This window comes from Prevotella sp. AM34-19LB (assembly GCF_003468525.1).
GTDB lineage: Bacteria > Bacteroidota > Bacteroidia > Bacteroidales > Bacteroidaceae > Prevotella.
Genome location: NZ_QSIG01000016.1, coordinates 1 through 57,671 on the forward strand (window position 1 = coordinate 1; position 57,671 = coordinate 57,671).

Genomic DNA, 57,671 nt, shown 5'->3' on the forward strand with positions numbered 1-57,671 from the left:
TGGGGGACCTTCCTCTCAGAACCCCTACTGATCGTCGCCTTGGTGGGCCGTTACCCCGCCAACAAGCTAATCAGACGCATCCCCATCCATCACCGATAAATCTTTAATCTCCTTCAGATGTCTTCTAGAGATATCATTGGGTATTAGTCTTACTTTCGCAAGGTTATCCCCAAGTGGTGGGCAGGTTGGATACGCGTTACTCACCCGTGCGCCGGTCGACGCCTAGAAAAAGCAAGCTTTCTCTATCGTTTCCCCTCGACTTGCATGTGTTAAGCCTGTAGCTAGCGTTCATCCTGAGCCAGGATCAAACTCTCCATTGTAAAATATCATTTTTACTTTGCTAAACCCGAAAGCATAGCGAAGTGTTTGTTGTCTGTACTTAGGACGAATATCCTTTTCGTTTATTGAAGCTTAGTAAACCTGACTTGTCAATTTCTTGACGGTTCGTTTCTTTTTACCCAGTCAACTTTCTTATTTCTAAGAAGTTAACCGCTTCTTGTACTACTTGTCTGTTTATGTAAAATCTTTCAAAGAACTCTTTCTTTTGTTGCTTAGAGTAATACTTGATTTCTCAAAAGCGAGTGCAAAAGTACTAACTATTTTCCATTCCACCAAATTTTCTGAGAAGAAAGTTGCATTTTTCCTTCAAATTTAACATTCATAGACACTTTTCGCGTTTCAAATCCATTTTTCTCCTAATTATATATATACGCGCGAAAGAACATTTGTATTCGAGCACACATAAAAGAAGATGCATTCTGGCCTTCTCTACCAAATGTATAGAGAACTACTTTCAAAAATACTCTTCACAAAACAGGCTGAAACCCCGATAAACACTGGGGTTGTGGGAGGTGAAGAGTGCACCGCCACTCTTCACCACTCTTCACCACTCTTCATCCAAACCATTTTAGAGAAAAAGAATGTCAGGTAGGCAAAGGTTCCGTCATCTATGATGACCAAGCCCTGGCATAAATGATGACCAAGTCTTAGCATAATTGATGACCAAGTCTTAGCATAATTGATGACCAGACCCTGACATAAATGATGACCAGACCTAGGAAGAAAAAATAGCGGAGCCTTACGATAAGTGAAGAGTGGTGAAGAGTGGCGGTGCACTCTTCACCTCCCACAACCCCAGTGTTTATCGGGGTTTCAGCCTGTTTTGTGAAGAGTGAAGAGTAAAAGCAAGAGTAGTATTTTTACGAGCAAATCGGCCCTGATTATAGATCGAGAGGGGTGGTCGAATAGAAGTGAAAGTCCTGAGGAATCCTTTCTCCCGACGTATCGTTTCTTGCCTGGCATTGGCACAAAGTTGCCCTGGCAAGGGGCAATATCTTGCCATAACCAGGCAATAAGAGGAATAAGGCTCCGTAAAATTACGGAATAAATGTTAATAATGAGCAGATATAATGGCAGATTCAAGAAATGGCATTATCTTTGCAACCGTTATATTGTGGCATAATCAGCTTTGCCATCAAGAAACAATAAAAAATCAACTAAATTAGAAATTAGAATTATGACAGAAAAAGAAATGTACAATCTGATAAATAGTCAGAACGGACAGTCAAGCAACGGCTTCGCTGTCAACGAGAAAGAGCGTGGATTAAGTGGTGTATTCTCCGCACTGATGCGCAAGGTTTATACTTGGATGACACTGGCACTCGTCATTACCGGTGTTACTGCTTACGGCGTTGCCAGCAGTCCTACCCTGTTGATGACTCTGATGACAAGCCGCGGTTTACTCTTCGGTCTCATCATTGCAGAACTCGCCTTGGTGTTCATCATCACCGGAGCCTTGAACCGTCTGTCGCTGAGTACAGCCACACTGCTCTTCATCATCTATTCGGTACTGAATGGAGCGATGCTATCTTCGGTATTTGCAGTATATACTATGACCAGCATTGCCAAGGTCTTCTTCATTACCGCCGGTACATTCGGAGCGATGGCTTTCTACGGATACACCACCAAGAAGGATCTCACCTCTCTCGGCAAGATTCTCTTTATGGCGCTGATTGGTCTGATTATTGCCACCGTAGTTAATATGTTCCTGAAGAGTTCAGGATTTGAATACATCTTGAGCTATGCGGGTGTAGCCATCTTCGTGGGTCTGACAGCCTGGGACAGCCAGAAGATCAAGATGATGCTCCAGACACAGTACGATATGAGCGAGGGTGCTCAGAAGCTGGCTCTCATCGGAGCCTTGACTTTGTATCTCGACTTCATCAACCTCTTCCTCTACCTGCTGCGCATCTTCGGAAGCAACAAGGAATAAGAGAACTATCACTTAAAACACAAAAAGCGAGTTTTAAGATCATCATAAACAAAAGAAAGGTTGGCTTGCCCTCTTCGGGTTAGCCAACCTTTTTTTAATTTGTGTCATCAAAAGCAAATGATAAGTAAACCTAATCTAGAAAATTCTGCTACAAAGATACAACTTTTCCCGAAATCTCGGGTATCATTGGGTAAAAACATAGGTCCAAAAGAACAAATTCTTCCCTCACACCCCGGCTCTTCAAAAAGTCTTTGCGTAAAATCCGGAGAGTTATAGCATCAATTCTCCTGATTAGCTGATACTTACATTTGCGCACGATATTCATTAGGCGAACATTCGTGTGCAGCGACAAAAGCCCTGCGAAAAGTAGAAACAGAATTGAATCCAGACTTCTCAGCCACTTCCAATACCGTATAGGAGGATGTGCGAAGCAGCTGGGTAGCATGCTCCACCCGATAATTATTCACGAAATCATAGAAAGTCTGCCCATTCTCTTCATTAAAGAAGCGGCTCAGATACGTACGATTCGTACCTACCATACGCGCCACATCCGACAGCTTGAGCTTAGGATTGAGATAGATCTTCTCCTCTTCGAAAAGCTGCCGTACTGTCGCCGCCAGTCCTTGCGCCACGCCTCCATCATCCAAGCCATCATCAATAGGTCCGGTATCAGAATCAGTCAATTCATCAATAACCGACTCATGCTTATAGACAAAATAGCATATAAACATCCATATAGTCAGAGACAGCACCATATAGAAATCATCAAAATCTACATTGATGACAAAGCAGCTCATCGTCCAGATAATCAATATCAGGAAGCAACTGCTCAGGATAGCCAGAAGCCATTTGAGATTGATGTTCTCCTGATAAGAAAACCGTTCCTTCAACTGGCGATGGTAGCGCCTGATGAGAAAGGACATCACGACGAAAGTGACAAGACCATAAACAGCTCCCCACACCGTAAGAATGTAGAAATAGATATTGTTGCCAGTTACACAATAAATGGCAGGAAGCACCACAAATGGCAATTCCAGCATCACCGCCTTACGCCAGGTAGTCCATCCCGGCTTCACCAATTCCATCAGCACAAAGCTATAGAATGGTATGATAAACATATCGGCAGCTGATATGAGGAACCAGTTTTCCTCGGTGTCGAAGCCGATGAAATAGAAGAATAGAATATCCTTCAGGCACTGTGCATCTACTATCAGCATCAAGATCATGATGAGGCGAAAGAGCCTGTCACTGCCCTTGCGCCAGAACATCCATGCCATCATGGAAAAAAACATCATGCTCATGCCATAAACGAATCCAGTTATTGCATCCATAAGTTACTTATCATTTATCATTTCAGTATAATAGGTCCGGCAGAATGGGTTATTTCATCTGGAAATGCAATTCTCCACCACTCAATATCTGCTGATGAGAGAGGCGATAATCACCCAAAGGCTTCCCATTGAGGGTTACCGACTGGATGAGATAATCATCCATGTGCTGGCGATCAGCAGAAAGAATGAACTTCCTGCCGTTTTCCAGATTCAGCGTAACCTTGTCAAAGCTTGGCGTACCTATATAATAATAAGGTGTACCCGGACATACAGGATAGAATCCGATAGACGAGAACACATACCACGCCGACATCTGTCCTGCATCATCATTTCCCGACAATCCGCCCGGGGTGTCATTATATTCAGTCTGGAGAATATGATGCACCCGCTCCTGCGTTTTTTCTGGAGCCCCGGCAGCGTCGTAAAGATAGGCTATCTGATGACAAGGCTCATTACCATGCCAGTACCATCCGTTATCAAACATCTTGTCCAGTCGGGCTATCACCTTCTCGTTGCGAACAGGAATCTCGCCCTTCTTCTCCATCTTTTTTTCCGCCTTTTCTATCTGTTTTTCCTGCTTATCCATCGGTTTGCTGTTTCTGATTACCTCGAACAGACCTTCCGGGTTCTGCGGAACATACCAGGTATAATGACAGGTAGCACCCTCGGTGATGTAACTCTTGCGATGCACCAGGTCTTCATTATTCTCCCACTTGCCATTCTCGTATCTGCCATCCGCCCATCCTGTAGCAGGATTGATGACATTGCGCCAGTTCTCGGAACGGCGCATCAGATCGTTGTAATCCTCCAGATACTTCTGGCGCAGAGCGGCATCCTGACAGGAATCATGCAGAGCCTTCGCCATCTGTGCCACGGCATAATCATCGTAGGCATATTCCAGGGTACGGGAAGTCTGCTCGTTGGTATGAAAGGCTTCCTCCACCATATCCTCCAACGGAATATAGCCATTATCCATATACGACCGGATGGCACGGCGGCCCTTTCCATCCCGATAATCCTTCGCCAGATAAGGAGTAGAGAAAGCGTTGAGACGCATTCCCTCGTAAGCCTTGGCTGCATCAAAATTGCGAATGCCCTTGACATACGCATCGGCAAGAGCCGCACCCGAATGATCGCCAATCATCGCTGCCGTATAACTGTTCCAGCATGGGAAGATAGGCATCCAGCCACCCTCCTTGTACATCTGAACCAGAGACTGCATCATCTCGCCCGACATCTTCGGAGTGATGAGACTATAGAGCGGCAACTCTGCACGATAGATGTCCCACATGGAGAAATCGCCATACTTGCGGAGATAAGAATAGGCAGGAACGGCATATCCCTTGGAACTCAGGGTAGCATTGCCCATCTTCACGGTACCTGTAGAAAACTCCGGATAATCGCCATTCACATCACTCATCTCATGAGGGAGGAAGGATGCACGGTAGAGAGCACCATAAAACTGGTTGACCTTGCCAGCATCCTTGCTTTCCACATCAATGGTATGAAGTCGGTCGCACCAGATTCCGGCAGCATACTCCATCATGCTGTTGAAATCCAATCCGCCATACATATAGTTTTCAGCATTGAGATTCTCCACCGCATTGTCGCGGGATGTAAAGGATGTACCCGACATCCACTCCATCGCCTTACCCGATCTGCCACGGAAGGTGAGCCAGGCGCCAATGCGAGGTTTGCCCTGCACCTTCAATCCCCTTACCATCTTCCTGTCGCCCTCGAAAACACCGTAATCCACCAGGTCCTTCTCATCGTAAGCCAAGACGAAATGTCCGGAGAAACCAGCCGGTTTTCCCCATCCCTGATAGATGCGATGCACCGGATTATAACCATAGACTATATGGTTGATGGTATCAATCTCGATGTATCCCTGTCCTTCATCGCTGTTCGGATTGATGACAAGATGAACCAGCTCATCCTGCTCCGGAGTAACACGGAGAAAGGAGGTATGACTCAAGGCTGTCATCTCTGCCTTCAGATGTTCATCCTTCAGGCGGACAGCATAGTAGTGAGGATGAGAGACTTCATCTTCATGACTGAATGCCGTAGCTCTCTGTTCTGGCTGAAGGCGGAGCTTTCCACCAAGCGCTGCCACCGTGAAAGAGCCATAATCCTGCGTACATCCGCCCACCAGCCAGTGGCTGCAGCGGAAGCCCTGCAGATGTGTATCCTTATAATAATAAGGTGCGATACATTTCTGTTCTGTATCCTGTGTCTGAGGAGTCCAGAAGTTCTGACCATTCGGAACGAGAACAGCAGGGATGGTCTGCCCATGTTCCTCACTCCCCTTTCCGAACATGCCGGCAGTCTGGGTATTTGCCTGTGCCGTACCCACCATCGTATTGATGGCATTGAGCTGGCGGATATGTTCCAACCGATGGATCCGCTCATGCATTTCCTGCTTCCAGGCATTCCAGGAATAGTAATGCGTACCATAGATCACCTGACCTACGGGAGAAAGCATAACATCCCGCTCATTGAGCATAAACTTCACCAGCACGCTATCCTTCGCATTCTTATAGAATATCATCTGGAGATTGGCAGCCATCGGAACCACACGATCCATCTTTTCCATTTCATCTCCCAAAACCACCAGACTTGCCTCTTCACGTGCTCCTGCCGGAGGAACATTTACATCGAAGAGAAGAGACAAGAGACGATAAAGGGCAGTATCATGACCAAAGCGAAGCGTAGCCGATGACTTGACAGAACGCAAAGCCCGATCTGCCTCCGCCTCGATATTCTGCCATAAGGAGATAGCACTACGGGCAGGAATATCCTCATTCGTCGCCACGGTACCATTGTTGATGGCCATGCGAAGATTATTGGCATCATAGATAGCACGGAACTCATCATCGGTGAAAAGTGCATTCAATCCATCTTCTATATCCTGCGGATAAGAAGAGAAATTCAAGCCTACATCCTGAATGGAAGAAGCCACCGTATGCATCTCGGTCATCAGCTTCAGGGGGTCATCCACCTTAGAGACATCCTTAAACAACTGAAGAAGGAAACGGCGAGGTGAAACCTGAGCCTGCACATGGGTACGATTCTCCAAAGCCTTCACTTCGGGAGAGACATACGCTATCCAAGCCATATCGGCAGAATCGGTCTTGACATCCAGATTCAAGCCTGGCTGAAGGGTATGCAATTCCGAAGTAAAAGCCTGCATACTCTTGGCGCATCGATCCACCACACTGGAACGAGCCTTTACCGCATTGCCCGCAGCAAAGATATGCGGATAACGCTCAAACATACGATGAGCGATGCCCTGATGCTGAAGAGCACCAAGCTTGCTCAGTTTTCCACCGTTACCTCTGGCATTTTCCCATACACGCAGCAACATTCCCTTCACCTGCAAACCCAGTGGAGTGAGATTACTCTCATCTTCAAAATGCTTGCAGATCCAGACATACCGGTCATCCTTCGGCATCCAACGGGAACCATGGCGACCGTAATGGCTGATATAAAAGGGTGCATATCCCTGAGGAACATTCAGAGAATCAGACATAACATAAGTAGCCGCACCAAAAGTTCCAGTCTTGGCAGAAGGACCTTCCGGATAAGCATAATAGACGCCACCCATCTGCTGGCGGGTCTGAGCTTGCATAGATAGCACGCAAGCCAAAGAGATATATAATAATGTTATCTTTCTGTTCATATAATAATGAAACGGAGAATACTCCAAATTATTGTTTTTCCAACCTCCAATCAATACCTAAAGGATTTCCATCCATACGCAGCACCCAAGGGAGACCGAGGTTCACTGCAATCTGCATCATAGTTCCATCCTGTTCAGCCTTGACGGTGATGCTCTTTTCATCTGCTGATATTTTCCGCCATAAAATCCCATTATAGACAAAGGATCCGTTTGCCTGAAGCTGATGCAGTGCCTTTCGGGAGATAAACAGGAAGGTACCGTCGCGCATACCCTTGTTGGAACTCATATCGCACACATAGAGATTCCTTCCTTTCTGCGGACTATCCCAACAGAAGCCATCAGCCTCATCCACCACCTTGCCAGGAATCAGATAGAGAGATTGATTACATTTCAGTATAAGCGTATCAGCCATACTCGTAGAATCTATTCCTACCTCCCAGTTACGGTACTGTCGGTTGAGAATGAAGCGAGCCACATACTGTGCAGGAATAGTTATCAAATACTTATCCACAGGCTGTGCAAAAACTGTGGATTTCTCTTTTCCTTTCATTATCAGCTGTTTCTGCGCTTTATCAACACCCTTTTCCTCAGTTTTAAAATCAGGAAGAACAAGTTTTCCACCATTTATCAACACATCATGAGTTATGAACATCTGCCTCCATTGCCCTCCTTCTCTCACCACCTTCAAGTCCTTACCATTGGATAGATGGATGGTGTATTCAGGAATCATCGGCGAACCTACGATATAGAGATTCTGACCGGCTACCGGATAGAATCCCAGCATATTGAAAACGAGCCAGGACGACATTGCGCCCCCATCATCATTACCCGGCAAACCGCCAGGAGAATCATCATAGTTATCGTTCACGATCTGCTGGATTCGCTGAATGCTCAAGTCCGGGCGTTCTACCCAATGATACAGGTAAGGAGTCATGAAGCTCGGTTCATTCGCCACATTGAAATGACCATTGGCGAAGAAGGTGTCCAACCGTCGGATGAAAGCATCCTTTCCTCCACAAACCTCAATCAGTCCCGGAACATCGTGCGGAATACTGAGACTATATTCTGCCGACAAAGCCTCATAGAAGAAGGTTGACCACCATGGAAGATACCAGGGTGCCACCTTGGTATCCGGATGATAAGGAATCACAGGATGATAGACCTTCGACTTGCCCCAAGGCACAGAATCGAGCCATCTGCCATCCGCATCTCTCGGCATGATAAATCCCTTCATCCCCTGCCATTCATAATCAGAACGCCAGAGGTTGCGCCAGTTATGCGAACGCTTCATATACTTATCGTAGAGTTCCGGAAAGCCCAGTCCTTTTGCCACCTGGGCAATACACCAGTCATCATAGCTATACTCCACGGTACGATTGCCGGCACGGTCTATTCCATACGGAATATAGCCCAGAGTATTATATTCCATCAATCCCCCTCTGCCATGCTTTTCCTCAGGCACACTGCCCACAAAGCCATCATCATCCGTTGGCGGCACTTCGGCATCCTTAATCATTGCTTTCAGCGCCAGTTCATAATCGATACCCTTCATTCCTTTGGCAAAGGCATCGGCTATGACTATATCCGCATTGCTGCCACCCTGCGTTCTGCCGTTCCAGTTGCCGCTTCTAGCATCAGGCATATAACCGTCATGCTTATAGATATTAAGCAGGGAATTGACCATATCACGCTGCTGGGGTTCCTCTATCAAGGTAAGCAAAGGCATGGAAGTACGGTAAGTATCCCAGATGGCATAGTAATCGTCATAATAAGGCGTAGCGGAGAAATGAGGATTTTCACCCGACTTATCCACAGGCATCAGCATCGTATGATAAATGGCAGTATAAAACATCCGCTTCTGCTTTTCGGTTCCTGCGATTTCTATCTTTCCCAACTTTCCGTTCCAGGTTTTCCTCACATTCTTCAACTGGGTATCAAAGCCACATGACGGAATATTCCGCCTGGCATGGGCGATACTGATATGCGAAATACCGACCTTCAGATTGACGGTACTTTTCGAGAAGGCAACAGCCAATCTTGTCTTTGATTCCTTCACCTTATTATATAGAGGCGCTTCGCCATTAGCTAAAGGGACATCGCTATTAGATAAAGGCGTATCGCAATTAGATAAAGACACATCACTCTGCAAATAGAAATATACGGTATAAGGGCCGCCATTGTTCCAGCCACCCCTTACAGTACTCCATCCTGAGACGGCATATTTTCCATCACAAGTAACATACGAATCCACATACTGCTGAGTTTCGCGCTTATCTGGAATCGTATCTATACCCAGAAAGGTAGCCACATCTATCAGGAGTTTTCCCTTCTGTTTCCTACCATAATCCAGGCGATAGAAGGCACAACGTTCCGAGGCGGTAATCTCCGTCCGGATTCCATTCTCAAAAGTACAGGCATAATATCCCAAGGCAATCTTCTCATCCACACGTTTCTGGATGATTTCCCCAGCATGCAGGAAAGGCTGAATCAGGATATTGCCATACTTCTGTCCACCCCCGGTTCCGCTGACATGCATCTGCGAGAATCCCTTGAGAGGTTCAGGCATCGGAGCCCATCCTGCATTCGGCATAGACACGGCATCCGGTCCAGGCTTCGCCATACCGTATGGCATACAAGGTCCGGGGAAAGTTCTACCCAATCCCTCACTTCCGATACGTGGATCTACGTATCGGGAAAAATCCTGCGCCATTGTCATCAAGAAGCCAATGGCAAAAATATAGCTAAGAATACGCTTCTCTTCATACGTTTTATTAATAAGCGCGCCAAAATCTTCAAATTTACCACATTTTGGCGCAGCTATAATGCCATTTGAATGCGATTCATCAAGACCTCCACATATCCATGACTCATCACCAATGCCTTGCTGGAAGTTTTCTTGGTTCCATCTTTCTTCGCAAAAGGGAAACAATCATTCAGCGACCATGTTTCGTTCACAGTATATGGGGGATGCTTGTCGAAATCCTCATCCAGCATGGCACTCCAAATACCATCATCAACTTTCGTCACCTCATAGTTTGGAACGACTATCGTCAGTTTGACCTGTTCATCTTTGATGTCGCAACGCACAAGAGGGCGAATATTGACACAATAAGAGGAATAACCACCCGAGTGATAAGCAATGCCAGGCAAATAACCCTTTGCCATGATAACCCCCAATTCCTTGTCTGCCATCTCTATCGATGAACTAGCATTGCTAAAGGTTTTCAGAAACCAATAATTCAAATCGACAAAGAGTTCATTTTTACTCTTGCCTCGCACCGAGATTGTTTTCTCAAACGTCAAAGCATTGTCCTTGTCCAACGTATCTTTTTCGCCAAGATAAAGCGCAATGTCTTTCCATCTTTTTCCATATTGATTAATCACGTAGGTCTCGACCTCTTTACGGCTCAATGTTTGAGCATCTACAGTTAGCAAGCCTGCCAACCACAGTAATAACAACAATAGATTTCTTCTCATAATCAAACAGTTTTATCAAAATGAAACAAACTTCATCTAACAATTAGAAAAAAGAGAGTGGCAGAACCCGCCACTCCCCATTTATCATCATTCAATCGATTAATATCCAGGATTCTGCTCCCAACCATTCAAATTGATTGTGTTTTGTGGCACTGGGAAGATGCGATGACGCTTGTCGAAGTTTGCATCTGGGAAGTCCTTATAATGAGGGAAGAACTCATCCTCATAATGACCGAAACGAATCATATCGTTACGACGCCAGTTCTCATCAAAGAATTCACGACCACGCTCATCATAGATTTCCTGCAAGGTAGGTTCGTTAGCTATCGTTGGAGCACCTGCATATGAACGAATCTGATTGAAGAGAGCTTTTGCACCACTACTACCCTGACGAGTAAGAGCCTCAGCCTTCATAAGAAGAATGTCGGCATAACGGAAGATTGGCAGGTCATTAGACTGGTTACGACCATTATTATAGTCAGCGGGAGTCGTAAACCACTTGATGGAGTGACAACCCTGCTGATAAGCATTAGCGTCATTGCCAACTTCGATGGTGTTATCTTTCTTAGCAAGAGTGATGTCTTCCGTAAAATGTACCTGGTTGCCTTTATACATAAAAGGTTCAGTTGTAGGACGTAAAGTCTTTGGGTCACGAACATAGACATCACCACGAAGAATGCAGAGATTACGAATATCCCCATCCAGAGAGAACAATTTGGCAAACTCAGGAGTGACTACCATGTTACCACCAAACGACTGAGTAAACTTATCTGTTGAACCATAGACATTTGGCAACAAATTTTTCATATCCTTGAATGTACGAGGACGAGCATACTGCATACCCTGACGGTTGATGGCATCATATGGTATTGCATATATGAAGTCTTCCACCTTCCAGCCATTGTCGTATGAGAACTTATGAAGATAGTCAACAGAACCCAAATTGAACTTACCACTATTGATAATATCATCGCAAGCAGCAATACAAGCATCCAACTTTGGATTTGCAGCAGTTGCTGCATCATATTGGTCAACCGACTCCGCCGTATAAACAGGCCAGTTGATATATAGCTTGGCAAGAAGAGCCTCTGCCATCCATTTAGTAGGCTTGCCGTATGAATTTTCAGTAACATCATCCGTCAATACAGGAATAATGTCATTAAGCTCACTCTCAATCCACTCCGCAACTTCCTTACGTGAAGAACGAGATACCACAGAACCTTCAGCCTGAACTTTATCCAAAATAGGCGTATCACCATAATTATCCATCAAAATCCAGGTATAATAAGCACGTATGGCACGAGCTGGCGCTTTCATCTGGGCAGAAGCTCCGCTACCCAATTCCTCCAAGATGGTATTCGCCTTTGTAATACCAGCCGTCACATCATCATACCAACCGATAGATGCATCATTAGGAGAACTACAATGAAGTGCTTGGTGAGCATAGGTACCACTGTCATAATAACCGCCAGCAAAAGCGAGTGAAGTAAACTCATCGGAAGCCAAGCATTGCGCCTCCATATAACGGCGACCCAATGTTCCTGCAAGATGGTAATATACATCCGCCATTTTTGCCTCCACAACAATCATCGGATCAACTCCTGAGTTTTGACTAGGATCCTCAGTATATTGCGAGTTTGGACTCATGTCCAAGTCCGTACAGCCGGTAAGTGCCATGGCAAACAATCCAGCTGAAATAAACAATCTATTTAGTTTCATATTCTGTAATCTGATTAAATGTTATTACTTTAGGTCGATATACTGTGGCGCAGCCTATTTCTTCTTGCTTCCACCGAAATTAATCTTCACACCTACCATGAAGGTACGTGTATGTGGATAACGGCTCCAACGGTAATCGATACCAGGATCAATGCCACCCATGTTTACCTCTGGGTCAAGTCCCTTGTAACTAGTAATCGTAAAGAGATTGTTGGCAGTTCCGTAAAGAGTCAAGTCCTGAATCCAGTCATTAAAGCAATTACGGAATGTGTAACTCAAAGAGAGCGTCTGAAGACGAACGTAAGATCCTTTCTCTATATAACGGTCCGAAGGAAGTGAGCTTGAAGCATCACCAACAGGATTAGAAAGGAATTCTTTCAATACGTTCTTACCATCTGAGAACATTTGAGCAGCCGTATAGTGAGCGCGAGGACTATTATAAACGTCATTACCGAACACACCTGTGATAAATGCGTTCAGACTCCAGTTCTTATAAGTAAGCGTATTGTTCCAACCTGCATTGAGCTTAGGTTGCGCACAACCAGTTATAGAACGGTCTTTCAAACTTGGATTGTTGGTGGTTTCGCCTGTACGATTACCATTTTCGTCAAGAACGTAGTACTCTGAGCGACCATTTACAGTTCCAGCATACTGATATGTATAGAATGTACCAATAGGTTCGCCCTCCATAATTCTCTGTGTCCAACCATCAGCAGAAACACCAGCTACCATTGGGTCACCTTGGGTGAGATTAGTAGTATGGAATGTCTCATTCTGCATCTTATCGACAGTATTCTTGTTATGAGAGAGATTAAGGGTAGTACTCCACATGAAATTCTTGGTACGAACAGGCACCGCATTCAATGTGAACTCAATACCCTTATTGGTCATCTCACCCACATTGGCATCCATCCAACCATATATGTACTGAGTCGTAGAAACAGGATAGCTCCAAATCAAGTCCTTGGTCTTCTTATGATAAACTTCTACAGTACCATTTAGACGTCCCTTCAAGAATGCGAAGTCGAGACCAATGTTCAACATACCTGTTGACTCCCACTTCAAATCAGGGTTTGCATTCTTGGTTGCACCGTATGTGCGATAAGTCTTACCATCATATACGAATGTACCAGAAGCACCATACGTATTATAAGAAGAATACACATCGAAGCCCATGGCATTACCAGAAATACCATAACCCGCACGAAGTTTCAAGTTATCGAAGATATGCTGGTTTTGCATAAATTTCTCCTCAGTGATATTCCAGGCAGCAGATACAGATGGGAAAGTTCCCCAACGATTGTTCTTGCCGAATACCGAAGAACCGTCACGACGAATGGTTGCCTGAAGCATATAACGACTGTCAAAAGAGTAGTTCACACGACCGTAGAAAGAGATGTTACGTACTTTCTCCAAATAGCCGCTCTGAACGGAGTTCTGAACACCCAAGATGGTTTGTGCGTATGACATATTATACCATCCAAGATCATCATTATAGTAACCTTCAACACTGAGACCGAATCCATCGTTATTCTTCTTTTCTTCCCAAGAATAACCAGCCATCAGGTCAACCTTGTTCTTACCGGCCTTAAAGTTGTAGTTCAGATAAGTCTCAAAAGTCTGTTCACGACCAAAATAGGTGTTACGGGTTGCCTGACCATTCTTGTTACCAATACCCTCTAACTGAGAGTTACGGGTATTATAGGCACTATAAGTACTTTGATAATTACTCCAAGAATAGTTGACATTCCAGACCAATCCTTTCCAGAGTTCAAGTGCTGTCTTTCCAACAAACTGGTTACGTTCCATACTGTCTCAGACTTATTTTCCTCCATCAATGCAAGAGGGTTATAGTTCTTGGAGCCAGAGCCTACAGTCCATGTTCCATCCGTATTCTTCACTGCATTAGTAGGAGAATAATAGTTCATGGCATCAAGCACAGATGCGCCCTCATTGCCAGATGGTACGCCAAAGTGTTTGCCATACATCATATTCGCACCTATAGAAATCGTAAGGTGGTCTTTCAATGTCTTGGTTGATACAAGAGAACGGACATTGAAACGGTCAAAGCCTGTCATCTTGATGACACCCTCACGCTTTCTGAGATCGCCACTTATCATATAACTAGTAGAACCATTGCCACCACTAATGTTTACATTATGATTATGACTGATACCAGTACGAAGCACCTCGTCTTGCCAATCCGTATTGGCACCACCATCCTTGAGAGTTATATTGTTGTCCTTTGCATACTGACGCAAGTCATCAGCTGTACACACATCATATTTCTTCAGTATATTGTCAATAGCTACATAGCCATTATAGGTTACATTGGTTCTTTCCTTAGAACCCTTCTTGGTGGTAATGATGATTACACCATTGGCAGCCTTAGAACCATAGATGGCTGTTGCCGTAGCATCACGAAGCACGTCAATAGACTCGATATCTTCTGGAGACACAATAGAAATATCAACTCCAGGGATTCCATCCACTACATAGTAAGGTGACATGGCACCCGTACGGAGAGTAGAAGCACCACGAAGGGTAATAGTAGGAGAACCGTTAGGATCGGCAGTAGAAGAAACCACCAAACCCGGAACCTTACCCTGAAGCATCTGACCAGGATCGGTGAACACGCCACGGTTCAAATCCTCAGCCTTTACGGTTGTGATGGAAGAAGTAACATCCTTACGGCGCATCGTACCATAACCTACAACTACGACCTCATTCAAGGCCGTATTATCTTCCTGCATAACAATCTGGCTGTTAGAGCCAGCCTTTACCGTCTGCGGTGTAAATCCTATGTAAGAGAGCTTCAGCTTCGCTCCCGGCTTCACATTCAAGGTATAGTTACCATTTATATCGGTAACCGCACCATTGTTAGTACCTACCTCCATGACGCTTACGCCTATAAGAGGTTCTCCATTGGCATCCTTCACGGTGCCGCTGACCTTACTTTGTGCAAATGTGAGTGTACTCACCAGCAGAAGGGCGGAAGAAAACAATACTCTTTTCATGCTTCTTCCATTTGTCTTTTGTACTATTTGCATAACTTATTAGATTTTGTTATAAATAATCGGATGCAAAGGTAGTACTACCTTATTACACCTGTTTAAGATTTTAGTTTCAATTTTATGAAAAGACTGTTTTCTTAGTCGTCTATTCCGAAAGTCTTTCCTCCATAATTTACTTTCGGTCCAACTTGTACTCTCAGATCATCAAACTCTACGTTCCTGGCATTTTCTACATAGACTCCATATACCTTATTATATATAAAGCCCTCGCCACGACATGGGCGCTTGTCATACATGCCGCCATCATAGCCTGTCAGTTTCTTCAAGTTGAGATGTACATTGTTGAAATAGATATTGTTTACTTTATCCCGGGTATCTCCGCCGATAAAGCATCCGTTTTCTGAAGTGGCATAAATATGATTAAAGTAGATATGGCTCACCTCGCCACATCTTCCTACAGTCTGCCCCTTAGGAAAACGCCAGTTGGCATCCTTGTGATTTCCATTGGCACGAGGGTAAGAAGTTACATAAATAGGTTCTGCCTTGCCCCACCATACATCGCTCCACAGCTGGCAATCCAGAATGATATTAGAGAAAACCACATTGCTCACGGTTCCCTCATCACGATTTTGAATACCAAGACCACGGTTGCTACCTTTGATCACGCAATTGTCGATAACCACATTATAGATGGAATCCATATTCTCGCTGCCAATCTTCACGGTACAGCTGCGACTTTCCATCACACAATTCGTTACCACGATGTCGTGACAAGAACCATATTCTTCAAACTCACGGCGGTTTTTCAGGCAGATGGCGTCATCGCCACTGGTGATATGACAATTGGCAATGCGCACATTCTTGCTATGATCGATATCAATGCCATCACCATTACGAATCTTGAGATTGTTGAGCAGATTGATGCCATCAATCACAGCCCCATCACATCCAATGAGATGTACCGTCCAGTAAGCACCTTCCCGAATGGTAATATCACGGATATTGAGATTCCTGACTCCCATCAGGGTAAGCACGTGCGGGCGGGGATCGAAAGTAGTGACCGGCTTGAGCTCGTAACTATCAAAAAGTTCAGCACCCATAAACTTGATACCATTGCCATGAATCGTACCATGACCCGAGAACGAAAGATTCTCCACATCCTTCGCCCATATCCACATCATACCCTCACCCTCATTCTTACCGAAGGCACTGAGATGGTAGATACTTTCATCGGGATTGGCTTTCCAGACGGAATTGGTTTCCAGAACGATGTTCACATTCGATTTCAACTGTACAGGTCCTGACAGGAAAGTATGATTGGCGGAAAAGACCACATCTCCCCCTCCGGCATTCGTACAAGCATCCACAGCTTTCTGAATGGCGATTGCGTCATCACTGATTCCGTTACCTCGAGCACCGAAATCCATCACATTGAAATTACGCCCATAGACAATACAGGGTATGGCTAGTAAAATCAATAAGTTTAGCGTTAATTTATTCATCGGCTTAAAGATTTGTTTCGGCAAAAATAAACAAAAAAAACAATAAATGCAAGCTTTTTAGTAAAAAATATAAGTTTCAACAATAAAAAATCCCTTTTTTATTCCTGCTAACCCACTTTTACTATGATTTCAAACGTATATATAATGCCAAAGGAAACACCAGGAAACAAACCAAACCTATTCGACACAGTATTCCAGACAAGCCGTATGCATATTTATGCCGCATATTTCCTGCATATTTCTGTCATTCTACAACAATTTATCGTAAATATGCAATTTTTATACGTATTTTCTTGGCGTTTTCATATATTTATTGTAATTTTGCAACCACAAACGAATAAAAATACAGCGTATGAAAGTAAAGAACAACAGATTAGAAGCATTAAAGATGCTTATCTCTAGCCAAGAGCTAAGTTCGCAGGAACAACTCTTGCAAGCTTTGCACAAAGAAGGATTTGAGATAACGCAAGCCACATTGAGCCGCGACCTCAAGCTGCTCAAGGTAGCCAAGGCTGCTTCATCCAGCGGAAAATACGCATACGTCTTACCCAATGATGCACTCTACAAACGTGTCACTCACCCTATGTCCATCAGCAAGATGGGACTGAGTACAGGATTTCAATCCATCAATTTCTCAGGCAACATGGTAGTTATCAAGACACGTCCGGGATATGCGAGCAGTATCGCCTACAACATCGACAACAGCGATATTCCTCAAATCCTTGGAACCATCGCAGGAGATGACACCATCTTCCTGGTCAAGAAGAAGGGTACTACAGAAGAGGAAATCATTGACATCTTGTCGGAAGTGATTCCGGAGCTCAATCATAGATATTAATTGATGGTTGACAGGTATTATAACAACAGATTACAAATAAGAACATTCAAAATATAAAGAGAAAATGGAAGAAGTTAAAGTAATGGTGGCTGACGAAAGTCACATCAAGTACATCGACACCATTCTGACTACAATTGCAGAAGCTGCAAAGAAGCGTGGTTCTGGTATCGCCAAGCGTTCACCAGAGTATGTTGCCACCAAGATGCGCGAAGCCAAGGCGGTCATCGCTCTCCAGGGCGAGAAGTTCGCAGGTTTCAGCTACATCGAAACATGGGGCAACAAGCACTATGTCACCACATCAGGTTTGATCGTCCACCCAGACTTCCGTGGTTTGGGACTGGCTAAACGCATCAAGAACCTGACCTTCACGCTCGCCCGACAGCGATGGCCTCATGCCAAGATTTTCTCTTTGACATCCGGTTCGGCTGTCATGAAGATGAACACCCAGTTGGGTTATCTTCCAGTTACTTTCGCCGACCTGACCGATGATGAGTCATTCTGGCGTGGTTGCGAGGGTTGCATCAACGTAGATGTGCTCCATCGCACCAACCGCAAATACTGCATCTGCACCGCCATGCTCTTCGACCCAGAAGAACATCTGCCTATCAAGCTTCCTCAGGAAGTGATTGAGAGAATCCGCAAGATTGACGGTCCATCTGCAGAAATTTAAATCCTTATATATAATAAGGTGTTGGCAAGAATGCCATCTAAACATTATTCACCACATATTAAACATAAAATAAAATGGCAAACAAGAAAGTTGTAGTCGCTTTCAGCGGCGGTCTCGATACATCATACACAGTAATGAAGTTGACCCAGGAAGGCTGGGATGTTTATGCAGCATGCGCTAACACTGGTGGTTTCTCTGCCGAGCAGTTGAAGACCAACGAGGAGAACGCATATAAGTTGGGTGCAAAGGCATACGTCACTCTCGACGTTACCCACGAGTATTACGAGAAATCATTGAAATACATGATTTTCGGTAATGTGCTCCGCAACAACTGCTACCCTATCTCTGTATCTTCAGAGCGTATCTTCCAGGCTATCGCCATCGCACGCTACGCCAAGGAGATTGGTGCTGATGCCATCGCTCACGGAAGTACAGGTGCCGGCAACGACCAGATTCGTTTCGACATGACCTTCCTGGTGATGGCTCCTGGTGTAGAGATCATCACCTTGACACGTGACAAGGCACTTTCTCGTAAGGAGGAGGTTGATTACCTGAACGAGCATGGTTTCTATGCAGACTTCACCAAGTTGAAGTATTCTTATAACGTAGGTATCTGGGGAACCAGTATCTGCGGTGGTGAGATTCTCGACCCAACCCAGGGTCTCCCAGAGGAGGCTTACCTGAAGCACGTTACAGCCAAGGAAGAAGAGGCTGAGCTGAAGATTACCTTCGAGAAAGGTGAGATTGTAGCTGTCAACGGCGAGAAGTTTGATGATAAGGTGGCTGCCATCCAGAAGATTGAGGAGATTGGTGCTTCTTACGCCATCGGTCGCGACTGCAACGTGGGTGATACCATCATCGGTATCAAGGGTCGTGTAGCTTTCGAGGCTGCAGCTCCTAAGCTCATCATCGAGCTCACCGCCTGTTGGAAAAGAGCACATTGAGCAAGTGGCAGCAGTACTGGAAGGATCAGGTAGGCAACTGGTACGGAATGTTCCTCCACGAGAGCCAGTACCTGGAGCCAGTGATGCCGGATATCGAGGCAATGCTGACTTCTTCTCAGCGCAACGTCAACGGTACTGCTATCCTGAAGCTTCGTCCATACAGTTTCCAGACTGTAGGAATCGATTCACCAGACGATTTGACCAAGTCTAAGCTCGGTGAGTATGGTGAGATGCAGCACGGTTGGACAGCCGAGGATGCGAAGGGCTTCATCAAGGTAAGCTCTACCCCACTCCGTGTTTATTATGGTATGCACCTAACGAGGAAAGATAATGATGGTAAAAGTTGGTATTTTAGGAGCAGCTGGTTATACAGGAGGCGAGTTGATTCGCCTCCTCATCAACCATCCAGAGGCAGAGATTGTATTCGCCAATAGCGAGAGTAACGCCGGCAACCTGGTGGCTGAGGTTCACGAGGGATTGTATGGCGAGACTGATTTGAAGTTTACCGCCGAGATGCCTTTCGACCAGGTGGATGTCATCTTCTTCTGCTTCGGTCACGGCAAGAGCGAGGCGTTCCTGAAGGAGCACAATGTTCCGGAGAACGTGAAGATTATCGATTTGGCACAAGACTTCCGTCTTGCCCCTGAGACTGTGGTTGCTACCCAGCAGCCAACCCCAGCCGCTCACGATTTTGTATATGGTCTTCCAGAAATAAATGAATCAAAAATAGCCGTAGCTCAGCACGTGGCAAACCCAGGTTGTTTTGCAACTTGCATTCAACTTGGTTTGTTGCCTGCTGCTAAGATGGGCCTCATCAACAGCGATGTATCTGTCAATGCCATTACCGGTAGTACAGGTGCTGGTCAGAAGCCAGGTACCACTACCCATTTCTCATGGCGCAACAACAACATGAGCATCTACAAGGCTTTCAACCATCAGCACGTGCCAGAGATTCGTGAGAGTCTGAAGCAGACACAGGGTTATCTCGATGCAGCCATCGACTTCATCCCTTACCGTGGCGATTTCGCCCGCGGCATCTTCGCTACTGAAGTGGTGAAGACCGATAAGCCTATCGAAGAAATCGTGGCAGGTTACAAGGAGTTCTACAAGAATGCCAAGTTCACCCACTATGTGGATAAGGCTATCGACCTGAAGCAGGTGGTGAATACCAACAAGTGCCTGGTTCATGTGGATAAGTATGGCGATAAACTCCTCATCACTTCCTGCATCGATAACCTTCTGAAGGGTGCCGTAGGTCAGGCTGTACAGAACATGAACATCATGTTTGGTCTCGACCAGACTGCAGGTTTAAAACTCAAGCCATCAGCATTTTAGATAAAAGAATTCGGAAGAACGGATGAAAAATCATTCGTTCTTCTATCATATATAAATTCTTCAATCACATATAAAATAAGAAAACAATATGAATTTATACGACGTATATCCTCTTTTCGATATTAACATTGTAAAAGGACAGGGCTGCAAGGTATGGGACGACAAAGGTCAGGAATATCTCGACCTCTATGGCGGTCATGCCGTTATCAGCATCGGTCATTGCCATCCTCACTATGTGGAGATGCTCACCAATCAGTTGAACAACCTGGGTTTCTATTCCAACTCTGTCATCAACAAGTTGCAGGTGAAACTCGCTGAGCGTCTGGGCAAGGCTAGCGGTTATGAGGATTACCAGTTCTTCCTCATCAACTCGGGTGCCGAGGCAAACGAGAATGCCCTGAAGTTGGCTTCTTTCACCAACGGCAGAACCCGTGTGCTCTCTTTAGAAAAAGCATTCCACGGCAGAACATCCCTTGCCGTAGAGGTAACAAATAATCCAAAGATTATCGCACCTATCAATGATAATGGTCACGTAACCTATCTTCCTATCAACGATTTGGAGGCTTGGGAGAAGGAACTTGCCAAGGGCGATGTCTGTGCTTGTATCATCGAGGCTATTCAGGGCGTAGGTGGCTGCAACATGGTAACTCCTGAGTTTGCTCAGGGCTTGCAGGCAGCCTGCAAGAAATACGGCACTTTCCTGATTTGCGATGAAATCCAGTGCGGTTATGGCAGAAGCGGTAAGTTCTTCGCTCACCAGTGGTTGGGCATCAAGCCAGATCTCATCACCGTAGCCAAGGGTATCGGTAATGGTTTCCCTATGGGTGGCGTGTTGATTTCTCCAGAGTTTACTCCTGTATATGGTCAGCTGGGTACTACCTTCGGTGGCAACCATCTGGCATGTACAGCAGCTCTCGCCGTTCTCGATGTTTTCGAGAAGGAGAACCTGGTAGAGAATGCGCATGAGGTTGGTGAATACCTCATCGCCCAGCTGAAGGAATTGCAGAAGCGCAACAGCCATATCACAGAAGTTCGTGGCCGTGGTTTGATGGTAGGTGCCGTACTCGATATTCCTCATAAGGAAGTTCGCAGCAAGCTCATCCACGAGCAGCACTGCTTCACCGGTTGCGCTGGAACAAATATCCTCCGTATCCTCCCTCCATTGGTATTGACCAAGGAGAATGTGGATGACTTCATCGGAAGATTGGAAACCGTATTGAAGGAAGTATAAACCCATTGAGATAAGAATATAAAGAAAACTCAACCCATAAAAGAAATAGGAATCACTCCTATCGTGAGCAGCAAGCCCTTTGCGGTTTGCTGCTTTTTTGTTTCCCTTATAGGAAAAGTGTAGTTTTATCTTGGTTATTTCGTAGGAAAAGTGTATATTTGCAGCCGTAATCCTTGGAATGGTGTATAAAACAGCTGCACTTATTCGCATCTTAATATGGCAAATAATATTAAACAGGCTTATAAACATATAAAATGACAACAGACAATAAAGACAACAGGTTCTCAATAGAGAACAGCGATTATGCCGAGATACTGCGACACGCTGTCGCAGTAATTGAGCATGCTCGGACAGAAATAGCCCGACATGTTAATGGCTATGTCTCTACCGCTTATTGGGAGATTGGTCAAATACTTCATGAGCGCAAGATTGAAAGTGGGTATGGTGACAGAGTTGTAAGACGGTTGTCAGCAGACCTGAAAGAACGCTATCCAAAGATGGGTGTTTCACCACGAAATCTGTGGGATATGAAGAAATTCTACGAACGCTTTTGTCACTCAGATATAAAAGTGCGACAAGCTGTCGCACTTTTGCCTTGGGGACATATATTGCGTCTTCTTCAGAAAGTTGGCAATGACGATGCAGCAATGCTTTTCTATGCACAAGAGACACGTTCCAAAGGTTGGAATCGCGACTTGTTGCTCAATGCCATCAAACTCAATATGTATGAGACACAAGCATTGGCACGAGTAGACAACAATTTCGACCGTACTCTTCCTGCCGAACAAGCGCAGTATGCCAACGAAGTGTTTAACAGCAGCTATAATCTTGGTTTCTTGGGAGTAACAAGTCCTATTTTGGAGCTTGAACTTGAAGACCGCCTTGTAAAAGCTATCACCCGTTTCCTTATGGAACTTGGTAATGGCTTCACTTTCATTGGCAACCAGCATGTATTGGAATACAATGGTAAAGAAAGCAAGGTAGATATGCTGTTTTTCCATCGTGGACTGCGCTGCCTTGTTGCTGTTGACTTAAAAATAGGGGCTTTCAAACCAGAGTATGCAGGCAAGATGAACTATTATCTGTCTCTGCTTGACCGTCTTGAACGTGGTGCAAACGAGAACCGTTCCATAGGAATCATACTTTGTGCGGAAAAAGACCGTGTAGAGGTGGAACTTGCACTTGAAGATATGGGAAAACCTATCGGAGTGGCAGACTATCAGCTGATAGTACCGAAAGAGAAATTACAGAAAGTCCTTACTGATGAGATAAAGGCATTTAGTGAGGAAAAAGAAAAAAAGATTAATTGAGCAAGCAAATGTCAAAAGCAAATAACAGAGCGGCAGCCGATACATTTTTGGCTGTCGCTCTTGGCGTTTTTTAAAAAAGTTATTACCTTTGCCAACAGGAAGAGACAACGCAAGAGTAACTAATGAATTCCTCACTCTTCGTTCTTCACTTACGAACATGACAGAGAAACGACAGAAAATTGCTTCCTCTGCCTTCGCAAAAAAAATGGGAAGGCTGGTGATATGAGAAGGGAGAAATCACAGCTTTAGTAGTCATAAATAAATTCTAACTGTACGGTTGAAACGGGCTGAAAGCCCAAACCTTGCTTCTGCCCTTTACCTTTCCCTTCGGTCGGTGACCGTTGGCTCAGGTCGTATTGAGTATTTCCAAACGTACAGGCCAAATAACTTTACAGATTAAGATATAGCGAAAATATCTCTTAAGGGAAGATTTTATTTCCCTTAAGGAAAAAAATATTTTCCCTTAAGGAAAAATACAAATATCCTTAAGGGAAAATTTTCAATCCCTTCTTTCCCCATTTTATGGGTGTTTCTTCTTGTTTTACTCTTTCTTGAATATTATTTACATAGCTAGGAGAATAAAAAGGGGATAGGATAAAAATGAAATAATAATTGTAACTACTCTTGCTCATAGGGGTACTGAGTTGTTAGCAGCATTCTCCACAAAACGAATCCGCAGGTTCACAAAAAACACGCTACCTCCAGCCATACTTTTTAAATATTTTGCTTACCTTTGCACCAAACTTATCAGTATGGAAGAATATCTCATCATATCAAATGCCAACTTCTTGCCCAGAGTGGCTTCCGATAATGACAAATGGAGCATTGTGGTTAAAGGCAATAGGCAAGGAGAAGACGACCAAGGACGTGGATACTTCCAGAATGGGAGTAAACTAGCGAAATTCTTAGAATATCGTCAGTAAACAAGCGTACTTTCTTAAAAAATCGTCTATAGACACGCTATTTTCAGATAAAAGTAGTATCTTTGCACCGTAATTGCATTTTAACTATAAGACGACAATGAAAATAACAATTATCGGAGCAGGTGCTATGGGCGGTGCTATGGCTGAAGGACTCTTGCAGAGCGAGAAGTTCACTCCATCAGATATTACGGTATCAGACCATAACCAACCAGTATTGGATCACTTCGCAAGCGAAGGAGCCAGCGTAACTCTCGACAACCAGTTGGCTTGCCACGGCGCAGACATCGTATGCGTGGTAGTAAAACCATGGTGCGTGGAGAAGACATTGAAGGGTATCAAGGATGCACTCAACTACAAGAATCAGAAACTCGTAGTGGTAGCAGCCGGTGTGCCATCAGCCAACATCAAGGAGTGGCTGGATAAGGATGGTATCACCCCAACCTTCTTCCTCGTGATGCCAAACATCGCCATCGCCTACAAGCAGTCGATGACCTTCATCACTCCTGTAGATGCATCTGCCACAGAAACCCAGCAAATTACAGAAATCTTCGATGAATTGGGCGAAAGCCTCATCATGGAAGAACGCCTCTTCCCTGCTGCCACCGCTATGTCGTGTGCCATCGCTTACGCCATGCGCTATGTAAGAGCCAATGTGGAAGGCGGCGTAGAGATGGGCTTCAAGGCTAAGGATGCCCAGAAGATTGTCTTGCAGACCATCAAGGGTGCCGTAGAGCTGCTTCAGGAAACTGGCGAACACCCAGAGGCTGCCATTGATAAGGTTACTACTCCTGGTGGCTGCACCATCAAGGGCCTCAACACCATGGAACAGGGCGGCTTTACTAGCGCAGTCATCAATGGTTTGCTGGCAGGAAAAAGATAAAACAACCAATAAAATATTCGATTATGGACGAAGCAATTAAGCAAATCGGTGAAAGACTGAAAGGTCTCCGTGAGGTTCTCAACATCCCGGCTGAGGAGGTGGCTGAACTTTGCGAAATCAGTCTTGATCACTATCTCAAGATTGAGTCGGGAGAAGCCGACCCTTCTGTGTATCGACTTTCAAAAATTTCCAAGCGATACGGCATCGACCTTGACGTATTGCTCTTCGGCGAGGAACCTCGCATGAAGGGATACTACGTTACCCGCAAGGGACAGGGACCGGAGATAGACCGCAACAACCAGTATAAATACCAGAGCCTTGCCGTAGGATTCAAGGATAGAAAGGTGAATCCATTTATGGTACAGGTGGATCCGTTGCCAGGCGACAAGAAGCCAAATAAGAACGGACACGACGGACAGGAATATGATTATGTGATTGAGGGACAGCTGGAAGTTACCATCGAAGAGAAGGTGATGGTGCTGAACCCGGGCGACAGCATCTACTTTGACAGCAAGAAGTCACACTGCTTCCGCTCACTCAACGGTGAGTCTGCCAAGTTCCTTTGCATCATCATTTAAGTTTCCTTATATCATTATTTAGAAGAGTAACTATGATTGAGAGATTTCTTAAACAGACAAAATTCACTTCAGAGCAAGACTTCAAGGAGCATCTGGAGTTTATCATACCAGAAGATTTCAACTTCGCCTACGACGTGATGGACGAATGGGCAAAGATCAAACCAGACCACGTGGCGCTGCTTTGGGCAAGCGAACGAGGTGAGGAAATCCGTTTCACATACAAGGACCTGAAGGAGCAGAGCGACAAGGCTGCCGCTTACTTCCAGAGTCTCGGTATCGGTCACGATGATAAGGTGATGCTGATTCTGAAGCGTCACTATCAGTGGTGGCTCGCCATGCTAGGCCTCCACAAGTTGGGCGCCGTAGCCATCCCTGCCACCCACATGCTTACCAAGCACGACATCATTTACCGCAACAATGCAGCAAGCGTAAAGGCGATTATCTGCTGCGGCGATGATTACGTGGTAGAGCAGATTAACGAGGCAATACCAGAGAGTCCTACAGTCAAGACTTTAATCAGTATCGGTCCAGATATCCCGGAAGGTTTCCACGACTGGATGAAGGAATGGAACGAATGTGCTCCTTTTGTTCGCCCAGAACATGTAAACTCTAATGAGGATACCCTGCTGATGTACTTCACATCTGGAACCACTGGCGAGCCAAAGATGGTAGCACACGATCACCTCTATGCTCTCGGTCATCTGACCACGGGTGTATATTGGCACAATCTCCATGAGAACTCCATCCATCTTACCGTAGCCGATACCGGTTGGGGCAAGGCTGTATGGGGCAAGCTCTACGGACAATGGTTTGCCGGAGCCACCGTCTTCGTCTTCGATCACGAGAAGTTTACTGCTGATAAGATCATGCGCCAGATTGAGAAGTATCACATCACCTCTTTCTGTGCCCCTCCTACTATCTACCGCTTCATGATTCAGGAGGATTTCTCTAAATATGACCTCAGCAGTCTTGAATACTGCACCACTGCGGGTGAGGCTATGAACCCATCCGTGGCAGAAACCTTCCAGAAGCTGACAGGTGTTCAGATTTACGAGGGCTTTGGACAGACTGAGACTACGATGACACTCGGAACCTTCCCTTGGATCAAGCCAAAGCCAGGAAGCATGGGCAAGCCAAACCCACAATATGATGTTCACATCCTCCGCCCAGACATGACGGAATGCGAGGATGGTGAAAAGGGCGAAATTTGCATCCGCATCGGCGACAACAAGCCTATCGGTCTCTTCAAATATTACTATCGTGATGAAAAGCAGACCAAATCGGTTTGGCACGATGGTTACTATCACACAGGCGATATGGCTTGGCGTGATGAGGAAGGCTACTTCTGGTTTGAGGGAAGAATCGATGACGTGATCAAGAGTTCTGGCTACCGCATCGGTCCTTTCGAGGTAGAGAATGCCTGATGACTCACCCTGCCGTAGTAGAGTGCGCCATCACCGGTGTGCCAGACCCAATCCGCGGCATGGTTGTCAAGGCAACCGTCGTATTGAAGGATGAATACAAGAGTATGGCAGGTCCAGACCTCATCAAGAAGCTGCAGAATCATGTGAAGCATGAGACTGCTCCTTACAAATATCCTCGCATCATCGAATTCGTAGATGAATTGCCAAAGACCATCTCCGGTAAGATTCGAAGAGTAGAGATTCGAGAAAAAGACAATAAAAAGAAATAATGATTGTTGGAGCAAAGGATTTGAAAAAACAGAATCCTTGCTCCAACTAAATATCAGCATAAAATGGGAAAAAGAATCGTAGTAAAGGTGGGCAGCAACGTGCTGACACGAGAAGACGGAAAACTGGATGTAACGAGGATGTCGGCAATTGTGGACCAGATTGTCTGGCTCAGAAAGCACGATTATGAGGTGATTCTGGTATCTTCTGGTGCCGTGGCTGCCGGAAGAGCCGAACTGCACGTTGACCACCATCTGGACAGCGTGGAGCAACGCCAGTTGTTCTCTGCTATCGGACAGGTAAAACTCGTAGGTCTCTATTACAACCTTTTCCGCGAATACAAGATCAAGATAGGTCAGGTATTGACCATGAAGGAGAATTTCGGTGCCGAGGAGCAGTATAAGAACCAGGAAGCCTGCATGCAGGTGATGCTGGAAAACAACGTACTCCCTATCGTCAACGAGAACGATACCGTATGCATTACCGAGCTGATGTTTACGGATAACGATGAGTTGTCTGGCTTGATTGCCAAGATGATGAATGCCGACACTTTGATTCTGTTAAGCAATGTGGATGGCATCTACAATGGCGACCCAAGCGAGCCAACCACCCGCATCATCCCATCGGTTTATTACGACCGCGACATCAGCGAGTATATCCTTGCCAGCAAGAGTAGTCACGGCAGAGGCGGTATGACATCAAAGGTAAAGACCGCCCACGACGTAGCCAATGCCGGCATCAAGGTAATCATCGCCAACGGCAACACGCCAAACATTCTCATCAATCTGAAGGAACATCCGATGGAGACTCTTCATACTGAGTTTGTGGCAAGACCGCTAAACAAGTAAAATCATCAGGGATAAGAAATACAGAAACCTAAAAAAGCAGCAAGCCTATTTATAGACTTTGCTGCTTTTCGTTTTCATTATGAATAGTTGATACGTTATTCTAATACCAATACATGGCTCGTTCCATCTGTCTGGCTGAATACATTCAAACCGACTTTCATCAGATAGTCACCACTATACTGCTTGCCATTGCACTCCAAATCAGATTCCTTACCAGGCATCAGATTAGTCTCCTTTACGGTATAAACCTTATCGGCATCCAATCCCTGCATCTTCACATTCATCAGAGGCTCCTTGTAGCGTGGATGCAAGTCATAAGCAAAGAGAACGGCACGCTGCTTGTCCTTACTTACATAGTTAATGGCACAGTGGTTGCCTTCGTATGGAGAAACCAGGCGATACTGGTCACCCTCAAGAATCATCGGCTTCATACTATCGTAGTTCTTAACAGCATTCTGCACAAACTTATAGTCATCACCAGAAAGCGACTTGAGGTCGATATCAAAGCCCAACTTACATGAACTGCAAACATCGGTGCGGAACTTCACACTGGTATTCTTGTTCCAGTTAGTTACATGCGAACCCATGGTCTTGGCTGGGAAGAACTTTGACAGGCTCCACTGGATGTAGAGACGCTCGTATGGATCCGTATCGTCTGAACACCAGAATTCAGTGAAATACTTAAGCATCTCGTAATCCATTCTGCCACCACCACCAGAACAGAGCATCATCGGCAACTTAGGATACTTGTTATGAATACGAGTAAGCACCTTGTAGATACCACGCACATGATCGATATAGAAATTACCCTGATTCTCCTTATGATATGGAGAATAGATATTGGTAATCACACTGTTGCAGTCCCACTTGAAGTAAGCCACATCCGGATTCTCCGTCATAATACGATCCACGATGCCGAACACATAATCCTGCACCTTAGGATTACTGATATCAAGTACCAGCTGGTTGCGGTAATAATAAGTATCACGCTTTGGCTGCATAATCACCCAGTCGGGATGCTTCTCAAAGAGTTCGCTCTTAGGATTCACCATCTCTGGCTCAATCCAAATACCAAACTTTACACCAGCCTTCTTGGCATCTCTTACCAATCCAGGTATTCCATCAGGCAGCTTGCTCTTGGTTGCCTCCCAGTCGCCGAGACCTGCATGGTCGTCCTTACGAGGATACTTGTTGGCAAACCAACCATCATCAAGCAAGAACATATCTACACCCAGGTCCTTGGCATCCTTCATCAACTCAGCAAGACTCTGCTGGTTGAAGTCGAATCCGGTATTCTCCCAGTTGTTCAAGAGCGTAAGGCGATCTTCCATACCCATGTTTACCTGATACTGGCGAGCCCAATTGTGCAAATTACGGGAAGCCTCACCGATACCATTATCGCTCATGGCAAAGATAAACTCAGGGGTAGTGAACGTCTCACCAGCCTTCAGCTTATAGTTAGAGGCGTATGGATTGATGGCAGGGATAACACGAAGGGCTCCCACGTTATCTACCTCGAAGGTAAAGCGGAAGTTGCCAGGCCATCCGATGGTTCCAAGCATCACCTTGCCCTCATTTTCCTTGGCAGGCTCATCGAATCCCAGTTCAAAGAAAGGCTCCTCCTGCATGGCTGCACGGGTACCCAACTTGGTATCAACTATCTTCTTACCAGCAGTCAACTGGCAAGTCTCAGGCTGGCCTTCCTTAGCCCAGTCGCTATGATAATTGGTAACGAAATACTTGTTTGCCTTAAAATAAAGCATTGTAGAGCTATATCTCCAAAGCGTAACCGGAGCTTTCTCCTTATGAGAAATTTCGCTCCACGCCTTGATGACGTTCTCCTTAGGATAAGCAGCATAGTGGAGCTTCACGGTCAGCGGATATACCTTGTCCTTAAGAGTGATGATGGTCTCAACACCTCCACTGATAGCCTTTTCTTCAGAAGACTGATAATACAAATAGGTGGTCATGTTACCATCCGCATGGGTCACTGCCACTGCTGGCTCGAAGAAATCTTCTGCACCAGAGGTTGCATAAACCTCATGTCCTCGCTGGCAGACGGCACCATCAGAAGCCGCATATACATCCCACTTCAGATGATTGTAATCTGAAGGATTCTTCAACTTGTCACCCAGATACACTTGGTAGAGGCGACCCTTAGGAGAAACTTGCATCACGAGGTCGGTCTTGTCTGTTGACACTCGGATGGTCTTTTGAGCAGATGCCATGATAGATGTCATGCACATCGCTGCGATAATCATAAATACCTTTTTCATCGTTCTTTGGTTTTTATGTGATTGCTTTGTTATAATTAAACGCTATAAAACTTTTGTTATTATCTCATTGTCTTATTATCTTAGAATTTGATTCCTGCGGAGAATTCCACCGTGAACGGACGGAGATAGCTACCACTCATGTACTTGCCATTATATTTTCCGGCTTCCTGCTTGGTAATCAGTTCAGAGCCACTAATGGTACCCTTGGCACCCTTCTCGTTAAAGATATTGATGACACTCACACCAAGGCTCAGCTTCTTGTTCACATTCCAGTTGATTCCACCGAAAGTCTCCCAGTGACCATTGAAATAGAGTGCTTCCTGAAGGTTGGCATAAGTCTTGCCGAAGTAACGGAAGCTCAACCAGGCATTCAGATTCTTGGTGATGTCGTATCTAGGGTCCAACTCAATAAGAACCTGAGGAATCTCCTTAACTATCATGTTGTTGGCATTCACACCCATAGACTGACCATCACTGAACGTTACGCTCGCATTATAGTTCTTATACACCGGCTTCTGATAGGTGAAGAGTGCATGCATGTGGAAGTTCTTGAACGGATTGATTTCTGCCGAGGTTGTCCAACCCAAAGTCTGGATATTATAGATGAGCAGCACCGTCTTGCCCTCTGTAGTGCCAGGCTTGGTAAGATTCTGCTGGTCGATATTGTTCGACTTTGATATGTAGGTCACCATTGAAGAAAGGTCAATCCAATCATTCTTGTAGAAAATACCGCCACGAATCAGTGGGATGGTTACTCGCTTATACTGCTCCTCGGTAGGACCTGTTCCTGCATACTCGCTGATGCGTGGGAAACGGGTGGCGATGGTAGCATCGGTTGTCAAACCAAACTGGCGGGTAAGGTTATACGTCAACTGCAAGGTGGCTGCATAATTCAATTTATCCTTGGTTACGTTCTTTGCTCCGATGCTGTGCTCGGTAGCAACAACAGAACCATCAGCAGCAGTGGCGTATGTATGATAGTTACCCATATGGAATCCTGAGAAACGTGGAGTAGAAATCTGATCGGCAGACATGCGGTAGTACTCCAATCTACCACCATAGAACACCTTGAACTTAGGACTTACCTTCCAATCGTCGGTAAAGTAGAGTGCCAACTTGTTCTCTGATCCCTTGGTGTATTCAGGACTCAACTCATTATAACCGAAAGTCTCAGAACGGCGGGCTGTCTGTGTAGGATCAAGCGGATTGACATACATCTGGCTCAATGTGCGAGGATAAGCTTCTACGGTGCCTGCCCACTGGAACGAAGATGAATAGTAATTGAGATGGTAATACCACTCGTTCAAACCAATCATTAACTTATGGTTGTTCAACTGCTTGGAGATTTCGGTAGTCAAAAGCGCATTGCTCACCTTACCAACATGCAACCAGGTGCGACGGCCTTCTATATAGCCACTGTAGGCAGACCCATCAGAAAGTTGGTAGCCATCAGCCTCGCTCACCTGAGAGATGGTACTTCCTCCGTAATCTACATAATTGGCACGTGGAGCATTCATATACTTGGCGTTGAATTTCCACAACCATCCATTATCAAACTGATACTGGCTGATGAGGCAATCTCATTGGCATGATTCTCACTGCCATCGCTCATATTCCATGTCTCCATCTTTCCTGACTTTGTATTCAAGTATTGGAAAGAACCTTGACGCTGCACGTATGAGTCCATACCAGGGTCAAAGCCATCAATCTTCTTGATACTGCCGTCGCCAGAATAGATAAATGGGGCTGCATTGGCAAAATTGCCAGGGTTCTTGCTGTTGGAATACTTATATAATAAGGAGACACGTCCCTTTCCATCATTCAAGATACGTGTGATACCGAAATGATAAAGTTGGGTACGGTCGGCATAATCAGTAAAGCGAAGCTTGAAACTACCAGGATCGAAATTCTGATACATACTGGCAGTATAAAGCCAATTGTCACCAATTCCACCAGACAGGTTGAGATCTACATTCTGCATACCAAAATGGTTTGCCTTATAGTTAAGCTTGCCCTTGAACTCTTTCTGTCCCAACTCGCTGAAAGAAGAAACTGCGTACGCAATATTACCCGTAGCAATGGCAGACTCAGATGGAGTCATCAAGTCGGTACCTTTCAGTGAGGCATCGCTTCGCCAATGGGCAGAGAGTTTATGTACGGAAGAAGAGTAAACGGCAGGAAGACCGTTCTCATATACGGTTACATCCTCGCTTGGCAATCCTATCTGGATTTCACGAGGCTTGTTGGCATCAGATGCGTTGAGCATCACATTACGCTCTTCCTTTTTCTCCTTGTTTTCAGAATCGTCAGAAGGAAGTGCATACACTTGGCTTGCAGCAGACATCGCTACCAAAGCCATAGAAAATGTACGGATTCTTAAGTTCATAATCTTACAGTTGTTTATTCTTATTTTGTCATGATTTCACTTGCCATCGAATGCGATTCGATTGCGGTTGCAAAGTTAAGGAGATTTTTCAGACATTGGCATCATGTGTAGGTTACGAGTAGATAAATGCCAGGTTTATTAAGTTCATAACCTATTAATAATCAAGCTACCAAAGATATTAATACTTTTTAATAGAGTAGATAATAAAAAGAGGAATAAAAGTAGTATCTTTGCAGAAAAATACAATTATAAGGCACTCTAATAGCCTATCTGATAGTAACAATAACAATTAAAAGAATAGTTATGAAAGTAGTATTGTGGTTCTTTATGATGCTTATGCCATTGCTGGCAAGTGCTTCTTCCGTAAACGAGGAACAGCTGTTCCATCGTTTAGACAGTTACATCGCTCAGCGAAGCAAGTTTACCCAAAGAAAAGAAGCGAAACTGCTAAGACTCAAAAAGCAACTATACACGACTTCCGACAAGCGCAGCCAGCTTAGTCTCTATAACCAAATCTACAGGGAGTATTATACCTACCGTTACGACTCTGCCATGACATACGCCAAGAAGGGCAACCAGCTGGCAGCACAACTTCAGGATGATTATTTCGTCAACCTGAATAAAATCAATCGCGCGGCAGTGCTGTCAACAGGCGGTTTCTACAGCCAGGCAGAAGACTTAATGCTCGCAATGGATGTGGAGAAAATGTCACCTAAGTTATTGCAATACTATTATTATACCTTGACTTGGGTATATAACTATTGGGAAACTTTTTGCAACAAGTCGGAATTTCAAGAAGGATTGTTAGCCAAGAAACGTTTTTATTTAGGCAAGACTCTTGAGCATATCGGCAACAAGGAATCCGCTCTTTATTACTATCTTTCAGGAGAGTTTGAATTTCTAAAGCAGCGTACTAGCAAAAAGACGCTTCAGTTCTACATGAAGGCGCTTTCAGCCAGTCCCCTGAACAGCCGTGTACATGCCTCTTCGGCATATTGCATTGCCCGCTATTATTATGATACCGACCAAAAGGATTTATATGAAAAGTATATTGTAGAAGCAGCCATCTCAGACCAGATATGCCCCCTGAAGGAGAATCTTGCCCTTCAGGAACTTTCCACCTATCTATATAATAAGGATGCCTCCTATGCAAAGAGGGCTTCCAAATACATCTATTGCTCCATGGAGGATGCCCAATTCTACAACAACCGTCTCCGCATGGTTGAGATTTCCCGCATACTTCCCCTTATCACAGAAACGAACCATCAGGCAGAAGTACGCAAGAACCGCATCGTAACAGCATCCCTCGTCATCGTGAGTATTCTGTCGCTAGGATTCCTTGCCATGGCTTTCTTTGCATTCAAGATGAACAAGCGTCTGGCCAAGAGCCGTAGGGAGATAAAAAGCCAAAATACACTCTTGGACGAACTGAACCAGAAGCTGCTCAACACCAATAAGCGAAGAGAAACTTATATGCATTTATTCATGGACATCAGTGCCGTATATATCAAGAAACTGGATGATTATCGCAAACTGGTAAGCCGCAAAATCAAGGCAAAGCAAACTGCCGATCTTCTGACTGCCATCAACAGCTACAAGCTGGCAGAAGAAGAGGCAGCCAACTTCTATATTCGCTTCGACAAGGCATTCATTGACTTGTATCCGAATTTCGTGGAAGAGTTCAACCAACTGCTGTTGCCTGAAAAGCAGATTGTTCTCCCTGCCCCTAACAGTCTCACCAAGGAACTGCGTATCTATGCACTGATGCGACTAGGAATTACGGATGGTCAGGAACTGGCCACCCTCCTGTTCTATTCTACGCAAACCATCTATAATTACAAGACAGCCATCAGAAAGCGAGCCAAAGACCTCACCACTTTTGATGCAGCCATCAACCGACTATGCAATGTGATAGGCTAACCAGAGCAAGTGCCTGGTAAGCCCCAAAGCGTATTAATTGGCAAACTGCACGCAGACAGGTTTTCCAACCTTTATATCCTGCTTCGTATCAACCATCATTCCAGTTTTCTTATTGAGTTTGAAAACCTGAATCACATGACTGTCACGACACGCCACAAGCATGAACTGTCCGTTAGGCGTGATGGCGAAATTGCGAGGATGGGCAGCTGTGGGTTGGAAGCCATTCTTTGTGAGCAGCCCCGATTTCTTATCTACGGCAAATACCGAGATGCCTCATCGGTTAACCGATGGGATGCATAGAGAAAGCGACCGTCAGGAGACAGATGAATATCAGCACTTCCAAGCGTACGGGTCTTCGAAGCCTGTATGCGCTGCAACTCCTGCAATGTACCCTTGTTATATCCCAATACGGTTACCGTACCATCCAGTTCTCCTATCAGGTAAGCCACATTGCCTTTTGAGTTGAATACAAGATGGCGTGGTCCCGTTCCTTTAGGTGCCTGATAGGCAAGAACAGGATTAGATAAAAATTCCTTGCCATCATCAACCTGGAAGCGCCAGATACAGTCGTTCCCCAAATCATTGGCAAGCATATATTGATGATCAGGAGTCATCTGGCAGCAATGGATATGCGATACCACGCCGCTCCCCTCTCGATGCATATCGAAATATTGCGATTCTGGAGCCACACTTCCATCTTCCTTGATTGGGAATACGGAAATATCACCCCCATTATAATTGGATGTCACCACATTTCCGCAATACAGCATCACATTGCATGGTGCTGCACCTGGCATCTTGTTTTCAGGTCGAGTAGCCTTTGTTCCACACTTCTGATAACCAAGAGGAGTCATCGTTCCCTCTTTCTTATTAAGAACGAAAGCCCCGAGCCCTTGTCGCCCATCATCATATTCGCTCACGGCATAAACCCGATTTGCATCATGATTCATCAGGAGAAACGAAGGGTTGCCAGCCTGCACATCGCCCACCAATTGCGATTTCCCCGTTCGTTGGTTGAAACGATAAACATACATTCCATCCGAAGTACTCTGGTCGGTATAGGTTCCTACCACCATTGTAAGTTCATCACTCGCCACTGCCGGCATCCCCACAGCCATCGTCAAGGACAAGCCTGCCAATATCGTCTTTATATTGCCCATAAGTCGTATCATTTTATCAAGTTATATAGTATAATATAATGTTTAGAGGGGCAAAAATACAAAAAGAAAAGGAAACGGGCAAATGAAATGGCAGGAAATTGAGAATATTCCTCAACTTTCTGCTTTTTTCTTTTGCATATTCAATAAATAGTTGTATCTTTGCCATTACAATAAAGTTGTAACACTAAAGATGTAATGGCGTATAAAACTAAGTAACAAGAAATTAGCAAATCCTTTCATCTGCCAAGGTTATGAAAGTCCCGAGTATTTCTGCGACAGAGAGGCTGAAACAAAGACCTTGATGTTGCACTAAAGAATGGAAGGAATAACAGCTAAAATCAGTAGCATTATGAAAGAACCCGGTAAGAAATATAACGATGAAGACAACATGCTCGTCAACGACTTGCGCTCCATCGTCAGCAAGGCTCGCAGCAAAGCATTTGCTGCCGTCAATTATTCTCTGGTGGAAAGAAACTGGAGAATAGGACAACGTATCGTGGAACAAGAACAGAACGGAGCATCACGTGCTGAATACGGAAAGCATGTGATAGAGGTCGCTTCGGCTGCTCTTACGGAGGAATTCGGGAAGGGATTCTCCAAGACTAACATAAAGAGTTACAGACGTTTCTATAACTTTTTTCCGGATTTAGGAATTGGGCAGGCAGTGCCTGCCCAATTGGAAAACAAAAACAGCAGGCAGTGCCTGCTATATTTACCGCACTTGTAAAAGAGGAGTATCAAACTCACTTTACAAATTTGAATATCCTTCCTTGGACCCACTACGAGCGTCTCATCCGTGTAGAAGATAAACAAGCTCGTGAATGGTATGCAAAGGAAGCGTTCAACGAAGGTTGGAGTTACCGAACCCTCAACCGCAATATCAACACCTTATATTATGAACGTCTTCTTATGTCAAAGAAGAAGCAACCTGTCGTTGACGAGATGCAAGACAAGACAAAGGCTTATCAGCAAGACAAACTCGAATACATCAAATCACCAGTTGTCTTGGAATTCCTTGGATTACCGGAAGACACCTCCCTTGCAGAATCAAAACTGGAGACAGCCATCATCAACAACCTAGAGAAATTCTTGATGGAAATGGGAAAGGGATATGCGCTTGTGGCTCGCCAGCAACATATCCGAACCGAGGAAAACGACTACTATATCGACTTGGTATTCTATAATTACCTCATCAAATCATTTATTTTGGTCGATTTGAAGGTAAATCGCATCACTTACCAGGATGTAGGACAGATGGATATGTATCTTCAGATGTACGACAAGATGAAGAAAGGACCAGACGACAACCCTACCATCGGCATCATCCTTTGTACCGAGACCGATTCGGATGTGGCACGATACTCTACCCTCGCCAAAAACGACCAGATGTTCGCAGCAAAATACAAGTTATACCTGCCAGACAAGGAAGACTTGAGAAGAGAAATCGAACGACAGAAAGAACTGTATCTAATGGCTCATCCTAAAGAAAACGATAAAGAGTAATTCTTCTGGCAGTATCAGAATAATTAGAAGGAACCATTACAAAAAGTCAGACGCTGTCTGACCTTTTTGTATCTCATTTTCGTATAACTATCCATTTATCTATAAAATCATCACTTTTTCTTGCATAAAGTTTGCAATTTTCAATATTTATGCTTACCTTTGCCGTTGTTAAGAGGAAACTCATAACACATTACCAAATATCTTATCATCAAATAAGAAAGGAAATAGCAAATGGAACTGAAAGAGACTTTCCAAAAAGTGAAGGTAGCCAGCAAGACACTGGGCTTGCTCAGCGACGAACAACGTAACGAAGTGCTAAAGGCGGTGGCTGACGCTATCATCGCAGAGACTCCTGCGCTCCTTGCAGCGAACGCAGAAGACTTGGCGAAGATGGACAAAACAAACCCGCTCTACGACCGATTGCAACTCACAGAGCAGCGACTCGTGGATATCGCTTCGGATATGAGACACGTCAGTACCCTGCCCTCACCGCTCGGAAGAGTTCTCAAAGACAAGACGCTAGAAAATGGTTTGCACCTGCAGCGGGTTGCCGTTCCATTCGGAGTTATCGGCATGATTTATGAAGCACGTCCTAACGTGACCTACGATGTTTTTTCACTCTGTTTCAAGAGCGGAAATGCTTGCGTACTGAAAGGTGGAAAGGACGCAAACAGCTCTAATACAGCAAGTATCGAACTTATCCACAAAGTGTTGATAAAGTATGGAATCAATCCTGATGTGGCAACTCTCCTCCCTGCTACCCATGAGGCTACCGGCGAAATGCTGAATGCCGTGGGCTATATCGACCTCTGTATTCCTCGTGGCGGAAAGAAGCTCATCAACTTCGTGCGTGATACTGCCAAAGTACCGGTTATAGAGACCGGAGCCGGCGTGGTACACTGCTACTTCGACAAGGATGGCGACCTGGAGATGGGCAAGCGCATCATCACCAATGCCAAATGCAGAAGAGTGAGCGTATGCAATGCACTCGACTGTCTGCTGATTCATGAAAGCAGATTAAGCGACCTCCCTGCTCTCTGCGAGGGTCTCGCCGAGAAGCAAACCAAGATTCATGCAGATGCCAAGGCTTATGAGGCTTTAAAGGGACACTATCCTGATACCTTATTATATAAGGCAGAGGAAAGCGAAGCGAAGATGAAGAAGGCAGGTTTGCTGACTGCGGATTGCAAATCCGCAGACTCAACAGAAGCAGATACTAATATGAAGAGCATCTGGAACACCGAATGGCTCAGCATGCAGATGGGTATCAAGACCGTCGCTTCAGAAGATGAGGCGCTCGACCATATTGCTACCTACGGAAGCGGACACAGCGAGAGCATCGTTTCCAACAACGAAGCTGCCCAGAAGAAGTTCCAGGCATTGGTAGATGCAGCCTGCGTTTATGTAAACGCCCCTACCAGCTTTACCGATGGTGCACAGTTCGGATTGGGCGCAGAGATTGGCATCAGTACCCAGAAGCTCGGAGCCCGCGGACCAATGGCGCTAGAAGAGATAACCACCTACAAGTGGTTGATTACTGGTCAGGGACAGACAAGAGCCTAACAAGACCCGCTCCGTATCCTCTCCGTACCAAGTCTTAGTTTCTGCCATGTTTGCAAGGTTTGCATGCAAGCTCTGCAAACATCAAGATTCAAGAAGAAAGATTCAAGAGCAATATATATTAGAAATAACAAATAAAAAACGAAATAACAATGAAGACATTCTTTAATGTTGAAGACCTTGGCGACTTGAAAGCAGCACTCGCCGAGGCACAGGAAGTGAAAGCAAACCGTTTCGGTTATCAGGAGTTAGGCAAGAACAAAACCTTGCTGATGATATTCTTCAATAACAGTCTCCGCACCCGACTGAGTACACAGAAGGCTGCGATGAACCTGGGCATGAATGTGATCGTGCTCGATGTGAACGCCGGTGCATGGAAACTGGAGACAGAGCGTGGCGTTATCATGGATGGCGACAAGAGTGAACACCTGCTGGAGGCAATTCCAGTGATGGGAAGCTTCAGCGACCTTATCGGTGTGCGCAGCTTTGCCGATCTGAAAGACCGCGACTACGATTATGCCGAAACCATCGTCAACCAGTTCGTAAAGTACAGCGGTCGCCCAGTCTTCGCTATGGAGACAGCTACCGTTCACCCACTCCAGGCATTCGCCGACCTCATCACCATAGAGGAGCATAAGAAGGTGGCTCGTCCTAAGGTAGTCCTGACCTGGGCTCCTCATTGCCGTGCCTTGCCTCAGGCTGTTCCGAACTCATTCGCCCAGTGGATGAACGCAGCCGATGTTGATTTCGTGGTTACTCACCCTGAGGGCTATGAACTCGACCCTAAGTTTGTGGGCAATGCCAAGGTGGAGTACGACCAGAAGAAGGCGCTGGAAGGTGCAGACTTCGTTTACGCCAAGAACTGGAGCTGTCCGGGTGTGAAAGACCCAGCACAGTATGGTGAGATTCTGAGCAAGGATATGAGTTGGACCATCGACGAGGAGCACATGAGCTGGACCAATGATGGCTGCTTCATGCACTGTCTGCCTGTTCGCCGCGGTCTGATTGTTACCGATGATGTCATCGAGAGCAAGAACAGTCTGGTGATTCCAGAGGCAGCCAACCGTGAGATTTCAGCCGAGGTTGTCATCAAGCGTATGCTCGAATCACTCTAAAGCAGGAAATAAGAAAAAGATAGGGGGAAGTAAAGGAAAACAAGCCTTTACTTCCCTCTTTTTCGTTCTATCCAGCCTAATCCTATCCCCATATCTCGGTATTTTTATCTTTTCATCCTGTCTATATTCTTATATCTCAGATATTATCCGTACCTTTGCTGGCGAAAAAAGAAAAACAAGATGGACAAATACATAATACTATCACCAGAAGCTAAGGGTTCTTTCAATGATCGCCTTAACTTTCTGTATCTAAAACTAGGTAACATTCTCGATACAGAGAAACTGGAAAATCGTACCTTGCAATATTGTAAGGTATTCCTCAGCGACTCCCAGAACCAGATAAAAGAGTTTGAGGAATCTCTCCTTTATCAGGAGTTTCTGAAAGACGCAAAACTCACTATCGTAGAACAGACTCCACTGAATGGCAGCAAAGTGAGCCTGCTGATCAAGACTACGGATGATGCTACCCCTATCTTATTCCATAGTCTTCGCCTCACAGAGGAGGAGGCTAAGGGAAAGGATTCGTACGAGCAGACCCATTTTCTCTTCAATAAATATCTGCAGACTATCGAAGGTACGGATATGACTATGGAACGTAACCTGGTTCGCACTTGGATATACGTCACCAATATAGATGTAAACTATCAAGGCGTAGTAGAAGCCGCAATGACATCTTCGACCAAGAAGGATTGACTGCCGACACCCACTACATCGCCAGCACGGGTATCGGTGGCGCCACCCCAGTACGCCACGCAGCTGTAGCCATCGACTTCCTCACCATCCCCCATATCAAGGAAGAGGACAAGAAGTATCTTCAGGCACTCGATCATCTGAATCCTACCCATGAATATGGCGTAGCCTTCGAAAGAGGAACCCGGCTTACGCTACCTACCCATACTCTCCATCCAGAAGGAAGCCAGCTGTTCAAGCAACAATACTTCATCTCCGGTACAGCCAGTATCGACAAGCATGGAGATGTGGTCTATGAAGGAGACATCGTGCGCCAGACCGGCAGACTGCTTGAGAACATCGGCGCCCTGCTGAAAGATGGCGATGCTACGATGAATGATATCCAATATTTCATCATCTATCTGCGCGACATCTCCGACTACCACACATAGATAGACTGATGCAGCAGTTTTATCCCCAGATTCCCCGCATCATCGTGGAGGCTAAAGTATGCCGACCAGGCTGGTTGATAGAAATGGAATGCATTGCTGAGAAGGAATCATGTTCTACAGAATAAGGAATTATAAAGATTCCGTTATCTAACCTTTGTCGGAATCCTCTTATCACTCATGATTTCATTTCCTGCCGCACGGGCATCCAGCTCTATTGGCTTCGAAGTGAAATCTGGGGTATTATAGGAATCCAGCAACTCGTCGTAGTACTTCTTCGGATTGCGCTGAGGCAAAAGGAACGGCTTGCTTACATTGCCCTTGTCATCGATGCAGGCAAGATAAAGACGGGTATAGAGACCGTCACCACAGCGAGATGTAAAGACAAACCAATGGGAATCCCTACTCCAGTTGTGCCAGCTATCTGTATTCCTGCTATTGGCAGCTGTCATAGGTCGAGCCTGTCCCGTCTTCAAATCCAGCAGCCAGTTGTCCGCTTCCTTGTGCCAGATAGGGAAACAGCCATAATCGCTCATCGTAAACATGATATACCTGCCATCATACGAAGGACGGGGATGGGTGGCACTCTTGCCCAGTTCACGGGCATTGAAAATGGTATCCACCTTGTTGCCAAACTTACCCGTAGCGGCATCGAAACCTATCTTGCAGATATTATACTTGATATCCTTGTAACCGCTTGGGATAGGCTCTGCCGTAGAAGAGCAGAAATAGAGCGTCTTGCCATCTGGTGAGAATACCGGATAAGTCTCGTAATGGTCTTTCGTCATCAGGAGAGAATCCAATATCAGTTCATGGGTTGCAGGTTCATAGACAAAGACATCCGATGCCTGGTCGAAAACTTCAATTCGCTCATCCTTCACGGCATGGAAACTCTGATGGGTGGTATTGGTACTGTAGGCGCAATACTTGCCCGATGGATGCCAATAAGGATAAACCATCGAACCCTTCAGGGAATCATTCTTCGCCTTCAGCCACTCCCGCTTGCCGTTCTGAGAAACCAAGGTTGCGCCATGGTCACCACGCACATGGAAGGTAAACTGATCAGGATTGGTTCTGTTTGCCGTATGACAGTTGAGACAGGCACCCGGTGCTGCGGTATTCTCAAGGATTGCCGTTTCCTCGAAATTACTCAAGTTGCGCTGATAGATGCCCAACTTGCCATATACCTCATAACCAGGAGCGATGCGACGATAAGTCAAGCCCCAGTCCTTTAACTCGTAGGGGCTGACATATATATCGAAGTCCTGATACTTGAACCTTTCACCATTTTTCAATACAAACACAGAGACGGTGAGTTTTCCGCCCTTATTTTTTCTCAAGAAGTCGTGCCACTCCTCTACATCAAAGTCCGCATACTCTTTTCCGAAAGAAGAGATTTCCTCGATGGTCTTCGATCCTGCCACACTCACTAACATTTCATCTACATCGTCATCCGTCATATTGAAATTAAGCGGAGCGATGTTGACAGGAACTGTAACCCCGATGTAATCAGGGAAGATTTCAGGCAATTGTTTGATTTCTTTTGCCTCACTCCATGGTGAAGGATAGCAACAGGAATCGAGAGTAGCCATCCCCATCACAACCAACAGAACACACAACAGATATTTGATTGTTTTCATATCATTCCAGTATTATCATTCTACATTCTAATAAACCTCTTTCATTCCCTCCTTCTTCTTAGAAGCCTCATCAACCCCCTGCACCATCACATAGTGCCAGGCATTAGATACATACGGCTGCTGATCAAGCTGAGGATTCTTCGGATTCTGCATATAGAGCTGAATGAAGTTGAGCGTATTGTTCACGTTCTGTGCATCCACACTATATGGGATGGTACGTGGATCGCTATGCGTCTTCATCCAGTTGCCGATGAGAATTTCCTGGAAGGAACGTGGAATATGATTGTAGCCCACGAATCTGCCCAGCGGATAGTACTGCACGAACTTCTCCATATTGCGCTGCAGGAGTTCGTAGCACATCAGATATTCGTATGCCATCCTGTTATGGTTATCATTCAGGAAGAGCAAGCCCAGCATCTGGTCCATCTCCCGGTCGCTGAAGAGGAAGTCCTGCTTCTTTTCGCGATACTTGCGCAGCTTGCCATAGATAGGATGCCGGTTGATAGCCTTCTCATTACCCAGCAGCGCCATGGTCTGGTTCGCCCAGTTGCTATAGAAGAGCGTCTTCTGCAGTCGGCGGAGCAGCTTGGCTGCTACCTTGTAATTACCGTTGATGATTTCGCACTCTATAATCCTGCGGGTCAGACGGGCACTCTTGCGATAATTAGGTATCGCCTCCTGCGCCTCGAACATATATCTTTCGGCATCATTCACCATACCCAGACGGAAGAAGATTTCGGCAGTAGATACTGGCGAAATCATATCGCGGGTAAAGGTAGGAAACAAGCCCTCGCCTCCATTCTGATAGAACTCGAAAAGACGATCGGCAAGAACACCTTTCTGGCTCAAGGCAAGATTCACACACGATACACTGAGCGGTGTGGTAGCCGGCTTCTTCTCTGCCTTCTCTATAATCTTATCCCACTGTTCGGTGCGAACCAGGAAATCATAATCTATCAGGTCGTAGGTCATTGCATCAAAAGAAGCCTTGATGCCGAACCATGAAGCCACAATCACCAATACATAGCTCAACACTATGACCACTTTGGATTGCTGCAACTTCTGCAAGGATTTCCGGTGGCATGGAATCATCCCCAGAAAAGGAATCACAACAGCCCATACCATCACAACAAAAGGCAACGGAGATACGACACCCGGATAACGATAATAATTGAGTCCGGCAAAGATGCGGTGCATTGGATACTGCAGCGTCTGCGTGCTCAGCAGGATCCAAGCTATGGTAAGCACAAGGATGCAGACTGAATAGCCTATTCCGGAAAGGATACTGTCCTTCTGTTGCGCATTCTTCAGCGTATCACCTATCATCAGGGCGGCATAAAGGAATACCACCGGACCCAGGAACCAATAAACCAATGCCGTGCTTACCAGTTCGAACACCACCTTTACCAACCGGTTGTGGAATCGGTTGTGAATCCATCCCATCAGCAGAGCTCCGAAAAGTGCAACCACAAAAGAAAGCAGGATGTTCTGGTCGCCCATGGCGCACCACAGGGCGATGCCTGGAAGGAAACTCAGGAGATAGCCCGGGAAATCATGCTTGGCTCCATATTGCTTCATCAGTTCCCATACGACAGTCTGAATGCCTATCAGGAGCAGTCCGATGAAGGCACCACCCAATACTGGCATATAGTAGAACTGTACCAGGAATTCGCTGATATAGTCGGCTAATCCTCCCGGCAGCACAATGCGCTCCAGGAAATAGTTGGCATCAAAGAGAAACATCTGATACTGTTCCTGAAAGCAGAGCCCGCCTACGAATGGCACTGCCCAAAATATCACTACAGCCACGCCGAAGAGCAACGACAGCAGCGGTTTCCAAGTTTTAGTGATCAAATTATTCATTTTTATCAGGTATTAATTTTAATTTCCATTTTCATTTCTCCTTTCACAGCTACGCTAAACTTCTATGGCTCAAGACGTTTAGTGTGAAGGGAGATTCCATTGTCTTCATTGCCTTTATTGTATTCATTGCCTTTATTGTCTTTTGCCAGGAAATAGATAGGAGCATTTCTTGCACCCTTCTTTACCAGAAGTCCTTTCTCCGTAAAATGCTTCAACCATTTCAAGGCAGTCTGCTGGCGCAGGGAGAAATGGTATTCCATGTCGCGCCGACAAATATAGTCATGCTCTTTTATGAAAGCCACAATCTTATCCCACAACTGTTCTTCGGTGTATCTGCGAGACTTCGTGGTATATTTAGAGCGTTCGAACCTTACCTGTCTAGCCACCTCGTTCAACAATTCGGCAGTAGGTTTGAAGTTGATGTTACGCAAGCGGATATTATTACCCGTCACCTTATCCATGGATTTACCTTCCGGCAACTCCGTTGTAACAGACAGCGAGAGATAGCCTATTTGCGGAAGATAGAAACGGGCACCTTGAGAGAGCTCGGTCACGATAAGATCGTGAAGTGATGTCATCACCGCCTGCACATCACCCCTGGTAAGCGAGCATGCCTGCTCTATATACTGCTCCATCTGCTTACTGGTCATCGGTTCGTGGTCACGCAACCGGACAAATTTCTGTTCTCCACCTTCGCCCTTCGAGTTATGGATGGAATGGATTTCATACTTTATTGCCATAGTTTAGTATTATTAGCTGTTATCACAAGTATGTTATAAGGTGCTAAGTACTAATGATATAAGCTTGAAGTTCCAAGACTTTCCGACGTGCGTCGAACGATGCACGTGCTCACATCGAACGCCGCACGCTCTTACTTCGTTCGATGCACGTACTCACACCGTTCGGTGTGAGTCGCAAAGTTGACCTGTTATAAGCTCTCAGTTGTACAAACATACCCTGCTAAACCTACTTGTCTTACTGCATACAAAAGTACAATAAAAACTCGTAAACACCAAATCTTTTCAGCAATTATACTAAAAAGTACGGAAGAAAAGCAAAAAAGGTCAATTTCTGTTTACTAAAAGGTAAGAAAAAGCCCCGACTGCAGAACAACAGCCGGGGGTTAGACTTATTTATACTTTTCAATTGATTTACCATCTAACGCAGCTTCCAACTCTGCTATAGTTGGAATAGTTCCTTCAACTTTTACAGGATAAAACTTTTCCAATTCATATTCAGATATTCCAATCGGCTGACTACTTGACTCTAAGGCATATTGTGCCAAAGTATTATCCTTACTTCTACATATCAGTAAGCAATAGTTGGATTATCTTTCCGGCCTCTCTGAGAATATGATTGACAGCCGTAACATAAGTACCGATTTGTCCAATGTCTTTTGGCTCAAACTTATCTATTTTAACCTCTATAACAACATAACAACGCAGTTTAAGATTATAGAACAACAAGTCTATGAAATTTTCTGTATCACCAATTTCTAAGCGATATTCTTTACCCACATAAGCAAAACCTGTACCCAGCTCTATCAAGAAATCCGAGATATTATTCAGCAACGCATCTTTAAGTTTACGCTCATTATATTTTCCTGTAATTTCTGCAAAACCAAAACAATACGGATCCTTAGTTATCTCTTTAGCCAAATCGCTATCGATTTTAGGAAGGCTATGAGTAAAGTTATTCAACGCCTTACCTTGCCGTTCATAAAGTCCTGTCCCTATCCAATTCAAAAGCATAGAGCGACTCCATCCATTCTCTATGGTTTGAGCCACATAAAACAACGCTTTCTTCGCATCACCTTTCACTTTATCCATGATGACTTTATGATGTCCCCAAGGTATTTGAAAAACATCCTCAGTTTGGGAGTATACATTCTTCAAAGACCCATTCTCTATTTCGCCCCCAACCTGGGGGTGAATTATATATTGCTGAGAATAAAGCAAATAAAAGCGGCGGCAATATCTAAGGTTTGTAATGGAAAGTCCTTCAACACCAGGCAAGAGTTTTTGCAAATCCTTGCTTAATTGAGTGATGACATATTCGCCCCATCGTTCCTCAACTTTCATTTCAACTATATCCTTTCCAAGTTGCCAATAAAATCGCAGTTGCTCGGTATTAACCTTTATCGCTGCTTTTATTTGGCTTCCACGATAACGAACAGCAATTTGTTTAACCCACTGTTTGTAATCTTTATCTAGGATTTTTAATGAATGCACCATTATACTATAATTTTAATATTGTAAGCGCAAAGTTACGACTATTTATCGTAACCGCCAAACATTTCGGATAATATTTCAGCATCAGGCAAAAAGAAAAAGCCCCGACTGTATCACTACAGCCGAGGCTTAGCCTAATTTTATGTTTTAATCACAACGATTTATCACATACCTATTTAGCCTTTTTCTTGAAGACATAGAACCATGCACAACCATTCTCTGGTAATTCTGCAGCAGTCAATACCAACTTATCATCGCTGGCTACCAATACATAATACTTCTGGAATGCAACATTGCCACCATTCACGTTTACACCCATAGGGATAACGAAGTTGTCATTGGTTGCAGTTGGGAATGAGATAGAACCCTTATCCCAGGTTGGGTCCTTGTGATCCAATACACTTACAGAGATAGGAAGCTTGACGCCATCAGAACCGATAGCCTGCTTGTTATTGATGTCGATAGTGAACCATGCACCGCTACCGTTACGGGCTACGCCACCAGCCTTCTGACCAGCCTGACCATCAATATCAGCACCATAGTTTACAGCCCACCACTGAGGCTTGTTTCCACTACCGAAAGGACCATTGCCCCATACAGCACCGGCAGCTTCGTTCCATTCCCATGTAGTAGTTCCATCACCATCTTCGCCACCAGCGAGATACTCAAGAAGCTTTGGCTTGGTAGTCAAAGTCTCTACGTCGAAAGAACCTGCTTTATAAGTCTCCTGAGTGCCATCAGCCTTTGTATAGGTCAAGGTAATATTAAACTTACCTTCCTCAACAACCATCAGCTGATCGCCATTCAGAGTAGCTGTACCAGCAGCCTCATCGGTGCCTTCCTTGGTAATAGCCCAGTTAGAAAGCACGCCGTTACCATTCTCTACAGTGAAGACATTACCCTTCTTGCCTTCCTTGACCTCCTGAATAACCTTTACCTTGCCTGCATCAAAAGCAGTACCGAACTGTACAGGCTGACCAGCGAACTCGCCTACAGTAGAAGTATAATTACCCTCAGAACCAGTTACGCAGAGACGCTTCTGAAGTTCTGCAGAGAGATAAGTAATCTCATCCACGTTCACCGTGAAGTCCTTGGTAAAGTCAACAGCCACGTTCTTGCAGTGCATAGTAACGGTGTTGGCACCTACCTTGGTAACATAAATGGTATCGTATGCCTTGGAAGAAGTTACCGCACCTTCAACCAACTGGTCAACCGACCACTGGCTTGTGATAGGAGAATGATTCTCGATGATGATACGGTTGCTATTCTTACCATTCACCTGAACAGGTGTTACCTTCGCATCTACGCTCTCAGCTGTTACATTCTCAGAGAAACCTGTGCTGCCAGAATCGGTAGAAGGATCACAAGAAGTATAAAGCAATGTCAGCATAGACAATGCAAAAAATATCTTTTTCATATACTTATTCATTTAAAAGATTAAAGAATTGATTACTTCCAGCCCTGATATTCTGAATCAGCACCAGTCCAACCTTCATTCTGCTTTACGGTACCCAAAGCTACCTGAGTCTCAGGCATCTTCTGGAAGCCGGCAGTAGCATTGTAACGGGCAGTATAACCTCCATTGTGTGGAGTATTTGTATCTGGCTGTCCGCAATAGTAGATAGCAACACCATTCTGCTTCTCAAGAGCAGCTGCTGCGATGTGCCAACGACGGAGGTCGTTCCAGCGGGTACCCTCGCAAGCCAACTCCCAACGGCGCTCATTTCTCAAAGCTTCCTCTGAATAAGCTGCAATAGGGTTCAAGCCAGCACGCTTGCGAACCTCATTGATACCAGCTACATCCTTCTTCAACTCACTCTGCATCAACAATACGTCAGCGAAACGGATGAGTACCAGGTCGTGGATGTTATTCAACTGCATATTCTCCTTTCCAGCTACATCCCAGTTGCCAGGATACATCACATTCTCGAAAGTACAAGAATAGCCATCATCCAGCTGATCATTCTTACAAGAGATAGGCGCCCACTTCTTAGCAAAGTAATCTGTTTCCTGAACAAAGTCAGACCAACCACCTTTCTTATAGGTTGCTACCTTAGACCAGTCCTGGATAGAAGCATCACGGCGTGCATCGTTAGGCTCGGCAGCAGCCCAATCCTTTACCAGGTTTGGAGCTACAGGACCAGCACCCCAACCTTGACCGAATGGGAAGGTATTTCCATAAGCCTGAGCACCACGAACACCAAAGTGAAGAGCATAATTATTGGCATAACCAATCGTTGTACCCCAGTCAGCGTACTTGTTAAACTTGATAGAGAACAAAGTCTCAGGGTTCTGAGCTGCATCATCCTCAACCCACTTGAAGCCCTGACCCTTGGTGTAATCGTAATCCTCTACAGTGCATCTGTTGGTATAAGCCCAGAGATTCTGATACTTATCCACCAACTTGCGGCCAGAGTTAGCCACACAGTCATCAATGGCTGTAATGACATTCTCCTTAGACAGAGTAGTTCCATCAGGAAGCTCTACAGAAGTCAGAGGATTGTAAGTAGTGCTGGTCAGATCAGCCAATGTAGAACCATTGCCAAAGAAGCCAGAGTAGAACAACCAGGCACGGCCCAGCAGAGCCTCAGCAGCATACTTATCAATATGGCCATCAGTACTCTTAGTAGCAGGCAAGAGATCGACAGCATCACGAAGATCCATCAGAATCTGCTTCCAAGGGTCTTCAATATTACCTTGGGTGATAGCCTCAGAACCTGGCTTCAGACGCATAGGTACATTTCCGTACATAGAAGCCAACTCATAATAATAGAAGGCACGCAGGAACTTAGCCTGTCCCATCATTGAGTTTTTGGTATCCTCATTCATAGAGGTATTAGGAAGAGCCTCTATCAGGGTATTGGCGCGGTTGATACCCTTGTAACGAGCCTCATAGAACACGTTGGTCATATCGGCATTGTAGTTACAGAGCAAATCATCTGCCTGCATCAACTTATCGTTGACACCACCACCACCGAGCATATCATCACTAGCCAACTGGGCATAGTAAAGGAAACTCATCTGAGGGTCTGCACAAACCTGGTTCAAATTCTGGTAAACACCAGCCAATACAGCCTCACCATCCTCCTTGGAAACAGGGAAGGTACTGGTAGATAACTCGCCGATATTCTGCACATCATTGATGTCGCAGGATGCCAAGCTAAGTACCGCCATGGCTGAAGCCAAAAATATATTTAACTTTTTCATTGTGAATTCAATTTTAGATTAGAACTTTACATTTACACCAACCATATAGGTACGAGGCTGAGGATAGTTACCTACATCAACACCAGTTACCCATGAGTCTGAGCCGATAGCAGTACCATTCTCTGGATCCATACCCTTATAACCGGTAATGGTAAAGAGGTTCTGGGCAGCGAAATAGAGACGGAGCTGCTGGAATGGGCTGCTCTTCCAGATCTTGGTGAAATCGTAACCTACGGTCAGATTCTGAAGACGGAAGTAGCTGGCATTCTCAATGTAAATATCAGAAATGGTCTGCCAGTTTGGACCTGCATTCATGTGGGCGAGCAAAGGATACTTGTTGGAAGTTCCCTCACCATGCCAGTAGTCATACACCTCTGTAGTGAAGTTCTCGTACTCACCATCGGTGAACTTGCGGAATGAACGAGCCACCTGCTGACCGAATGCTCCAAAGCCTGTTACAGAAAGGTCGAAGCCCTTGTAAGATGCACCGAGAGTGATACCCATGGTTACATCTGGATGTGGATCGCCAAGTTCTGTCTTATCGTCATCATTGACAACACCATCGCCATTTACATCCACAAACTTCAAGTCACCTGGCTTGATACCGGTACCCTGCTTTGAGTTAGCGGCATTGCCCTTGCAGTTTTTGTCAAGGTAAGCCTGAACGTCTGCCTCATTCTGCATCACACCTTCTGTCTTGTAGCCCCAGAAATAGCCGATAGGATGACCTTCCTCGAAACGAGCCATATAACCGGTATTCTGAGCCAAGAGGTCATTACCACCATTGTTGTACTTCTGGTTAGACTTCACCTCAGTTACCTCATTGTGGTTGTAAGCCATATTCCAACCTACGTTGTACTGGAAGTCCTTACCAATCTTGTCGTTCCAAGAGAGAGAAAGTTCAATACCCTTGTTCTCAACAGTACCGGCATTCTTCATCTGGGTAGAGAAACCGGTTGTAGGATCTACAGGAACAGCAACCAGCAAGTCCTTAGTCTTCTTGTTATACCAATCTGCTGTAAAGCCCAAACGACCATTCAGGAAGCGGGCATCCAAACCGATGTTCAACTGCTCTGAAGTCTCCCAAGTCAAATCCTCGTTAGACAGACGGGAAGGAGCTGCACCGGCAACATACTGATCAGGATTACCATTGAAGGTATAAAAGCTACTGGTATCGAATGCAAAAGCACTCTGCCACTGGAAGTTGTTAATGGTCTGTGCATTACCATTCTGACCCCAACCTGCACGAAGCTTCAGGAAGTCGAGCCATGATACAGTCTTAGCCATGAACTTTTCGTTAGAGATAACCCAACCAGCAGATACAGATGGGAAATAACCCCAACGCTGACCTGGAGCGAACTTAGAGTTACCATCGGCACGCATGATGGCAGAAAGCATGTACTTCTCATCGAAGTTATAGTTGATACGACCGAAGTAAGACATACCGCGAGAGTCATCACAAGGTGTACCTGTAACGGCTGCAGCATTGTTATTCTTCATATAGGTCATATAAGCATGAGTCATATCACCGAACACCGAATTAGAAGAAGTAGCATTCAAAGAGAAGCCGAAGTCTGGACGGCTCTCGCTATACTCTGTACCTACCAGGACATCGAAGTTGTGCTTCTTCTGCAGATCGAACTTATAGCTCAGGGTGTTGGTTGTACTCCACCCCCAGCTTGTGCTCATGTTATTCGTAGCCTTATCCTCTGTGCGGAAGCCATCGGCATTGGTTCTGTTGGCATCAAATACAGGAAGGAATGCACGCCAGGTAGATGTTCCCTGGTTATAGTTCAACTGTCCACGGTAAACCAGATTCTTGATTGGCTGGATCACCAGATAACCAGTAACATGCAGATTCTGGTTGATGCTCTTGTTGTGACCAGACTGCTGGTTCAACATCTTATAGACAGGGTTTACAGAATAAGAATTGTAATTATCAATCCAACCCTTCAAATCCTCAGCCTTGGTATAGCTGCCATCTGCATTATACATAGGAATCGTAGGGTTGGCGCGGAGCATATTAGAAAGCTCATTGCTATACTGGTTACCAATCTGGATACCCTGATTCTGCTTGTGCTGATAGTAAACATTCTCACCAATCTTCACAACATCCATACCCTTTTCTGTGCGATAGATAACATGCTCAGAATTGATACGGAAGGTGAAACGGCGGTAGTCTGACTTCACGAGATTGCCAAACACACCATCCTGATACTGATAACCGGCACCCATAGAGAAGGTAGAACGGTCGGAACCACCAGTAACGTTCAGGGAATGACTTGTTGTAACGGCATTCTTGTTGCGGATAGCCTCTACCCAGTTGGTTCCTTCGTTAGAACCATCCATATAAGAGTTGTAGAGGTCTTCACCCATAATGCTCTTCCAATCCCAGCCACTTTCGCCACTGTTGAAACGCACCTGATCCATTACCTCCATATACTGCTTAGCTGTCAGCATCTTTGGCATGCGATATACGTTAGCCCAACCTACGTTGGCATCGTAAGATACCTGGATCTTACCCTGCTTACCCTGCTTGGTAGTTACAAGGATAACACCATTGGCAGCAGCAGAACCGTAAATGGCACAGGATGCGGCATCCTTCAAAACGTCGATACGCTCGATGTCGGCAGGGTTCAAGTTGTTGATATCACCTGCTACACCATCAATAATATACAGAGGAGCTGTGTTGCCGTTGGTACCAGCACCACGGATAGAAATTTTAAAGCCATCACCAGGCTGACCGGAAGCCGCCTGAATGTTAACACCAGGAGTCTGGCTCTGCAAAGCGCCCAACACCTGCGTGGTATTCATCTTCTGAATATCATCACCCTTCACCTCAATGGTAGAACCGGTAACGAGCTTCTTTTTCTGAACACCATAACCTACGACAACAACTTCTTCGAGAGTCTTGTCGTCTGTCTTCATTGTGACGTTAAAATTAGACTGATTACCTACAACGATCTCCTGCTTCTGGTAACCGATATAAGTAATAACAATAGTAGCACCAGGCTTCACGTTCAAGACGAAGTTACCATCCAAGTCGGTAACTGTACCATTTCCGGCATTACCTTTCTCTACTACACTTGCACCGATGATAGGACCTTCTGCGTCACTAACATTACCGGTAACCTTCTTAGACTGCTGTACTGAGTTAACAGCAAAATTTGGAGATGTTGCCAAAGCTTCAGTTGTGTAACTCAAGCCTAAGGATGCCAACGCTCCAACAAGCAGCACTGATTTTCTTAAGTTTAGATTCATACTTATGTACTTTCTAGGTTTGAATAGAATAAACATTAACTTAATTGACTAGCAAATAGCCACACTCTCTTATCTCCCTGCAACTACCAGCTGCACGGAAACACTCCTTCTTTCATTTTAAGCTGAATTGATACTCATAGGTCATTACTTTTTATTTTGTTAGTTTTGTTATTTTAGCTGTATTTCAAGCGAAACGATGTGGGTATCTTTTAGTGGTATCGCTCACATTCGTATCACCGCTGCAAAAGTACAATACTTTTTCGAAAAAAGGTGATACTTTTTTACTCAATTCGTGTATTATTCGTAAGAAAGGTTATTTTTTTAAGAAAAAGTCGATAAACACGAAAGATTTATTAACTTTCGTGTTTATCGTACACTAACTTTTTAACAATATCAATGGTACATTTTTGCGTAAAAAGCAATAAAGTATCATTATTTTGCGGACTTCACCTACTTTGCAGCAAGGAAATTGCGCACAGGATTGGCATACATTGCTAAAATCTTCTCCTTCAGGAAGGCTTCATCCTTGTCAGGAAGTTCAATCTTTGCCAACTGTCCTGCGATATATTTCTCGAAGCGATCCTTATCTTCCGGTGTATATTCTGAAGCATGAGCCTCAGTATTCTCCAAGAGATCGAGCGCCACATAATTGCCAGGATAGAGACGGTAGTGGCTATGTATCTCATGATCAAGATGGGCAGCAATGGTATTGAAGAGTTCCTGCTTCGGCATCTCAGGGTCGAGGGTATCCAGATACTCATCGATACATGAGGATGCATGATAATGCACATGTCCCTTGTAACCGAAGATACCTGTCTGCATACTTACGAGATCATCCATAGGTCCCTTCTTCCATCCTTCCACGTCACGCTTCTGCTGATACTCCTTAGCCTTGAGGAAGTCGCAAGGATCATACTCATAACTGATAGACAGCGGTACGAGATGGAGCTGCTTCAATCGTTCGATAATGCTGCCTTCACCGCCCATCGCCATCATCTGGAGGATGCTCTTCTGGGTACGGTCATCGCTATCCTTGGCTCTACCCTCTCGCTGGGCAATCCAGATATTCTCGTTCTTCTCCTTGATGGCAAAGTGCATATAGTCGGAAAGGCGCTTGCTTGACATCAGCATCTGGCGCATGCTCAGGGCACGCTCCACGATAAACGCCTTGTTGACACGTACCAGGTCTTTTACCCAAGGAAGCGACAGAAGATTATCTCCGATAGCAATCTCGCAGGTGGTCTTGAAGCCATTGTCGATAAGCATTACATCGAGGATTGCTGAATCGAGCACGATATCACGATGGTTACTGATGAAGGTATAGTTGCGGGTATTATCGATGGCTGCGCAATCCATCTCACAACCCGTTGCAGCCTTCTTCAGGATGCCTTGAACAAAATCGTAGGCGAAAGCCAACTGGAAGTCGAGATTGGTCTTGCAAGCCTTCAACTTCTGGGCAATCATCTCAAAAGGAACTTGTGGATAAAGATAAGCAAGTACTTGCTTGAACTGTTCGTTTGAAAGCAAACGGTCGAACACCTCAGGAAGGTCTTCTGGCTCCCAAGGTCGAATGGTATCAAATTCTTGAGGGATCTTCATAATATATACCTTTTTAATATATACCTTTTAATATATATGGCTCTGCGAGAAAGTCGCAGAACCATATATGTGATTTATAAATTCTAGAACTGATTCTCCACGATGTCGCTGAGCACATCCTTGATGTCAAGGCCTGCAGCGCGCACCTGCTGAGGAATGAAGCTGGTAACGGTCATACCTGGAGTGGTATTGATCTCCAGCATATTCACCTTGTCCTTACCGTCCTTATCCTTAGAGATGATATAGTCGATGCGGATGATACCATTGGCATGGAGGATATCGTAGATGCGGGATGTGGTCTTTGCCACCTCTTCTGCAGTCTCAGGAGAGAGACGGGCTGGAGTGATTTCCTGTACCTGACCATTGTACTTGGCATCATAGTCGAAGAACTCATTGCTGGTTACCACCTCTGTAGCTGGCAAGACAACAGTCTTCTCGGCTGTCTTGTAGATGCCCTGAGAAATCTCAGTACCATCGAGGAACCCTTCAATCATCACCTCGTTGCTCTCCATGAAAGCTACACGGAGAGCTGGAGCCAACTGGTCAGCATTCTTCACCTTGCTCACACCGAAGCTACTACCGTCGGCAGCAGGCTTTACGAAACAAGGCATACCGATGCGCTCGGCAATCTCGTCCTCATCATACTGTTCGCCACGACGGAGCAAGATACTGTCAGCCACGTTCACACCGAAACCACGCAGGTAGTTGTTGAGCACATACTTGTCGAATGTCATAGCCTCTACCAGCACACCGCTTGTAGAATATGGCAAGTGGATGAGGTCGAAGTAGCCCTGCATCACACCATTCTCGCCAGGCTGTCCGTGGATGGTGATATAAGCATAATCGAAATAGATATGCTTGCCATCTTTCACAAACGAGAAGTCGTTCTTGTCAATATCAATAGTCTCACCGTTATCTAAAGCCACGTGCCAGTCGGTGCCCTTTACATCGACGAGATAGATATGATAACGCTCCTTGTCGAAGAATGAGTACAAACCCTGACCTGAGCGCAAAGAAACATCGTGCTCAGAAGAATCACCACCACATACGATGGCTATCGTTCTCTTGCTATTTTCCATAATCTCTAAATATTTTTGAATGTATCTTTTGTGGTGCCTGCGATGAAGCCGCGCCACTTTTCTATTAATTGTCTAAAATCTTCCGGCCACTCACTGTCGAAGTCCATCTGCTGCTTGGTAACAGGATGCACGAAACCGAGGGTCTTGGCATGGAGAGCCTGACGTGGGCAGAGCTTGAAGCAATTCTGCATGAAAGCCTTGTAGCTGCTGCTGCGCTGACCTCTCAGGATCTCGGCACCACCGTAGGCTCATCCATGAAGAGCGGATGACCAATCTGCTTCATGTGGGCACGGATCTGATGGGTACGACCTGTTTCCAGGATGCACTGCACCAAGGTGGTATAGCCGAAGCGCTCCAAAACCCTATAATGAGTAACCGCACTCTTGCCAATACCGCTATCCGGATCGAATACCTTCATACGGAGACGATTCTTGGGGTCACGGCCGATATTACCCTCGATGCGTCCCTCATCTTCCACGATATTACCCCATACCAGGGCGTTGTAGCTGCGATGGGTAGTCTTGTTGAAGAACTGCTTGCCCAATGCCGTCTTTGCCGTTGGAGTCTTGGCTACCACGAGCAATCCGCTGGTATCCTTGTCGATGCGATGGACCAGACCCACTTCCGGGTCGTTGGCATCAAACTCAGGCATATCGCGCAGGTGCCAGGCCACAGCCTGAATCAGGGTACCATGGAAGTTTCCGGCTCCCGGATGAACCACCATTCCTGCCTCTTTGTTAACCACCATCAACTGGTCGTCTTCATAAACCACATTGATGTCGATTTCTTCCGGCTTGATGCTTGTTTCATGACGAGGGCGGTCGAGCATCAGCGTAACGATGTCGTTCGGGCGCACCTTGTAGTTGCTCTTCACCGGTTTACCGTTTACATGAATGAATCCGGCATCAGCAGCCTGCTGAATGCGGTTGCGGCTCTGGTAAGCCATCTTATCAGCCAGATACTTGTCTATGCGGACAGGATCCTGGTTGGCATCCACCTGCACCTTCCAGTGCTCGTAGAGGTCATCGCCTCCTTCGCCAGCCGGAACAGCTCCCTCTCCCTCCATCTGGAGTTCATCATCAAGTTCATCCAAATCTCCTGCATCATCAAAACCGAAGTCATCCTCTACAGGAGCATATACCTTATTATATATATAATCTAAAAATATCATTCGTATTACTATTGAATTCTTCACTCATCGTTCTTCACTTTTCATTTCTCCTACTCCACCACCTCTTTCTGCTGGTGTTCGTGTGTAGCAGGGGCTGTTTCTGTAGATTCAGTTCCCGGAACCACCTCGAAGTTATCTTCGGTGCTTTCAGTACCATCACCTTCTCCCTCCATCACATCATCGTTCTCGTGATAGACAGGATCCACCATATCGAAGGAGTCGGTAGTGTCGCGCTGACCATTACCTACCTGAATGATGAGCACATCATCGATAGAAACCTTATCGCCAGCCACCACATGCCTGCCCTTAACGAGAATACCATAAACCCAGTCTTCCTCGC

At 45.3% G+C, this 57,671-nt stretch carries 33 protein-coding genes, 1 rRNA gene and 7 pseudogenes (1 of these 41 running past the window's edge); 18 read left to right on the forward strand and 23 right to left on the reverse strand.

The window, feature by feature from the left end; all coding sequences use genetic code 11:
• A 16S ribosomal RNA gene (locus tag DW830_RS06535) occupies positions 1-320 on the reverse strand; the annotation flags it as partial.
• Between the two features lie 1,196 nt (positions 321-1,516).
• Between DW830_RS06535 and DW830_RS06545 the strand changes: the two genes are divergently transcribed.
• A complete protein-coding gene (locus tag DW830_RS06545; RefSeq protein WP_228112958.1) occupies positions 1,517-2,272 on the forward strand; it encodes a Bax inhibitor-1/YccA family protein in 756 nt (251 codons plus the stop codon).
• A gap of 302 nt (positions 2,273-2,574) precedes the next feature.
• Here DW830_RS06545 and DW830_RS06550 read toward each other — a convergent pair whose 3' ends face one another.
• From DW830_RS06550 to DW830_RS06580, 7 genes and pseudogenes are all read right to left on the reverse strand, one after another.
• Positions 2,575-3,603, reverse strand: coding sequence for a helix-turn-helix domain-containing protein (locus DW830_RS06550; protein ID WP_119249341.1), 1,029 nt, complete (start codon positions 3,601-3,603; stop codon positions 2,575-2,577).
• Between the two features lie 49 nt (positions 3,604-3,652).
• Positions 3,653-7,282, reverse strand: coding sequence for a GH92 family glycosyl hydrolase (locus DW830_RS06555; protein ID WP_119249371.1), 3,630 nt, complete (start codon positions 7,280-7,282; stop codon positions 3,653-3,655).
• 28 nt (positions 7,283-7,310) lie between these two features.
• Positions 7,311-9,998, reverse strand: a complete 2,688-nt coding sequence (locus tag DW830_RS06560) for a GH92 family glycosyl hydrolase (RefSeq protein WP_119249342.1) — start codon at positions 9,996-9,998, stop codon at positions 7,311-7,313.
• Between the two features lie 101 nt (positions 9,999-10,099).
• Complete coding sequence (locus tag DW830_RS06565) at positions 10,100-10,759, reverse strand: DUF4468 domain-containing protein (protein ID WP_119249343.1); 660 nt, start codon at positions 10,757-10,759, stop codon at positions 10,100-10,102.
• A 99-nt stretch (positions 10,760-10,858) separates the two neighbouring features.
• The gene (locus tag DW830_RS06570) at positions 10,859-12,478 is read right to left on the reverse strand and encodes a RagB/SusD family nutrient uptake outer membrane protein (protein ID WP_119249344.1); all 1,620 of its coding nucleotides are present in this window, start codon (positions 12,476-12,478) and stop codon (positions 10,859-10,861) included.
• Positions 12,479-12,532: 54 nt separating this feature from the next.
• Positions 12,533-15,528: pseudogene (locus DW830_RS06575) on the reverse strand (SusC/RagA family TonB-linked outer membrane protein).
• A 101-nt stretch (positions 15,529-15,629) separates the two neighbouring features.
• Positions 15,630-16,994: a glycoside hydrolase family 28 protein gene (locus tag DW830_RS06580; RefSeq protein WP_119249345.1), complete on the reverse strand. Its 1,365-nt coding sequence runs from the start codon at positions 16,992-16,994 to the stop codon at positions 15,630-15,632.
• A gap of 352 nt (positions 16,995-17,346) precedes the next feature.
• On the opposite strand from DW830_RS06580, the gene argR reads away from it, so the two are divergent.
• The 10 genes and pseudogenes from argR to proB all read left to right on the forward strand — a co-directional run.
• Positions 17,347-17,832: an arginine repressor gene (gene argR / locus DW830_RS06585; protein ID WP_089544439.1), complete on the forward strand. Its 486-nt coding sequence runs from the start codon at positions 17,347-17,349 to the stop codon at positions 17,830-17,832.
• Between the two features lie 64 nt (positions 17,833-17,896).
• Positions 17,897-18,502: a GNAT family N-acetyltransferase gene (locus DW830_RS06590; RefSeq protein ID WP_117662209.1), complete on the forward strand. Its 606-nt coding sequence runs from the start codon at positions 17,897-17,899 to the stop codon at positions 18,500-18,502.
• A 74-nt stretch (positions 18,503-18,576) separates the two neighbouring features.
• Positions 18,577-19,760, forward strand: a pseudogene (locus DW830_RS06595) (argininosuccinate synthase); the annotation flags it as partial.
• 19 nt (positions 19,761-19,779) lie between these two features.
• Positions 19,780-20,781, forward strand: coding sequence for an N-acetyl-gamma-glutamyl-phosphate reductase (gene argC, locus DW830_RS06600; RefSeq protein ID WP_119249346.1), 1,002 nt, complete (start codon positions 19,780-19,782; stop codon positions 20,779-20,781).
• An 88-nt stretch (positions 20,782-20,869) separates the two neighbouring features.
• Positions 20,870-22,012: an aspartate aminotransferase family protein gene (locus DW830_RS06605; RefSeq protein WP_119249347.1), complete on the forward strand. Its 1,143-nt coding sequence runs from the start codon at positions 20,870-20,872 to the stop codon at positions 22,010-22,012.
• Positions 22,013-22,266: 254 nt separating this feature from the next.
• The gene (locus DW830_RS06610; RefSeq protein WP_117662205.1) at positions 22,267-23,322 is read left to right on the forward strand and encodes a YhcG family protein; all 1,056 of its coding nucleotides are present in this window, start codon (positions 22,267-22,269) and stop codon (positions 23,320-23,322) included.
• A gap of 1,020 nt (positions 23,323-24,342) precedes the next feature.
• Positions 24,343-25,125, forward strand: coding sequence for a pyrroline-5-carboxylate reductase family protein (locus DW830_RS06615; RefSeq protein ID WP_119249348.1), 783 nt, complete (start codon positions 24,343-24,345; stop codon positions 25,123-25,125).
• A 23-nt stretch (positions 25,126-25,148) separates the two neighbouring features.
• Positions 25,149-25,703, forward strand: coding sequence for a helix-turn-helix domain-containing protein (locus DW830_RS06620; protein WP_119249349.1), 555 nt, complete (start codon positions 25,149-25,151; stop codon positions 25,701-25,703).
• Between the two features lie 32 nt (positions 25,704-25,735).
• A pseudogene (locus DW830_RS06625) lies at positions 25,736-27,396 on the forward strand (AMP-binding protein).
• A 63-nt stretch (positions 27,397-27,459) separates the two neighbouring features.
• Positions 27,460-28,230 (forward strand): annotated as a pseudogene (gene proB / locus DW830_RS06630) (glutamate 5-kinase); the annotation flags it as partial.
• A gap of 107 nt (positions 28,231-28,337) precedes the next feature.
• Here the strand turns inward: proB and DW830_RS06635 are convergent.
• A complete protein-coding gene (locus tag DW830_RS06635) occupies positions 28,338-30,518 on the reverse strand; it encodes an alpha-galactosidase (RefSeq protein ID WP_119249350.1) in 2,181 nt (726 codons plus the stop codon).
• Between the two features lie 80 nt (positions 30,519-30,598).
• Positions 30,599-32,877, reverse strand: a pseudogene (locus DW830_RS06640) (TonB-dependent receptor).
• Positions 32,878-33,207: 330 nt separating this feature from the next.
• Between DW830_RS06640 and DW830_RS06645 the strand changes: the two are divergent.
• Complete coding sequence (locus DW830_RS06645) at positions 33,208-34,824, forward strand: DUF6377 domain-containing protein (RefSeq protein ID WP_119249351.1); 1,617 nt, start codon at positions 33,208-33,210, stop codon at positions 34,822-34,824.
• A 33-nt stretch (positions 34,825-34,857) separates the two neighbouring features.
• On the opposite strand, the gene DW830_RS17310 is transcribed toward DW830_RS06645, so the two are convergent.
• A complete protein-coding gene (locus tag DW830_RS17310; protein WP_119249352.1) occupies positions 34,858-35,094 on the reverse strand; it encodes a lactonase family protein in 237 nt (78 codons plus the stop codon).
• Positions 35,076-35,984, reverse strand: a complete 909-nt coding sequence (locus DW830_RS06655) for a lactonase family protein (RefSeq protein WP_158573453.1) — start codon at positions 35,982-35,984, stop codon at positions 35,076-35,078. The genes DW830_RS17310 and DW830_RS06655 overlap by 19 nt, the downstream gene beginning before the upstream one ends.
• A 316-nt stretch (positions 35,985-36,300) precedes the next feature.
• On the opposite strand from DW830_RS06655, the gene DW830_RS06660 reads away from it, so the two are divergent.
• The 6 genes from DW830_RS06660 to DW830_RS16415 all read left to right on the forward strand — a co-directional run bounded on the left by DW830_RS06660 (position 36,301) and on the right by DW830_RS16415 (position 41,283).
• Positions 36,301-36,711 carry a DUF1016 N-terminal domain-containing protein gene (locus DW830_RS06660; RefSeq protein WP_119249354.1) on the forward strand — a complete coding sequence of 137 codons (411 nt, stop codon included), beginning with the start codon at positions 36,301-36,303 and terminating at the stop codon, positions 36,709-36,711.
• Between the two features lie 29 nt (positions 36,712-36,740).
• Positions 36,741-37,487, forward strand: a complete 747-nt coding sequence (locus tag DW830_RS06665) for a PDDEXK nuclease domain-containing protein (protein WP_410524499.1) — start codon at positions 36,741-36,743, stop codon at positions 37,485-37,487.
• A gap of 231 nt (positions 37,488-37,718) precedes the next feature.
• Positions 37,719-39,050, forward strand: coding sequence for a glutamate-5-semialdehyde dehydrogenase (locus tag DW830_RS06670; protein ID WP_119249356.1), 1,332 nt, complete (start codon positions 37,719-37,721; stop codon positions 39,048-39,050).
• A gap of 149 nt (positions 39,051-39,199) precedes the next feature.
• Positions 39,200-40,162 (forward strand): acetylornithine carbamoyltransferase, encoded by a 963-nt coding sequence (locus DW830_RS06675; protein ID WP_119249357.1) that lies wholly within the window; start codon positions 39,200-39,202, stop codon positions 40,160-40,162.
• 180 nt (positions 40,163-40,342) lie between these two features.
• Positions 40,343-40,855 (forward strand): hypothetical protein, encoded by a 513-nt coding sequence (locus DW830_RS16410; protein ID WP_233544414.1) that lies wholly within the window; start codon positions 40,343-40,345, stop codon positions 40,853-40,855.
• Entirely contained in the window at positions 40,852-41,283 is a 432-nt protein-coding gene (locus DW830_RS16415; RefSeq protein WP_233544415.1) for a Rid family hydrolase, read from the forward strand. The genes DW830_RS16410 and DW830_RS16415 overlap by 4 nt, the downstream gene beginning before the upstream one ends.
• Positions 41,284-41,426: 143 nt before the next feature.
• On the opposite strand, the gene DW830_RS06685 is transcribed toward DW830_RS16415, so the two are convergent.
• The 11 genes and pseudogenes from DW830_RS06685 to DW830_RS06735 all read right to left on the reverse strand — a co-directional run.
• On the reverse strand, positions 41,427-42,920 hold the full coding sequence (locus tag DW830_RS06685) for a TolB family protein (RefSeq protein WP_119249358.1): 1,494 nt from the start codon (positions 42,918-42,920) through the stop codon (positions 41,427-41,429).
• A gap of 27 nt (positions 42,921-42,947) precedes the next feature.
• Entirely contained in the window at positions 42,948-44,783 is a 1,836-nt protein-coding gene (locus DW830_RS06690) for a DUF6057 family protein (protein WP_119249359.1), read from the reverse strand.
• Between the two features lie 62 nt (positions 44,784-44,845).
• On the reverse strand, positions 44,846-45,523 hold the full coding sequence (locus DW830_RS06695; RefSeq protein WP_119249360.1) for a hypothetical protein: 678 nt from the start codon (positions 45,521-45,523) through the stop codon (positions 44,846-44,848).
• A gap of 389 nt (positions 45,524-45,912) precedes the next feature.
• A pseudogene (locus DW830_RS06700) lies at positions 45,913-47,017 on the reverse strand (PDDEXK nuclease domain-containing protein).
• 169 nt (positions 47,018-47,186) lie between these two features.
• On the reverse strand, positions 47,187-48,431 hold the full coding sequence (locus DW830_RS06705; RefSeq protein WP_147487232.1) for a hypothetical protein: 1,245 nt from the start codon (positions 48,429-48,431) through the stop codon (positions 47,187-47,189).
• A 32-nt stretch (positions 48,432-48,463) separates the two neighbouring features.
• On the reverse strand, positions 48,464-50,221 hold the full coding sequence (locus DW830_RS06710; protein ID WP_119249362.1) for a RagB/SusD family nutrient uptake outer membrane protein: 1,758 nt from the start codon (positions 50,219-50,221) through the stop codon (positions 48,464-48,466).
• Between the two features lie 18 nt (positions 50,222-50,239).
• Positions 50,240-53,482 (reverse strand): SusC/RagA family TonB-linked outer membrane protein, encoded by a 3,243-nt coding sequence (locus DW830_RS06715; RefSeq protein ID WP_119249363.1) that lies wholly within the window; start codon positions 53,480-53,482, stop codon positions 50,240-50,242.
• A gap of 450 nt (positions 53,483-53,932) precedes the next feature.
• Positions 53,933-55,081, reverse strand: coding sequence for a 1-acyl-sn-glycerol-3-phosphate acyltransferase (locus DW830_RS06720; protein WP_119249364.1), 1,149 nt, complete (start codon positions 55,079-55,081; stop codon positions 53,933-53,935).
• Between the two features lie 83 nt (positions 55,082-55,164).
• On the reverse strand, positions 55,165-56,160 hold the full coding sequence (locus DW830_RS06725; protein ID WP_089544477.1) for a D-alanine--D-alanine ligase: 996 nt from the start codon (positions 56,158-56,160) through the stop codon (positions 55,165-55,167).
• Positions 56,161-56,165: 5 nt separating this feature from the next.
• Positions 56,166-57,226, reverse strand: a pseudogene (locus DW830_RS06730) (RluA family pseudouridine synthase).
• Between the two features lie 155 nt (positions 57,227-57,381).
• Positions 57,382-57,671 carry the final stretch of a PASTA domain-containing protein gene (locus tag DW830_RS06735; protein WP_119249365.1) on the reverse strand. Its footprint extends 445 nt past the window's final position, so 290 of the gene's 735 nt are visible here — the last part of the coding sequence; the start codon falls outside the window, past its right edge — the gene reads right to left on this strand; its stop codon occupies positions 57,382-57,384.

What these genes read in the sequence shown, in the direction of transcription:
- DW830_RS06645 (WP_119249351.1), top strand. Translation starts at nt 33,208, where the DNA reads ATGAAAGTAGTATTGTGGTTCTTTATGATGCTTATGCCATTGCTGGCA.
- DW830_RS06655 (WP_158573453.1), bottom strand. Translation starts at nt 35,984, where the DNA reads ATGGGCAATATAAAGACGATATTGGCAGGCTTGTCCTTGACGATGGCT.
- DW830_RS06720 (WP_119249364.1), bottom strand. Translation starts at nt 55,081, where the DNA reads ATGAAGATCCCTCAAGAATTTGATACCATTCGACCTTGGGAGCCAGAA.
- DW830_RS06670 (WP_119249356.1), top strand. Translation starts at nt 37,719, where the DNA reads ATGGAACTGAAAGAGACTTTCCAAAAAGTGAAGGTAGCCAGCAAGACA.
- DW830_RS06570 (WP_119249344.1), bottom strand. Translation starts at nt 12,478, where the DNA reads ATGAAACTAAATAGATTGTTTATTTCAGCTGGATTGTTTGCCATGGCA.
- DW830_RS06620 (WP_119249349.1), top strand. Translation starts at nt 25,149, where the DNA reads ATGGACGAAGCAATTAAGCAAATCGGTGAAAGACTGAAAGGTCTCCGT.
- argC (WP_119249346.1), top strand. Translation starts at nt 19,780, where the DNA reads ATGGTAAAAGTTGGTATTTTAGGAGCAGCTGGTTATACAGGAGGCGAG.
- DW830_RS06705 (WP_147487232.1), bottom strand. Translation starts at nt 48,431, where the DNA reads ATGAAAAAGATATTTTTTGCATTGTCTATGCTGACATTGCTTTATACT.
- DW830_RS06685 (WP_119249358.1), bottom strand. Translation starts at nt 42,920, where the DNA reads ATGAAAACAATCAAATATCTGTTGTGTGTTCTGTTGGTTGTGATGGGG.
- DW830_RS06675 (WP_119249357.1), top strand. Translation starts at nt 39,200, where the DNA reads ATGAAGACATTCTTTAATGTTGAAGACCTTGGCGACTTGAAAGCAGCA.
- DW830_RS06695 (WP_119249360.1), bottom strand. Translation starts at nt 45,523, where the DNA reads ATGGCAATAAAGTATGAAATCCATTCCATCCATAACTCGAAGGGCGAA.
- DW830_RS06560 (WP_119249342.1), bottom strand. Translation starts at nt 9,998, where the DNA reads ATGACAATGGCGCAGGATTTTTCCCGATACGTAGATCCACGTATCGGA.
- DW830_RS06710 (WP_119249362.1), bottom strand. Translation starts at nt 50,221, where the DNA reads ATGAAAAAGTTAAATATATTTTTGGCTTCAGCCATGGCGGTACTTAGC.
- DW830_RS06725 (WP_089544477.1), bottom strand. Translation starts at nt 56,160, where the DNA reads ATGGAAAATAGCAAGAGAACGATAGCCATCGTATGTGGTGGTGATTCT.
- DW830_RS06715 (WP_119249363.1), bottom strand. Translation starts at nt 53,482, where the DNA reads ATGAATCTAAACTTAAGAAAATCAGTGCTGCTTGTTGGAGCGTTGGCA.
- DW830_RS06580 (WP_119249345.1), bottom strand. Translation starts at nt 16,994, where the DNA reads ATGAATAAATTAACGCTAAACTTATTGATTTTACTAGCCATACCCTGT.
- DW830_RS06610 (WP_117662205.1), top strand. Translation starts at nt 22,267, where the DNA reads ATGACAACAGACAATAAAGACAACAGGTTCTCAATAGAGAACAGCGAT.
- DW830_RS06615 (WP_119249348.1), top strand. Translation starts at nt 24,343, where the DNA reads ATGAAAATAACAATTATCGGAGCAGGTGCTATGGGCGGTGCTATGGCT.
- DW830_RS06660 (WP_119249354.1), top strand. Translation starts at nt 36,301, where the DNA reads ATGGAAGGAATAACAGCTAAAATCAGTAGCATTATGAAAGAACCCGGT.
- DW830_RS06565 (WP_119249343.1), bottom strand. Translation starts at nt 10,759, where the DNA reads ATGAGAAGAAATCTATTGTTGTTATTACTGTGGTTGGCAGGCTTGCTA.
- argR (WP_089544439.1), top strand. Translation starts at nt 17,347, where the DNA reads ATGAAAGTAAAGAACAACAGATTAGAAGCATTAAAGATGCTTATCTCT.
- DW830_RS06690 (WP_119249359.1), bottom strand. Translation starts at nt 44,783, where the DNA reads ATGAATAATTTGATCACTAAAACTTGGAAACCGCTGCTGTCGTTGCTC.
- DW830_RS06545 (WP_228112958.1), top strand. Translation starts at nt 1,517, where the DNA reads ATGACAGAAAAAGAAATGTACAATCTGATAAATAGTCAGAACGGACAG.
- DW830_RS06550 (WP_119249341.1), bottom strand. Translation starts at nt 3,603, where the DNA reads ATGGATGCAATAACTGGATTCGTTTATGGCATGAGCATGATGTTTTTT.
- DW830_RS16410 (WP_233544414.1), top strand. Translation starts at nt 40,343, where the DNA reads ATGGACAAATACATAATACTATCACCAGAAGCTAAGGGTTCTTTCAAT.
- DW830_RS06555 (WP_119249371.1), bottom strand. Translation starts at nt 7,282, where the DNA reads ATGAACAGAAAGATAACATTATTATATATCTCTTTGGCTTGCGTGCTA.
- DW830_RS06605 (WP_119249347.1), top strand. Translation starts at nt 20,870, where the DNA reads ATGAATTTATACGACGTATATCCTCTTTTCGATATTAACATTGTAAAA.
- DW830_RS06635 (WP_119249350.1), bottom strand. Translation starts at nt 30,518, where the DNA reads ATGAAAAAGGTATTTATGATTATCGCAGCGATGTGCATGACATCTATC.
- DW830_RS06590 (WP_117662209.1), top strand. Translation starts at nt 17,897, where the DNA reads ATGGAAGAAGTTAAAGTAATGGTGGCTGACGAAAGTCACATCAAGTAC.